The sequence below is a fragment of the Nostoc sp. DedSLP04 genome (assembly GCF_034530775.1).
Taxonomy (GTDB): Bacteria; Cyanobacteriota; Cyanobacteriia; order Cyanobacteriales; family Nostocaceae; genus Nostoc.
In genome coordinates this window covers 75609-127286 of the sequence record NZ_JAVRCL010000015.1, presented here as the reverse complement: position 1 = coordinate 127286, position 51678 = coordinate 75609, and the positions used below count along the sequence as shown (strand labels likewise).

Annotated in this window: 39 protein-coding genes and 1 pseudogene; 21 read left to right on the top strand and 19 right to left on the bottom strand. The window is 42.2% G+C overall.

Translation table 11 applies throughout. The annotated features are described in order from the left end of the window. Positions 1-72 precede the first annotated feature (72 nt). The 3 genes and pseudogenes from RMX89_RS11695 to RMX89_RS11685 form a co-directional block, all read left to right on the top strand. Positions 73-891 (top strand): annotated as a pseudogene (locus RMX89_RS11695) (aromatic ring-hydroxylating dioxygenase subunit alpha); the annotation flags it as partial. Between the two features lie 448 nt (positions 892-1339). Next, a complete protein-coding gene (locus tag RMX89_RS11690) occupies positions 1340-1678 on the top strand; it encodes a hypothetical protein (RefSeq protein ID WP_094347761.1) in 339 nt (112 codons plus the stop codon). A gap of 215 nt (positions 1679-1893) precedes the next feature. Beyond that, on the top strand, positions 1894-2616 hold the full coding sequence (locus RMX89_RS11685) for a hypothetical protein (RefSeq protein WP_322689053.1): 723 nt from the start codon (positions 1894-1896) through the stop codon (positions 2614-2616). A 91-nt stretch (positions 2617-2707) separates the two neighbouring features. Here RMX89_RS11685 and RMX89_RS11680 read toward each other — a convergent pair whose 3' ends face one another. From RMX89_RS11680 to psbA, 3 genes are all read right to left on the bottom strand, one after another. After that, entirely contained in the window at positions 2708-3595 is an 888-nt protein-coding gene (locus RMX89_RS11680; protein WP_322673989.1) for a hypothetical protein, read from the bottom strand. Between the two features lie 48 nt (positions 3596-3643). After that, a complete protein-coding gene (locus tag RMX89_RS11675; RefSeq protein WP_322673988.1) occupies positions 3644-4153 on the bottom strand; it encodes a hypothetical protein in 510 nt (169 codons plus the stop codon). A 283-nt stretch (positions 4154-4436) separates the two neighbouring features. Then, positions 4437-5519 (bottom strand): photosystem II q(b) protein, encoded by a 1083-nt coding sequence (gene psbA / locus RMX89_RS11670; protein WP_322689052.1) that lies wholly within the window; start codon positions 5517-5519, stop codon positions 4437-4439. A 310-nt stretch (positions 5520-5829) separates the two neighbouring features. Here psbA and RMX89_RS11665 point away from each other — a divergent pair, with 310 nt between their 5' ends. After that, positions 5830-6195: a VOC family protein gene (locus RMX89_RS11665; protein ID WP_322689051.1), complete on the top strand. Its 366-nt coding sequence runs from the start codon at positions 5830-5832 to the stop codon at positions 6193-6195. Between the two features lie 191 nt (positions 6196-6386). Here RMX89_RS11665 and RMX89_RS11660 read toward each other — a convergent pair whose 3' ends face one another. Both RMX89_RS11660 and murG read right to left on the bottom strand, forming a co-directional pair. Further along, a complete protein-coding gene (locus RMX89_RS11660) occupies positions 6387-7658 on the bottom strand; it encodes a hypothetical protein (protein WP_322689050.1) in 1272 nt (423 codons plus the stop codon). A 25-nt stretch (positions 7659-7683) separates the two neighbouring features. Then, a complete protein-coding gene (gene murG / locus RMX89_RS11655; RefSeq protein ID WP_322689049.1) occupies positions 7684-8757 on the bottom strand; it encodes an undecaprenyldiphospho-muramoylpentapeptide beta-N-acetylglucosaminyltransferase in 1074 nt (357 codons plus the stop codon). 84 nt (positions 8758-8841) lie between these two features. Between murG and RMX89_RS11650 the strand changes: the two genes are divergently transcribed. Together RMX89_RS11650 and RMX89_RS11645 are read left to right on the top strand one after the other, a co-directional pair. After that, complete coding sequence (locus tag RMX89_RS11650) at positions 8842-9681, top strand: nuclear transport factor 2 family protein (RefSeq protein ID WP_322671956.1); 840 nt, start codon at positions 8842-8844, stop codon at positions 9679-9681. A gap of 166 nt (positions 9682-9847) precedes the next feature. Beyond that, complete coding sequence (locus tag RMX89_RS11645) at positions 9848-10621, top strand: SDR family oxidoreductase (RefSeq protein ID WP_322689048.1); 774 nt, start codon at positions 9848-9850, stop codon at positions 10619-10621. Positions 10622-11272: 651 nt separating this feature from the next. Here the strand turns inward: RMX89_RS11645 and RMX89_RS11640 are convergent. From RMX89_RS11640 to RMX89_RS11600, 9 genes are all read right to left on the bottom strand, one after another. Further along, complete coding sequence (locus RMX89_RS11640; protein WP_322689047.1) at positions 11273-11947, bottom strand: O-methyltransferase; 675 nt, start codon at positions 11945-11947, stop codon at positions 11273-11275. 19 nt (positions 11948-11966) lie between these two features. Then, complete coding sequence (locus RMX89_RS11635) at positions 11967-12851, bottom strand: NAD(P)-dependent oxidoreductase (protein WP_322689046.1); 885 nt, start codon at positions 12849-12851, stop codon at positions 11967-11969. 431 nt (positions 12852-13282) lie between these two features. Continuing rightward, on the bottom strand, positions 13283-14005 hold the full coding sequence (locus RMX89_RS11630) for a carbonic anhydrase (protein ID WP_322689045.1): 723 nt from the start codon (positions 14003-14005) through the stop codon (positions 13283-13285). A gap of 999 nt (positions 14006-15004) precedes the next feature. Next, positions 15005-18727, bottom strand: coding sequence for a diguanylate cyclase domain-containing protein (locus RMX89_RS11625; protein WP_322689044.1), 3723 nt, complete (start codon positions 18725-18727; stop codon positions 15005-15007). Between the two features lie 399 nt (positions 18728-19126). Further along, complete coding sequence (locus tag RMX89_RS11620) at positions 19127-19534, bottom strand: response regulator (protein WP_322689043.1); 408 nt, start codon at positions 19532-19534, stop codon at positions 19127-19129. 218 nt (positions 19535-19752) lie between these two features. Next, positions 19753-20130 (bottom strand): response regulator, encoded by a 378-nt coding sequence (locus RMX89_RS11615; RefSeq protein ID WP_322666389.1) that lies wholly within the window; start codon positions 20128-20130, stop codon positions 19753-19755. An 89-nt stretch (positions 20131-20219) separates the two neighbouring features. Continuing rightward, the gene (locus RMX89_RS11610) at positions 20220-22775 is read right to left on the bottom strand and encodes an ATP-binding protein (protein ID WP_322689042.1); all 2556 of its coding nucleotides are present in this window, start codon (positions 22773-22775) and stop codon (positions 20220-20222) included. Continuing rightward, a complete protein-coding gene (locus RMX89_RS11605; protein ID WP_322689041.1) occupies positions 22772-24625 on the bottom strand; it encodes a response regulator in 1854 nt (617 codons plus the stop codon). The genes RMX89_RS11610 and RMX89_RS11605 overlap by 4 nt, the downstream gene beginning before the upstream one ends. A gap of 230 nt (positions 24626-24855) precedes the next feature. After that, complete coding sequence (locus RMX89_RS11600) at positions 24856-24993, bottom strand: hypothetical protein (protein ID WP_322689040.1); 138 nt, start codon at positions 24991-24993, stop codon at positions 24856-24858. 591 nt (positions 24994-25584) lie between these two features. On the opposite strand from RMX89_RS11600, the gene RMX89_RS11595 reads away from it, so the two are divergent. From RMX89_RS11595 to RMX89_RS11560, 8 genes are all read left to right on the top strand, one after another. Next, on the top strand, positions 25585-27534 hold the full coding sequence (locus RMX89_RS11595; protein ID WP_322689039.1) for an RluA family pseudouridine synthase: 1950 nt from the start codon (positions 25585-25587) through the stop codon (positions 27532-27534). A gap of 593 nt (positions 27535-28127) precedes the next feature. Then, positions 28128-28334: an RRXRR domain-containing protein gene (locus RMX89_RS11590; RefSeq protein ID WP_322666382.1), complete on the top strand. Its 207-nt coding sequence runs from the start codon at positions 28128-28130 to the stop codon at positions 28332-28334. Between the two features lie 75 nt (positions 28335-28409). After that, the gene (locus RMX89_RS11585) at positions 28410-29066 is read left to right on the top strand and encodes a cysteine dioxygenase family protein (RefSeq protein WP_322689038.1); all 657 of its coding nucleotides are present in this window, start codon (positions 28410-28412) and stop codon (positions 29064-29066) included. Position 29067: 1 nt separating this feature from the next. Further along, positions 29068-29829, top strand: a complete 762-nt coding sequence (locus RMX89_RS11580; protein WP_322666378.1) for a class II aldolase/adducin family protein — start codon at positions 29068-29070, stop codon at positions 29827-29829. Positions 29830-30099: 270 nt separating this feature from the next. After that, positions 30100-31218, top strand: coding sequence for a sulfonate ABC transporter substrate-binding protein (locus RMX89_RS11575; protein ID WP_322689037.1), 1119 nt, complete (start codon positions 30100-30102; stop codon positions 31216-31218). Positions 31219-31319: 101 nt separating this feature from the next. Further along, entirely contained in the window at positions 31320-32141 is an 822-nt protein-coding gene (locus RMX89_RS11570; protein ID WP_322689036.1) for an NADPH-dependent oxidoreductase, read from the top strand. Positions 32142-32156: 15 nt separating this feature from the next. Then, positions 32157-32945, top strand: coding sequence for an SDR family oxidoreductase (locus RMX89_RS11565; RefSeq protein ID WP_322689035.1), 789 nt, complete (start codon positions 32157-32159; stop codon positions 32943-32945). Positions 32946-33168: 223 nt separating this feature from the next. Then, on the top strand, positions 33169-34515 hold the full coding sequence (locus RMX89_RS11560; protein WP_322689034.1) for an NAD(P)/FAD-dependent oxidoreductase: 1347 nt from the start codon (positions 33169-33171) through the stop codon (positions 34513-34515). Positions 34516-34729: 214 nt separating this feature from the next. Here RMX89_RS11560 and RMX89_RS11555 read toward each other — a convergent pair whose 3' ends face one another. Further along, positions 34730-37177: a single-stranded-DNA-specific exonuclease RecJ gene (locus tag RMX89_RS11555; RefSeq protein WP_322689033.1), complete on the bottom strand. Its 2448-nt coding sequence runs from the start codon at positions 37175-37177 to the stop codon at positions 34730-34732. Between the two features lie 327 nt (positions 37178-37504). Here RMX89_RS11555 and RMX89_RS11550 point away from each other — a divergent pair, with 327 nt between their 5' ends. Next, a complete protein-coding gene (locus RMX89_RS11550; protein WP_322689032.1) occupies positions 37505-37945 on the top strand; it encodes a thermonuclease family protein in 441 nt (146 codons plus the stop codon). A 323-nt stretch (positions 37946-38268) separates the two neighbouring features. Here the strand turns inward: RMX89_RS11550 and RMX89_RS11545 are convergent, their stop codons facing one another. Next, entirely contained in the window at positions 38269-39327 is a 1059-nt protein-coding gene (locus RMX89_RS11545) for a low specificity L-threonine aldolase (protein ID WP_322689031.1), read from the bottom strand. 674 nt (positions 39328-40001) lie between these two features. On the opposite strand from RMX89_RS11545, the gene RMX89_RS11540 reads away from it, so the two are divergent. Both RMX89_RS11540 and RMX89_RS11535 read left to right on the top strand, forming a co-directional pair. After that, the gene (locus RMX89_RS11540; protein ID WP_322671926.1) at positions 40002-40784 is read left to right on the top strand and encodes an ABC transporter ATP-binding protein; all 783 of its coding nucleotides are present in this window, start codon (positions 40002-40004) and stop codon (positions 40782-40784) included. Between the two features lie 94 nt (positions 40785-40878). Beyond that, positions 40879-42393, top strand: coding sequence for an MlaD family protein (locus tag RMX89_RS11535; protein WP_322689030.1), 1515 nt, complete (start codon positions 40879-40881; stop codon positions 42391-42393). Between the two features lie 369 nt (positions 42394-42762). Here the strand turns inward: RMX89_RS11535 and RMX89_RS11530 are convergent, their stop codons facing one another. After that, positions 42763-43725 carry a hypothetical protein gene (locus RMX89_RS11530; RefSeq protein ID WP_322689029.1) on the bottom strand — a complete coding sequence of 321 codons (963 nt, stop codon included), beginning with the start codon at positions 43723-43725 and terminating at the stop codon, positions 42763-42765. A 722-nt stretch (positions 43726-44447) separates the two neighbouring features. On the opposite strand from RMX89_RS11530, the gene RMX89_RS11525 reads away from it, so the two are divergent. Beyond that, positions 44448-45302: a neutral zinc metallopeptidase gene (locus RMX89_RS11525; RefSeq protein ID WP_322689028.1), complete on the top strand. Its 855-nt coding sequence runs from the start codon at positions 44448-44450 to the stop codon at positions 45300-45302. A gap of 97 nt (positions 45303-45399) precedes the next feature. Next, complete coding sequence (locus RMX89_RS11520) at positions 45400-45594, top strand: hypothetical protein (protein WP_322689027.1); 195 nt, start codon at positions 45400-45402, stop codon at positions 45592-45594. Here RMX89_RS11520 and RMX89_RS11515 read toward each other — a convergent pair whose 3' ends face one another. Beyond that, a complete protein-coding gene (locus RMX89_RS11515) occupies positions 45595-45891 on the bottom strand; it encodes a DUF3288 family protein (RefSeq protein WP_094353136.1) in 297 nt (98 codons plus the stop codon). It abuts the gene before it with no gap. A gap of 307 nt (positions 45892-46198) precedes the next feature. On the opposite strand from RMX89_RS11515, the gene RMX89_RS11510 reads away from it, so the two are divergent. Next, on the top strand, positions 46199-48652 hold the full coding sequence (locus RMX89_RS11510; protein WP_322689054.1) for an ATP-dependent Clp protease ATP-binding subunit: 2454 nt from the start codon (positions 46199-46201) through the stop codon (positions 48650-48652). A 334-nt stretch (positions 48653-48986) separates the two neighbouring features. On the opposite strand, the gene RMX89_RS11505 is transcribed toward RMX89_RS11510, so the two are convergent. After that, positions 48987-50492, bottom strand: a complete 1506-nt coding sequence (locus RMX89_RS11505) for a DUF3131 domain-containing protein (protein ID WP_322689026.1) — start codon at positions 50490-50492, stop codon at positions 48987-48989. Positions 50493-50641: 149 nt separating this feature from the next. Between RMX89_RS11505 and RMX89_RS11500 the strand changes: the two genes are divergently transcribed. Next, the gene (locus RMX89_RS11500; RefSeq protein ID WP_322689025.1) at positions 50642-51217 is read left to right on the top strand and encodes a TIGR04376 family protein; all 576 of its coding nucleotides are present in this window, start codon (positions 50642-50644) and stop codon (positions 51215-51217) included. The last annotated feature ends 461 nt before the right edge of the window (positions 51218-51678 follow it).

The window sequence follows — 51678 nt, the reverse complement described above, 5'->3', positions numbered from 1 at the left end:
AATTTTTATTTCTGTATCATTTTTCCATAACTTTTGTTTTAAGGACATGTCTAAACATATCTAGTAGAAAACGTCATCGATCCTGCTCATGTTGCTATTAGCCATAGTGGCACTAGGGGTGGTGGTAATCGGAAAAATGCCCAACCGCTAGAAATGGAAGTGCTAGAGAATTCGGTTCAGGGGGTTAAAGGCAGGTGGCGGGGAGCTAAAAAATCAAATGAAGCCTGGAAATATATTGATTTTGTTGCTCCAAGTCTTGTGTTAAATACTGCTTATATTGAAAAAAAAGATTGGACATTTGGACTAGCTTTGTATTCAATTCCTTTAGGTAAAGGGCGATGTCGTCTTTTAGCTAGAGGTTATCGTAATTTCATGACTTGGGGAGTCAAGCTGAGGCCGCGCTGGCTCGATCACTTGAATACGAACAAAATATTGGAGCAGGATTTGCCTCTGATTGCGGGACAACAAGCAGAAATTGAACGCTTGGGAAGAAGTCTCAAAGAATTATATTTGCCGCTGAAAACATCTGACACATTAGTGATTGAGTTCCGTAAGTGGCTAGATAAATTTGGCTCATCTTTGCCTTTTTATCAAGGCTATTCTACATTTAAAAATGTTGAGAATAACGAGTTGAATTCAAAGCCGATTTTGCTAGACAGATTTTCACGACACACACTTATTTGTAATTCTTGCAATCGAGCTTATAAGCTGACAAATAGGGTCAAACAAGGTTGTATTGGGGTAGCGATCGCTCTAGCTGCTGTAGCAATGCTTGCAGATGATTCTAGAATCAAAATCGCAGCAATATCGGTTTCCATAGCAGCAATTGTCATCTCTGTTATGGCTCATACACTCAAAACTCACTTTGAGCATTCCTATACTCGTCACTAAAATAGGTACTGGGAACAGTTCGTAGTAAAGACTTTAGTCGAACCACACTAAGAAAAGCCCAAAGGCTTATTGTATCCTCGTTCCCAGCCTGGGAACGAGTTCCGAGAGGCTCTTGTCAAGAAAGAGGAGGCGGAGCCTCTGAGAATGGTTTCCCAGCCTCCAGGCTGGGAACCAGTTGGGGCAAGGGCTGTATCTTAACTTAGTGCCATTCGACTAAAGTCCTTATTTTCTAAGCACTTTAGTGCTTACTACAAACTTTTCATTACTAGCTTAGACATTGTACTGCTATATGTGTGGTAAATTTTATCACCTTAAACGATTTACTTAAACCCCTTGTGTGGTTAAGTCGCGATCGAGTTAGTGGCTCTGCGCTAAAGTAAAAATATTGGGATAAAAATCTCTGGCAGTAAATTCAACTGAATCACTAATCTTTACCACTGCGGCGATCATGTCTCAAGAGCATAACGAATCACTCCAAATTCAAGAAATCACCAAACTCAAACCGAAACACTTTGCTGATTTAGTCAGATCGGCACAATTGGTTTTCGACCCCACAGCCGGAGTTTCGGGAAGACATATCACAGTTGACTGGGAACAATTTGGAATTCCCCGTGATGTAGCGGACAATCTTAAATCACTTGGTCAGCATTATCAGTATGCATCTCCTCACATCCCGGTTGAAGACATTTGGAGTAAATTAACTCCAGAAACTCGTATTTGGTTCGTTGAAAATAAAGATCGGTTGTGGCAGCTTGAAGAAGCTTTCCCAGCCCTTGACGAAGATTAAATGCCTGAAACCATTGAAAGCAATACAAATTATTTCTAGGAGTACAGTATTGCTTAATGTGTCAACTTAGGCAATAAACCATAAGATGTAATCTAAGAACAACTTGATTGATGTTCTTAGATATACATCATAGCCAGAAACTCTCCCGAAGTAGAGATCCATAAAGTATTGTAGATATCGTTAGTCTGCAATCCCTGGCTCTGGATATTGAAAAAATGTTACGACTTTATCATTTATTACTAGGTTCTATTTTGCTGGTGTCAATACTGGTGGGAGCCAAATTTTTTTTACCCCAATTTTCTTCACCCAAAGTAGTAAAATCTCCTACCGTTGCCAAACTTCCCAACTCTAATCAGGGAAATATCTGGCAGAAAATTCTGGGAAGTGCTGCTGCTCCAACTAACTGGCAAGTTGCTCCCTGTGAAGGAAATGCACCCCTGTTGTGTGTCTCCTCCAAAGGAAAACGTTTGGGTACAGTTGAGATTAATATTTACCCATTAGCAAACAATGAGGATTTCCGAAAGAAACTCTTGGCAGCTCGTATTCCAACTGCTTCTCTAGTAGACTACCAAAGTCCTAAGTACCAAACCCAGTTATTACCAGTACTTAAGACTTGGGTTGCAGATCGCTACACTGCGTTTGCCAAAGATCGACAGGGTAAATATGGAAAACAAATTATTTTCTCAGCCTACCCACCGCAACCAGTAACCATTGGTAAGCTTCAGGGAATTCGCTATGGGTTCGTCGGACTTAAGCAGCAAGGTGAAGTACAAGAGCAACATATCGGTCATGTTGCCTTTGATGGCACTCAACTTTACGTAATTACTACTGCATTTGACACAGGTACGCAAACAGGTAAATTTGATAAACTAGAAAACTTGGCTATTTTTCAACCTTACTTGTACGCGATCGCCGCAGATTTGCATTTACCCCAATAGGGACTGGGTATTGGGTATTGGGTATTGGGTATTAGGAAATCTTGCTTCCTAATCTTTAGTCCCCAGTCCCCAGTCCCCAGTCCCCATTAACCTAAATCTCAGCTACCGCGCGTTCAATCAAGCGATGTGCTAAAGTTTGCGTGCCAGTGTGCTCATAATAATTTGTTGCTACATCCAGGAATGCTGCGAGGTAGTCCAACTTGTCATCAGCAATATCAGTAAAACTTTGCAAGTTGTGGACAACCTTTTGCGGCGTTAAATTATTGGCGCTAACTAACCCACTCATCCAACCTTTCACAGAGTCAAAGCTTTCACCGATAAAGTTAAGTTTACTGCCAGCATTGCTCCCTGGAATCACATCTTTGATATTTTGGAAAGTTGAGTTTTGTTCTAACTCCTGTGGATTTGTTTGATTCAGCCCAGATATCGCTTTGCTGATAAAATCTGGGCCCAAAGGTATCAAACCATCAACGCAAACTAATGCCACCATGCGGATCAGCGACTCACCACTGTACTCTCCTAAAGAGGCGACAAAATCCCCAATACTGTCTCCCGGAATGCCGTTAATCTGACAGAAGGCTACTAACTCAGCCACTAATTTTAATGTCAGATCGATAGTTTGGGCTTTATCAGGTTTGGGAGTGACAGAGTTTAAAAAACCCAACAAAGGAATTTTTTCGCCGACTTTGTTAGCTAAAGCTGCTGCACCAAGCGCTTTATCTGTATTATCAACAGTTTGATATAACCACAAGGCTGTTTGGTATCCTTGGGATTTATCATTGAATAGATAAATCGCTCGTTCGCCAATTTGCTGAATTAAATCTTCGTCGTCTTCGCCAGTGACTTTCTTGATAGTGTTAACAAAGCCAACGGTATTTTGCCACTCTCCAGGAGCAACAAAATCGAGAGACTTCAACATAGAAACAGTCAAGCCGCCAGTTGGCAATTGATCGACTAACTCAACAATCGATTTACTCACAAAAATCTCCTTATTTAGGTTTTATTATCTGAATGTTAGGAGTGCAAATCATTTCAGTCTAGCCAAACCATTAAGATTAAACTTCTCTAGCCAATCTTCGCGATCGCTAGCTGTAAATGACGGATCGCGAGAAAGTGCTTTTACTTGGTACTTACCAACCAAAATTGCAGTTTGCGTTTTACCAACTTCTATTGCGGGATAACCGCCAATTTTTTTAGTGCTTTTCGAGAACTTTGCTGCTGCATTGGGTGTGCTAGTGGTATCAGAAATAGACAGCAACGCTATATCTTTACCGCCTTTCTTCAACTTCGCTTCCGCAAAGCCTTTTTTCTCTTGGGTATAGACGCGTTGGTAGCCATCACCAGCTTTTGGAAAAAGTTGATTAAATTCGCTACCCTGAGTTGCGGTTTTAGCTACCGATTGACCGCTTTTTTGTTGAGTGCTTTCTTTTTGTGCCTGGTCAAAACGTCCCGGTGTTTTTGGACTACAGGCTGTTGTCAGTAGTACCACCGACAGCAATAAAGCGGCTACTACCCTATGCCCACGGTGTAAAATCATTTTTGGCTTCTCCTTATACTTTAGCTTTCAGGCAATTATCTGCGCTGCTAGCAATTATTACCCGTAAAATTTACTTTTTGATAATTATTTCCTAAGTTCTCACCGATAAAGGCCATTTTGCGCTTCAAAAAAGTAGGGGCGCAAGCCTTGCGCCCCTACCGCGTTGTCTATTTATCTGAAAATAGCTGTAACGTAGCAATTAACCCAATGCAAAAACGCCCCCCCTTTCGGGAGAGCGTCTTTTATTTATAGAAAATCGTGAAGAGCGTATCTCAGATTATGATTAACCGTTGATAGCAGGAGCGGTAAGAGCTACAGGAGCAGAATCGCCAGCAGCCAAATCAAGAGGGAAGTTGTGAGCATTACGCTCGTGCATTACTTCCATACCCAGGTTAGCGCGGTTGATCACATCAGCCCAAGTTGAAATCACACGACCTTCAGAATCAATGATTGATTGGTTGAAGTTGAAACCGTTCAAGTTGAACGCCATTGTGCTTACACCCAAGGCGGTGAACCAGATTCCGATTACAGGCCATGCTGCGAGGAAGAAGTGCAGTGAACGGCTGTTGTTGAAAGAAGCGTATTGGAAGATTAGACGACCGAAGTAGCCATGAGCCGCAACGATGTTGTAGGTTTCTTCTTCTTGACCGAATTTGTAACCGTAGTTAAGGGACTCGGTTTCGGTGGTTTCACGAACCAAGGAAGAAGTTACCAAAGAACCGTGCATTGCACTGAACAAACTTCCGCCGAATACACCAGCTACACCTAATTGGTGGAAGGGGTGCATCAAGATGTTGTGTTCTGCTTGGAACACGATCATGAAGTTGAAGGTTCCACTTATACCCAAGGGCATACCATCAGAGAAAGAACCTTGTCCGATGGGATATACCAAGAATACTGCGCTTGCTGCTGCTACTGGTGCTGAATAGGCAATTGCAATCCAAGGACGCATTCCTAAGCGGTAGGATAGTTCCCATTCACGACCCATGTAGCAGAATACGCCAATCAGGAAGTGGAAGATTACCAACTGGTAAGGGCCGCCGTTGTACAACCACTCATCAAGAGAAGCTGCTTCCCAAATTGGGTAGAAGTGCAAACCGATGGCGTTGGAGGAAGGAACTACTGCACCAGAGATGATGTTGTTTCCGTAAATCAAGGAACCTGCTACTGGTTCGCGGATGCCATCAATGTCTACTGGAGGAGCAGCGATGAAGGCGATTACGAAGCAAGCGGTGGCGGCTAGCAAGGTGGGGATCATGACTACGCCGAACCAACCGATGTAGATCCGGTTATTGGTGCTGGTGATCCATTCGCAGAATCGATCCCATACATTGGCGCTTTGGCGCTGTTGGATGGTTGTTGTCATTGTTTTATGATTGCGGTTATTTATGAATCAGGCGGTTTCGTCTTTGCCTGTGAAACTACTTTACACTGCTTTACAATTTTTAATCAAGTTTTATTACTTCAGTAAAACTGATACGAGTTATCAGGTTTGCTTATTTAAGCTTGAGCTTTAGTGTTTGCAGTTGTTCACAATACTGTTGAACCCAGGATTTAGATATATTTACTCTGGTGTTAGCGCCCAAAAGATAAAATAGAAAGGAACATTATTGTTCTCGACTCTGAAATTGAGAGTTGATATGGATTAGTACCAAAATTAGGAGGGAAGGTGTGACATGACAATTACTCTAAATCACACCATAGTGCCCGCACATGACAAAGAAGCAGCGGCGAGGTTCTTTGCAAAAATTTTCGGTTTAGAGGTCGAGCATCCCATTGGTCACTTTGCTGCTGTACATATAAATGATGCATTAACGCTTGACTTCGCCGACGCTGAAGCGTTCGAGCCACATCATTATGCGTTCCACGTTAATGATGAAGAATTTGATGCAATTTTTGCACGCATCAAAGAGGCAGGTATTGAATACAGTAGCGACCCCATGCATCACAATAAAGGACAAATTAACCACAGAAAGGAAGGTCGTGGCTTCTATTTCTATGACTCCGATGGCCACAACTTAGAATTGTTAACCCGTGCATAGATTTTTGACATCAGGTCAAGCCCTTCGGGCAGGGATGCATCTTTATTGGGAAAGGGGAAAGGGAACCCCATAACTAAAGTTAGGGGCTTGATATGAGGCGAGGACGCTGTATTTCTCGTACTACGTATCTCGAAATACATCTTTTTCCTTTCCCTTTAACCTTTTCCCTTTCCCCCTCTTTGGTCAATGCATTACTTCTTGACTAAAAAATATGCCGTAGCATATTCCGGTAATTGGCTTATATTCTGCCCAAATTCTTTTTTATTCTTAAAAATACCTGCCAAAAAATCGAGCTGATAGAGATTGGGTAAAAATGCCCCGCCTGTATCGGCGATGACTCCCATTTGCAGATGTTTGCGGCCACCTTGAGTATGCTCAATCACAATCACTTTACCTAAACCGATATTTAAAACATCTCCAGCAAAAGTAACTCCGGGTTTGATAGAAATTTTTGCATCTATTTTGTATCCATAGCCTTTAATAGCATCAACTTCTCTAAAATACCAATAACGCTTTTGTGCTGTTGCCTTTAATCCACGGATATAAGCCATTCCATTGTTTCTATCTACATTAAAAAATGCCTTATAACCATCTGTAAAATTAATCAGGATTGTTCCTTCCATAATTGCTTCTTCTAAGCCATTTCTGGTTAGATAAGCAAGAGTATTAACTTTTCCAAATTCTCGACCACCTGGTTCATAAATACCAGATAAAACATCTTGCTTTGTGTATCGAGTGTAGAACTTATCGTTATTAGAGTTATCTTTTAAGCTATAAATTGGTATATTAAAAGTAGAGGTTTTCTTGCGGGAACCAGGGTGAGTAAATACAGCATATTTGGTAATTCGTAATTGCTTTTGCTGTTTAGCTTTGGGGTTGTAAGCAGACCATTTAATGACTCGAAAATTGGTATTAATAAATTGAGAGTCTTGTAAACGAGTAGCCCGATTATTAGCAATATCCTCCTTCAAAACAGCAATCATGAAATCCAAAGTTTTGAGGACATCGGATATAGTAACTCCTTGAGTAGCAAGCACTCCTGTACGCATAATATCTGGATCTTCTGAAGCATAATCTTGAAAATATTTTCTAGTATTAACGAGAACAGTTAATAAATCTCTTTGATTGAATTTAACCTTACTATTTGGTAGTTTTCCTGAAGTAGCAATCTGGCTGCCATTAATGTTAAATTTATATTTTTTGAACTCATCAACAACTGGATAGGGTGTAGATGCTGTTAACAAATTCTGTCGAGATGTAAAAGCATTTTGAAACTTAGAGTTAAGTCGATCGCTATCTTTATTTGAGGTCAGAGAAATCTGCGATTGAAGTAGGGTAGAATTTTCTTGTTGAGTAAATGACTGTTTAGTTTTTGAGTGGGTATATAGATAACTACTTGCTAAACTGACAAGTAATAAGGCAGCACAACCTACTGTAAAGCGAAGTTTTTTGCTAAATAACATATTCTTTAATGCGAAATAATCAACGTTATGTTTCTATCACCTCACGCACTAACTGCGCCAATTTTTCGGCACTATCAGGAACTGCGATCGCCTTTGCTTTTTCCCCCATCTTTGCTAACTCTTGCGGTGACTGCAATAAATTCAACACACTACTTTGCAATACTTCAGTCGTCAACTCAGATTGCTTCAACGTTAACGCTGCACCCGATGAAGTAAATACATCTGCATTGTAAGATTGATGGTCTTCTGCGGCAAAGGGGTAAGGAATCAAAATCGCAGGCGTTCCACACACTGCCAATTCTGTTAAGCTACCTGCGCCAGAACGACTAATCGCCAAAGAAGCACGTTGCAATAACGCTGCCATATTGTTGTAAAAAGGTAAGGCTATGTACTGTGGATGTTTGAGACTATCTGCTTCGGGATCGCGATCGCCAGTTAAATGTACTACATAAACACCAGCATCAAACCAAGCTTTTGCAGATTCGCGCACCAATTTATTCACTGCAACTGCACCCTGGCTACCGCCAAAAACAACAATTAAAGGCACACCATCAGGAATAGCTAAATCTAGTGGCGCATTAATTGCCCCATCAAGAAATTGCGCTCTAACCGGAGTACCAACATAGACATTTTTGGCACGAGGTAAATACTTAGCAGCGACTTCAAATCCCAAAGCTACCGCACTACACCAAGGGCCAAAAAAGCGAGTTACTTTACCTGGTAAGGCGTTAGATTCGTGGAAAACCACGGGTAAACCGAGAGAACGCGCCGCAATCACGGCTGGCCCGGCAATGTAACCGCCTGTAGTAAACACCCCTTGAAAATTTCCCTGTTTGAGAATTCGTCTGACTTCTAGAATCGAAAGGGCGAGTTTACCCAAAATGCGAATCGAGGAAACTCCAAACCCTTGCTGAAACCCTTCAACTGCAATAGTATTCAAGGGATACTGTTTCGGGACAAGTTGAGTTTCTAGGCGATCGGGTACTCCCAGCCATTCTATTTGATAATCTGGAAGTTTTTGAGCCAGGGCGATCGCTGGAAACAAATGTCCACCAGTCCCACTGGCAGCTATTAATAATCGTATCGGTGCGTTTGCCATCAAACCTCTACCGTTTAGCGTCTAGCTTAACTAAGATAAAACAATTTGCTTACTTTCTCTAATCAAATCAGTAAACTCTTACCCATGACTAACATTATTACCGCCTTAGTGAGACGACAACTCAAATTCCCAGCAAATATTTGGCTAGTTTCGTTTCTGCTGACTATTGGTTTAACAACTGGTTGGCAACGTACTCAGGCGACGACACCACAGCAATTATCCCAAGCCACAACAGCCCAAAATGCACCAGCTGCTTTGACAAACCTGTTGACACAAGTTGATACCGCCGCCAGCCGAGGCGATATCAGAGGGGTGTTGCAATTTTACAGTCCCAATTTCACTCATGGCGATGGATTAAACCTCCAAACCCTGGAAAAGTCTTTGACTTCACTTTGGCAACGATATCCGAAATTGCAATACAGCACGAAACTGCTATCTTCAAAACCTGAAGCTAATGGAATTATTGCTGAAACAGAAACAAAGATAACTGGCTTACCCTCTGGTAACGGTAATAAGTTAGCTCTCAATGCCACAATTAAATCGCGTCAGCGCATTGAAGGCGGAAAAATAGTCCGCCAAGACATTTTGTCAGAACGCACCCTGCTTACTTCTGGTAGTAATCCGCCCCAAATTGATATTAAATTGCCCCAGCAAGTGCAAGTCGGTCAGAAGTATAATTTTGATGCGATCGTTCAACAGCCACTTGGTGATGATTTTTTGCTAGGAACGGCCTTAGAAGAATCTATCCAACCAGATAAATTTCTTAATCCTACACCCGTCGATTTGGAATTACTGACATCTGGCGGATTGTTTAAAGTAGGACAAGCACCATCTACCCCAGGTAGCCAATGGATTTCTGCTGTCATCCTGCGAGGTAATGGAATGACAATGGTAACTCAGCGCTTGCAAGTGGTGAAGAAGTAGTTAGGAGTTAGGAGTTAGGAGTTAGGAGTTAGGAGTTAGGAGTTAGGAGTTATAGACCGATTGATGATAAATTATGAACGATGAAACTTGTGCTAATTCATAATTCATAACTGTTAACTCCTCACTTCTAACTATCTTTGTTTACTTTTCACTCCTAACTATCCTAATGACTTCCCTACAAAATCAAATTATTTTGATTACTGGTGCAAGTAGTGGTATTGGTACTGCTTGTGCAAAAATCTTTGCTGGTGCGGGTGCAAAACTGATTTTAGCAGCACGAAGGTTAGAACGTTTGCAGCAGCTAGCAGATACTCTGAGTAAAGATTTTAGTACTGAAATTCATTTATTACAGCTAGATGTGCGCGATCGCCATGCTGTTGAATCTGCTATTGCAAATCTACCCCCTGCCTGGTCTAACATCGACATTCTCATTAATAATGCTGGCTTGAGTCGTGGTTTAGACAAGTTACACGAAGGCAGCTTTCAAGACTGGGAAGACATGATTGATACTAACGTTAAGGGTTTACTTTATGTCTCCCGCTATGTCGTTCCAGGAATGGTAAGTCGCGATCGCGGTCATGTGGTAAATTTAGGTTCCATCGCCGGACATCAAACCTATCCCGGTGGCAATGTCTACTGTGCTACCAAAGCTGCTGTGAGAGCCATTTCTGAAGGTTTAAAACAAGACCTGTTGGGTACGCAAGTCCGTGTAACTTCTGTCGATCCTGGTATGGTAGAAACGGAATTTAGCGAGGTACGCTTTCACGGAGATGCTGAACGCGCCAACAAAGTCTACCAGGGAGTTACACCCCTAACAGCAGATGATGTGGCTGATGTGATATTTTTCTGTGTGACGCGATCGCCCCATGTCAATATTAATGAAGTTGTGCTAATGCCTGTTGACCAAGCTAGCGCTACCCTAGTTAATCGACGAACATAAAAGTAACCGATCTCATCCCATTCTCAAAAAGCTTACCTCTGCCACTTACTCTACTCAAGAGACATTTGGTAGAAAAAATGTAGAGACGTAGCAATAGTACGTCTCTACTAAGGTTCTGGATAATGCATATTTAATTTCACTAAATATTTAAAGTCTTAGAGTTTATGTTTCAGTTTACGTCTAGAGAGTTTGTTAAGCCTTTAAGTAAGTTGGCGAGAAAAAACATAACTATGTTAATAAAGATAAACGAAGCTCAAACTCTCTTTCCTTCTGCCTCCTGCCTCCTGCCTTGCCCTGACGATAAATATTCACGACGACCTACTTACCAACTCAGCTAGAGTAAAGAACTCTTAACCCAAGCGTATTGGATTTTAATTGTAAATTAACCTATTTAATAACTTTTCTTAACTGTGTTTTACGAAGTATTTAGTTATTGTATTTAAGGATACGCAATTATTTTTTATAAATAAGCGCTAATCTAATCAAACATGGCCAGAATATACTATACCTTCCTGGCAGGGGGACTTGTTATATAGTCCCTGCTGGGTTTATTTATTACAAGCTTTAAGTTTTTTCTAAATTTTTATGAGTTGGCGTTAGTGTAGATCGACTCAAACATCGCCAACACTATTTTCAAGGCAGGTATATTGGCTATTGGTCAGCCGTGACGATCGCGATCGCAAAGCCGTCATATCCTTTGCTACCCACAGTCTGGATTGCCGTGGCGTTGACGCGTGGCTCAGAAGCAAGCAGTTCGTTGAAGCAACGCACCCCCTGAACGCTAGGATCGTTGCTACTGGAATCAATCACCGCTCCGTTACGCACAACATTATCAGCGATAATCAGGCTGCCGCGACGGGAAAGCTTGAGCGCCCACGCGAAGTAATCGGGATTACTTGGCTTATCAGCATCAATGAAGATTAAGTCAAATGGGCTGTGACCTTCGGCGGCAATCTGTGGCAGTGTAGAGAGCGCTTGTCCGAGGCGGAGGTCAACAACGTCAGACAGACCAGCGTGAGCGATATTGGCGCGGGCAATTTCGGCGTGCTTTGGGTCAGCTTCCAGTGTGATTAGGCGGCCATTGCTGGGTAACGCCCGCGCCAGCCAGATCGTACTGTAGCCGCCCAGTGTGCCAATCTCTAAGATGCTTCGCGCCCCTTGGATTTGCGCCAACAGTAACAACAGTTTGCCTTGGTTTGGCGAAACGTTGTGTGGCGGTAGTCCGGCGGCGGCACTGGTTTGGAGGGCTTTATCCAGCGCGGGGTCTGACGGCACAAGCAGATCGGTAAAGTAACGATCGACCGCAGTCCATTGCTCTTGAGTCATAGATTCTCAATTTTTACGATTAAGTGTCACTTGCTTCATTAGAAAGGATTGTAATGATTTCATCCAATGGGCGATCGCGATTAGACTTTTCTGGTGTTTCTTTACCCAAGGAGGTTTCTTTCACCAAACGGTAAACGTCAGCTGCTCCGTAAAAAATCTGCTCTGTCAGACCTAACTCTTTAAAGGTTTCTGCAATCTCTTCCATCTCTCCTACCCAACGATGTGCTTTCGGTGTCATCGTGGGAATGGAACGCGTCAAAATACTAGCAAGTTCTGGTTGACTATTAGATATTTCATCCCATAGTTCCTTATCTAAACCTAAACGATGGGCTGCAATTAGTAATTCTGTGCCAATTGCTGTAAGTCCCTTTGTCAGCGCTGCGTAGGACATTTTCAACCCCGAAGCCTGACCAATTTCATCACCAATTACCCGTACATCCAAGCCGCGATCGCGCAGTTGTTGGAGTTGATTTGCTTGTTTTCCAGAAGTGTAAATGCGGGTGCGATTGGGAACTCGCGGTGGTGGGCCAATAATTGATGCATCTACAAATGTTCCCCCAACTGATTCAATCAAGTGGCCGATATTTATGACTTTTTGGGGTGCGATCGCATTACAATCAACGTAGAGAATGGGTTTACCAACATCGGCGATCGCCTCAGCTACTTGCTTCGCCGCTTGGGTAGCCACTGCCGGAACTAGAACTGACAACACCACATCAGATTCAATTACCAGTTGTCTGAGGGAACCCACATCTTGGATGTTGGCTGCGGCTGCTAATTGCCGAGTTCGTTCACTGCGATCGTCTAGGGCTGCAATAGTTTTCAATCCATGTTGATTGAGAACAGCTGCGATCGCCTGTCCCATATCACCCGGACTTAAAATACCAATAGTTTGGATAGGCATGGAAAGTTTTATATTTATTTTATGGCTGACAAGTTAATTCAAGTAATTGAGTAGTCATCAACTACGATAAATCGATGTATATGCCGTACTTTAATCAAACCACGGATAAGCTTAACAAGCAAGCTATAGGACTCATATTTGATTTTTGAAAAAAACTCAGTACAGCTTTATTCCTTCTTCCCAGTCCCCAGTCCCCAGTCCCTAGTCCCTACAATTAATTCAGAAATCAAATCAGATTGCTATATCTACTGAGAGATATGTAAGAGGTAGGAGTAAAACAATCTTTATATATAAGGATTATGATGAATTGCAATAGGAAATGGCAATTTCTCAAAATCAACTAGATTTATTTCAATTTCTAATAGGGATTTTAATGAATTGTAATACACTAATATAGTGTAAGAATCCTACACTGGAAATGTGGAAGATATTCAAGTAAGAATGTTGACTTTACCAGTATCAATATCGTAACAAGCACCAACAATTTTTAGTTTACCTTCACGAAGCAATTTTGCTAAAATAGTTGAGCTTTCTTGCAATTTTTCAGTTTGATATTGAATGTTGGCTATAACTGCATCTTGCATACGATCGCCAGTTCTGAACTTTACCCTTTCTACAGATGGTTTGATACCTTCAATAATCAAACCAATTCTGCCCGGAAGTGGTTCGTTTTTGATTGCTTCTGCTACTGCACCACATCTTCTATGACCCAAAACCATAATCAACTGCGAACCCAATACTGCTGTAGAATATTCCAGACTACCTATAACCGTGTCACTGACAACATTACCAGCAACTCGCACGACAAATAAATCTCCAAGTCCTCGGTCGAAAACAATTTCCGCAGGTACTCTAGAATCTGCACAGCCCAATATGGCGGCAAAGGGATACTGAGCTTTCGCAACTAATCGCAGGTGTTCTAGTGATTGATCGGGATATTGGCGTTTTTGATGGATAAATCTTTGATTACCATCAAGCAAGCGTTTGATGGCTTCATTTGGACTGATTGAATTAGGGTTAACTGGGTGAATATCAGCAACAGCAGTTTGCTCTGTATTCCAAAAGCTATCACCAAAAGTAGTAGCTGCAATACCTACAACACTGGCGAATTTCAAGAAATTACGTCGCCCGACAAATCCATTAATTCGACTCATCAATCTACCTGACAACAATAAAGCTGTTCCCAAGAAGATATCAGACTTAATTAAGATGCAAGAGTACTTGATTACACGGTTTAAGAGTCATTTAATATTCGCATGATTTCGAGTGGTTATAATCCCATCTGTTGAGCGATGAAAGCAGATGAATAAGCGATATAAGAGAGTCATTATAGCAGCTTTATCGCTTCTTTTCTAAATTCTAACAATTAATAAAAATATAAGTTTTTTAAAAGGTTTTTGGAGAGACATTACTTAAAATATTCTGTAAATATAGGGATATTATCTTTCAACCTATTAGTCAAACTATTTTAGAGGATGTTTGAAAAGTATTGGAAATTAAACTTTTCAAACATCCTCTAAAAGCGATAGTGTAGCTCGTTTGGTATTTGCTTCTTGATTCATTCAAACACAAAGCTCTGTTCTGACGTTCATTTTCAAAAGTTTGTGGTTGACTGAAATTGATTCTTTGGCTAATAGTGTGTTTTTTCTAGTCAAATTTAAAGTACTTTTATCTAAACTCAGGTTAGGCATCTCTTGCCAGCAGTGGCGGCAGAACCAGTAGGTTTCTTGTAAACGAATGTGACGAAGCATTTGGTTGGAACAGCAAGGGCAGTTTGTCATAAAATTGTTGTTTTATTAAAAAAATTAAACACAAATAAGTAGTTTGCTCTTGGCTTAACTACCAACAGCTTTAATTTATAAACAGAAAATAAAGAACTAATAAAGAAATGATAGTAGTTAAAAAACTTTAGAAAATATTAACAATTACTTGATTAGCGTAGGATCGCAAGAACCGCAGGGATCACTCACTCTCTAAGCTCGACTTTATCCATTTTTACGAAACCCAAAACCTGACACTGAAACCTTTGTGGGACGGTAGTTTTACTTTTTAGATTTAACCGATAATCAGTGACATGGAAAAAGTTTTTGCCAAAAAGCTAGGGTTTTTGCCGTATCAAGATAAGCAAGTTCTTAATTTTGGATAAAGTCGAGCTAAGACAGTCTATTTATACAAGAACGATTACGCCCGTTTGCTTTGGCTTGATAAAGGGCTTGATCTGCTGCCTCAATCAAATCTAAAGGAACCATACTGGGTGTCGGAATCACTGTAGCAATTCCGATACTCAAAGTGACGTGGTGCATCACAGGCGATGCCGCGTGGGGAATATTTAGCTGTTGGATAGCTTTATGAATTTCTTGGGCAACGTGAAAAGCCCCATCACTAGCAGTGTTAGGCAAGATGACAACAAACTCTTCTCCACCATAACGAGCAGCTAAATCTCTAGAACGTTTGACATTTTGTTTGAAAGCTTGGGCAATAAAGCGCAAACAATCATCTCCGGTCGTATGACCATAAGTATCGTTATATTGTTTAAAATAATCAATGTCGCATAAAAGTAGTGAGAGAAAACCTTGTTCTCGTAAAAGATATTGCCAGGTAGAATTAAGCTTAATATCAAAACATCGGCGATTGGCGATTTGAGTTAATTCATCTACCATTACCATATTTTCAAGCTGCTGGTTGGCACGCTGCAATTGTTGATAAAGTTCTGATTGCTGAATAGCGATCGCTACCTGTGTTGCCAATTGCTGAAGCAGTTCGCTTGCCCAAGATTGCCACTGACGCGGGGCGCTGCAATGATGAGCAACCAAAAGACCCCAAAGGCGATCGCCTTGTAAAATTGGTACAACTAGCTTGGCTCTGACTTGCAACTTTTCCAATAACTCTACATGACAAGGGGCAAATCCGGCAGTGTAGATGTCTGGAGTAACTCTGAGCGTACTTTCTGGATAAGACTGTCCCTGTATATTGACAAAATAGCTGTCTGTAATTTCCATATTCAAAATCGATTGCCAACCTGCTGTTATAGACTCCGTGACAATCACACCACTCCAATCACGGTTAAAGCGATAGATGATGACGCGATCGGTTTGCAGAAAATGTCGAACTTCAGCAACAGTTGTGTTTAAGATTTCATCCAAGTCTAAAGACCTACGGATATGTTGAGCGATCGCATAAACCATACGTTCCCGTTCTGTTTGCTGTTGCAGGGCAATTTGTGCCTGTTTGCGGTCTGTGATATCTGTAAATGATGTCACCACCGCGGATGGTTTTGATTCATCCGATTCAAACAGTGGCTGAGAATTGATTGAAATCCAAGTCAAACTGCCATCAGGTTTATGAACTCCCATAATCACGTTAAATTGGGGTTGTCCGGTGCGTAAGGTGACAACAGCAGGGTGAGTTTCACCTGGAAAAGAAGTACCATCTTCATGAATCGCTCGCCATAGCAAAGCGATGGAAGTTCGCCCCATCATTTGATCGGCTGTTAACCCTAAAATTCTTTCGGCACTGTCATTACAGGTGGTAATGCGTCCATCGGATTGCTGTAGGACAATACCTTCTGCCATCGCTGTAATTACGGAACGATAGCGTTGTTCGCTTTCTCGCAGCGCTTCTTCCATACGCTTGCGTTCAGTAATATCAGTATGAGTTCCTAGCATCCGTAGGGGAAAACCATTCTTGGCGCGACTCGAAACTTGACCCCGATCTAAAATCCACTTGTAGGTTCCATCCTTGCACTTAATCCGATATTCACTGACATATTGTTGGGTTTCACCGGACAAATGCTTGCTAACCTCCTCGTAAACCCTCGCTTTATCATCGGAGTGAACCCGCTGTTCCCATTCACTGAGGGTATTTCCAACTTCATGCTCTGCAAACCCTAACATTTCTTTCCATCGCCGGGAAAAAAAGACTTCGTTCGTTTCAGCATTCAAATCCCAAACTGCATCGCCATTTCCTTCCAAAGCATACTGCCATCTTTCTTCACTGGTTTTGAGTGCGGCTTCGATTTGTTTACGAGGGGTGATGTCTTCAAAAATGTATAACCGCCCAAAGTATCGATCCTGAGTATCCCGAATTTGACTGGAAAAGCGGCGAATCGTTCGCCCATCGACAAATAAAATTTCATCCTCAATCGTGCAACGATTTTCTTCAGACTGCAACGGTTTATAGGATTCGACAAATGCCGATGCATCGACAATTGAAGATATACAATCAGGAATGATGTCATTATTTTTTAAAGCACCCAAACGCATTTGGTCTTCTAGATGTTCGATGCCCCAAATTTTACAGAAGTGGTGATTGAAATAGAGGATTTCATCGGTACGATTGTCAACAACAAAAAATCCCAGCAAAGAAGTTTCAGTCATAGAACGCAGCAAAGCTTCCCGCCAGCGCAATTCTGATTCTGTACGCTGGTGTTCTTGTAGTGCAGCTTGTTGCTTGGTAATATTGTTTTCGTTGACGAGGATGATGGAGTTACCTGTTACTGGATCGCGGGTGCATCGTATATCGATCCCATGCCATTGAATTCCCTCAGTAGTAAACACCTGAGCCTCTATGCTGAACGCCTCACCGCAATTAATCGCTTTCATAGCTTGTTGTCCAACACTCTTGTCAACAAAGTGACTCAGGAAAATATTCTCAGCTGACGAGTTAGGGTACAGGGTATCCCGATAACAGCGAAGGGCTGCCGGATTTTGCATCAAAGGTACACCATCGATCGTGTAAAGCGAGATCATTACTCTGGTGTGACGTAGGGCTTCAATCGATCTGAGTGTTTCTCGATCGATCTGATTGATAATTTCTGTCGATCCTTCAACCAGCATCGCCATTCGCCCTTCTTCAATTTGAATCCCAGAAAAGATGCAGCGCAGAGAAACAGGTTTTCCTTCTGGGTAAAATGTCCAGTTTTCAGTGATGGTTTTCCCTTGCTGAAATTCTTGCAAATAGCTTTGCATTCGAGTGTGAGTAGACTGGGAAACATCACTGAAGTTGCGACTGAGCAATTCTTCTCGACTTTGAGCATTCCAAATATGCACAGCGGATTGATTCGCCCACCACATCTGCAAGTTTTGAATATCATAAATCCAAACTGGAGTTTGTAATCGGTCAAATGCAATCAAGTCTGCAACTGATATATTCTTTGGCAATGCTGTTCTTGTGATAATGGAACCTCTAAAATTCTGATACAGAGTTCTTTTGATTGATTTTAACTTTGGCTGAACTGTCAAATTTTTCAGGTTTTGATTCAGTTGCAGCGTTAGTTTTTGGCAGGATGTAGCCTTTTGCCGATGGCGTTCTGCTTCCCCAAGAGCGATTCCTAGTTCTGCGGCTATCAGTTGGAAATACTCAATTTCTAAAGAACTCCATTGACGCGAACCACTGCACTGGTGAGCAATTACTAAGCCCCATAAATAAGGATATGTACTAGAAACTCCATCAAGTTCTTGATTATTGACTAAAATTGGTACTACTAAATTAGCTCGAATCTGCAAGTCTGTTAATAGTTTTTTGTAACAAGGGTCAAGGTTTGTAGTATTAATGTCTTCAATGACACTAACGCTTCCATCTCGATATCGCTCTACCCATATCGCATTGAAGCAACGATCGTAAATTAATTGCCCTAGAATCGGTTTCCATCCATTACTTACAGACTCTTCTACGATGACTCCATCTCCATCCGGCAAAAAACGATAGATAATGGCGCGATCGCTTTCTAATGTTGTTCTAACTTCGCTGACAATAATCTTGAGAATTTCACTCATTTTAAGTGACTGATGAATTTGATCGGCCAGCATCCTAATTCGATCGAGGATTTGCTTTAAATCAATTTCAGAACCCGATAGACGATTGAACAGCATAGTCATAATCTATGTATATGCACTTAGGTAGATGTAAGATTTTTCTCTGGTATTTAATTTTATTCCAAATTACCTAAAACGTTAAGTTAAATTTAAGCTTAAACTTGATATACAGCAGAATTCAGAAGTAAAACAGGCTTTATACCTGGCTTTGAGACGAATCGTTGCGTACTTCACTTTCTTTAAAATCCGTTGTAGCAATCCAAATTGAAACGTGAGAAAATATATAGGCAGAAAAAAAGTATCTATAAGTGTTTTAGCGATTTTATTTTTTACTAATAATTTAAGATTGCTATTATTGGTAATAACTTCTTGATTTTATTAAACTTATTAAGTTTAGGTATCAAAGTCTTCTTAATTCTGACTTCTTACGGATGTTTTACCCATTCTTGTTTAATCTTTTAGTCAAGTAAAATCCCAACCCAGCAATTGAGCAACTTGAGACGGGAGGGTAACTGGATTAAAGGGTTTGAGAATTACACCTGCAACTTGATACTGTCGCAAAATTTGCGAATCCAACCATCGCGCTTTCGCACTGAGCAACACTACAGGAATAGCTTGAGTTTCTGGATGATTTCTTAGTTTATTCATAAATTCAAAACTAGCCAGATCGCGGATTGAGATATCTAATACAATCGCATCAGGAGTATAGTGTACTGCATTCTGCAATCCTTCTAATGGAGAATCTGCTGTCACGACATTCCAACCAGCTAAATCTTGGAGGCAAAATTTTACTATCTCACGGACATGCAGTTCATCATCAATGAGCAATATCGTTTTGCCGATTATATTTACCTCCTTTAGTATATTCATTTGATTTCATATACCTTTTTTGGTTACAGATATAGCAAGGGACTGGGGACTGGGGACTGGGGACTGGGTGAAAAGCCTTTTGTGTCTAAGTTTTATCGTCTGTTGATGTCCTAACCACCTTGACTGTTGCTATAAAAGGTTTTTATCTGTAACCAAAAAAATACATTACAAAAATAAAAAACTAATAAAGATATAGATTTTGTTACTAAACTTAACTATTAATCGTCCCACCCCAGAATCTCACTAACTTCGTTGCAAATAGAGGTGGGTTCAAAAGGTTTGGTGATAATTCCGGCAATTCCCATCTGGGCGAAACGGGCGCGATCGCTCCCTTGGACTTTCGCTGTTAATAGAATCACTGGTATAGCTTCGGTTCCTGAATTCGCCTGAAGTTTTTCGTAGACTGCAAATCCGTCCATGTCAGGCATAGAAACATCAAGTAGAATGGCATCAATAGGTTCCGTCTGGGCGATTTTTAATCCTTCTGACCCTGATGCAGCTGTCAGGGTGTCCCATTCTCCTAAGTCTTCTAAACAAGCTTGCACTAATTCGCGGATTCGTTCTTCATCATCCACAATTAACAATTTTTTAGTCATTTGTCATTTGTCATTTGTCATTGAGTATGGGGATTGAATCTTTAATTTTGAATTTTGAATTTTGAATTTTGAATTAATTTCTCCCCTGCCTAATTCCCCGGCAATGGCAGAGTGAAGAAAAACGTGCTGCCAACACCAAGAGTGCTTTCAGCCCAGATTTGCCCACCGTGCCGATCAATAATACTACGACAGATTGCCAATCCCAAGCCTGTGCCGCCTTTGGTGCGAGAATCAGAGGCATCTACTTGCTGAAATCTTCCAAAGATTGCTTCTAACTTATCTGCTGGAATACCTCGTCCTCGATCCGTTATTTGGAATAGTACGCAGTCTGTTTGCTGTTGGACACTGAGAGTAATAGTAGAATCGGCAGGGGAGAATTTAATCGCATTACCTAACAAATTGGTGAGTGTTTGCACAATGGCATCAGCCGCCGCCCAAACTTGAGCATTGGTAGGGTGGATCTCAAAAGTAATATTTTGCTGATTGGCGATCGCTTGCAGTCCTGCTACTGCTTGTTGAATTAAATCAGCTGCATTGCAGATGGTTTTTTCTAAGACAGCTCGATCCGATTCTAAGCGTTCCAAATCGAGAATATCGTTGACTAGACGCACTAAGCGATCGCTGTCGATGGCTGCAATCTCAATCATCCGCTTAAATTTATCTGGTTTTTTGTCGTAGATACCAGTTTGTAGTAAACCCAATGCTGCGCGAATTGCAGTTAAGGGAGTGCGGAGTTCGTGACTAACGATGCCAATAAACTCACTTTTGATCGAATTAATCTGCTCTAGTTCAGTGATATCTTCGGCAATCCCAGCAATCCGAACTACCTCGCCGAGTTCATTTTTGATCGGAAATGCGCGATCGCGAATCCAACGGATTGAACCATCAGGGCGGATAATGCGATATTTTTTATCGTATTGCCCTGCTTTCATCTGTTCAATGAGTTCAATTTCGACGCCCTGGCGATCTTCTGGGTGAATTGCATCTAACCAATTTGAATAGTTGTGATACAAGTCCTCACAATTTTTTTGCCAGATGGTTTGGTATGCATTGCTCACATATAGAACTTGCTGATTTTGAATATCGGTCATCCAAAATACTGCTTGGATGTTTTCTGCCAGCTGACGAAATTTTTCTTCGCTGTGGCGTAAAGCATCTTCGATGCGTTTGCGTTCGGTGATATCTTGGTGAACTGCAACCAGAACGTCGCCGTAGTCGGGATGTCTAAATACCGAAGCCGTCACACTACACCAAAATGGCGTACCATCTTTTTTAAGATTCTGAACTTCGTAGGTGGCTTCAGTATTTTGTAAAACGGCAGACAAAGTGGCTTGATTTACATTTTGAGTAGTTACTGATTTGGTGACACAGTTCGCAATCGAAACGTGTTGACCGTTGAGTTCGCCAGAGTCATAGCCAAACATCTGCTCAAATTTCGGATTGGCATAGACAATGATTGCATTATCAATTCTTACTAAGCAAATGCCTTCCCCCATATTTCGGGTGATTACAGCCTGAAGCTCCAGCATTTGCGTCTGTTCTAAAAGTGTGAGTTGGGTTTGTTGCTGCTCTATAACTGTTTTTCGCAGGCGATCGTTCGTCTCTGTCAGTTGGGCAGTGCGTTCTTGCACCCGTTGCTCAAGTTCGGTATTCAGTTGTTGTAGGTCAATTTCTGCCTGTTTGCGCTCTGTTAGTTCTGTTTGTAACTGTTTGACCAAAGCTGCTTGCTGGATAGCAATGCTTACCTGCGCTCCCAACTGCCGCAACAGAGAAATTTCTCTTGATTGCCACTCACGAGGAGCCTTACATTGATGAGCTGCTAATAATCCCCACAATTCATCTCCTACGGAAACAGGAACGACCAGATTTGCCCTCACTTGGAGACTTTCCAAAAATTCAACATGACAGGGACTAATTCCAGCAGTATAAATATCAGTTTTGGCAGTGACTAAGCCTTGTTTAAAGGGTTCGACGTTCTCTTCACCAATGCAAGCGTCATAAATCTGGAGTGGTAAAAGAGCCATGCAGTCCGGTGCAACAGACTCAATCACAATCGTTCCTCCCCAACCTGGATAAAATTGGAAGATAGTGACGCGATCGCACTCCAGAAATTGCCGCACTTCATCGACAGTAGTTTGTAAAATATCTTGTAAATTGAGCGATCGCCGGATACGCTGGGTCATCTCCATCACTAGGCGCTGTTGCTCAAATTGCTGTTGCAGCGTTTCTTGTGCTTGTTTGCGCTCGTCAAGAGCTATCCGCAGTTGCTCGGCGTTTTCTTGAGACAATTGTTGGTTGAGTTGTTGAATCTTCCGTCTGCTGTACTGAAGATTGCTAGTGATTAGGTTAATCACCAAGGCAACCAGTAAAAAGATACTTAGCCGCAATAATTTTTCTGGTTGACCGAGCCAGATTTGGGATCGCGGATGCATCAATAAATAATTAATTGCTACTGTCGAAAGGACAAGTGTAACGATCCCTGGACGAAAGCCACCATACCAAGTACTGACAATAATAGCTATATAGAAAAAAGCACCAATGGTTCGGGAAATAAGCGGTTCTAACCAGAGTGACAGCAGCAGGGCGATCGCAGTTGAACCAATAGCCACACCGTAGTTCAATAATCGCTGATAATTTCTCATCATGCTTTACTTCTCCCTGCCTGAGAGCGCCAACGCGTTCTTTGAATGCGGCTCAGTACCCGTGTCACAAGTTCTGGCCCTAGCACTGGCTTGCTGATAAAATCATCAGCTCCGGCAGCAAAAGCTTGCTGAAGAAATTCTGCTTCAGTATGGGCTGTAACTACTAAAATCGGTAAATCTCCCCACTGGGCATCCTGGCGCACGACTTTGCACAACTCTAATCCGTTGACTATCGGCATTTCTAAATCTAGCACCACCAAATCAGGAGATGTTGCAATCAGCACTTTCCAAAATTGTTGTGATTGGGAGAGGGTGATTACTTCCAGTCCCCAAGGAGTTAACAACGCCGATAATCCAGCTAGCATTACAGGATCGTCGTCTACGATTAAAACTTTGGCTTCGGAAGTTTGAGGTTGAGGTAAGACACGAGCGATCGCCTGAAAAATCTCCTCGGTTGTCGCCGGTTTATGCAAAAATTGTCTAGCTCCTAAACGCGATACTTTCAGTCGATCTGCTAGGCTATCTCGTCCGGTAAAAACAATTACTGGGATATTTGGCGATCGCTCTACTATCTCGCTCAATAATATTAATCCGTCTTCCTCTACTGTTGTAAAACTCAAATCCAGTAAAACTGCGTCAGGAGTTTTTAAGGAAAAAAGCGATCGGGCGGTTGCTAAGTTTGGTGCAACCTTCATTCTGATTCCCCATGAATCGGCTTCTGCTTGCAACTGCTTTGTCAGTATAGGATCATTATCGATTACTAACAGCCGATGAGTTTGCTTCATCGGAACATTTGGAGCAGTGGAAGTGACAGCAGGCTTGGTTAACTCTTGCTGTAATGCTGTTACCAGTTGCGAGAAATTAGAGATTTGCTCTGGAGATAGTAAGGAATCTTCAAGCAGCAAATGTTCTATTTTCCGTCCGAGCCGAGAACCCTCTGGATAACCGAACGATCCCATTGAACCTGCTAGCTTATGAGCTTCACGCAATGCATTCTGCTGTAAATCTTCATTTAAATTTCCTGCCAAGAGTGCAGTTTTTGCTTGCTCTAGCACTGCAACCTGTCCAACAAAGGAATTACGAAATCGCTCCAACACCCGATTTACAGAAGTCATATCTTTGGGGCTGGGTTTCTTCTTTCCATGTTGATTATTTTCCCCAACAGACATGGGGCGATTAGGTACAGGCTTGATCCGATAGCCCATGCCATATACCGTTTCTAGAAGTTCTTCTGCTATACCTGCTGTTTTCAGTTTCTTGCGCAAGTCTTTAATATGAGTCGTAACTGCATTTTCAGTCGGTGCATCCCCAAATCCCCAAAGCCGATCTAGAATCACTGCCCGACTAAAGATCCGGTCTGGGTTTTGCAAAAACAACTCCAGCAGTTTGTATTCTGTGGCTGTGAGGAGAATTTCCTGCTCATTACAAGTTACTCTGCCGGCACTTGGATCTAAAGAGAGATTTCCCCAGGTTAAAATAGATGATGAGATCGCCCCATTGCGTCGTAATAAAGAGCGAATTCTGGCTAGTAATGCTTCTGGGTCGAAGGGTTTGATGACGTAATCATCTGCTCCGGCATCTAACCCCGCCACAATATCTGCATTAGAATTTTTCCCGGTTAATAACAGAATAGATTTACGGTAGCCTTGCTTTCGCAGTTGCCGACACAAGGTAATCCCATCCAGTTTTGGAATTAGCCAGTCTAGCAAAATCAACTCATATTCAGTCGATAGCGCTAGTTCTAATCCAGCTTGTCCATTGCTTGCAATGTCGATAGTATAATGATTTGCACTCAACAACTCGAAGAGTGCTGTACTCAGTAATACGTCATCCTCTACCAACAAAATTTTCATAAGTTGTATCAAAAGAAGATGCTGATGACACCTTCGCTATCGCAGGACACACCCTCTTGCGTGGTCAAACTTTTTTAATGTAATTTTAATATATTGTTACAAACAATACAACAAGTTAATTTAACGTGAGTTCGACGGGTGCTATTTTGACCTCTCCCCCAGCCCCTCTCCTACCAGGAGAGGGGAGCAAAAACTTTTCTTTTTTCGTTACTCCTGCCTCTCCTTTTAGGCTACGGTGTACACACAAGTCTCTTGACCTGCACCTTTGTTGCATCGACTTGCACCTTTGTTGCATCGACTTGCACCTTTGCTGCATCGACTTGCACCTTTGCTGCATCGACTTGCACCTTTGTTGCATCGACCTGCACGTTTGTTGCATTGACTTGTACCTTTGTTGCATCGACCTGCAAAAATTAACCTACTCTATGTTAGGCAGTAACTTTAAAAGATTTGTGTGTACACAGTAGCTCCTTTTAGGAGAGGGAGGCTGGGAGGGAGAGGTCTGTTGAACTCACGTTAATTTAGATAGATTTTGCAGTCTGACATATTTCGACTTATATCTGTGTCAGTGCATTAGTACTATATATTTTCTGTTTGATTTCTAGCCAGTTGTAGTGAAGCGGTGACGCTTGTGCTGCATCCACCTTAAGGTGGTTGGGAGAGCGTAAACGTCAACAACTGGCCATTGGGTGGGATTTTGAGATGGGAATTAATCCCTTGTAGAATTTTCTCAAGATCCCTGTAACCCTGTTGATATATAAATTAAAACTGCAACAGAAAAACTTTGGATGCCAAATTGCCAAAAGCACTCAACACAATAGACTTCTTGCAAAAGTAACTTTTGCTTTGCGGTGGGGAGAAGGGAAAATTCCATACCTTTACCCTTTACCCCACAATGCCAAAAAGTCTAATAGACTTCATATATTGATTGATCGGCTAGATTTGCAATCATACCTTGTATGGTAGTTCTGCACGCACTTTCAGATTTCATCGACTGCGATTTTGCGATCGCTGACTCATCTTGTAGTTATTGGTACGAAGGGCGTTGTCCGCAAAGTGGCGATCGCCTAAAATTACCCCGCACTTCAATGTCCGAAGCGATCGCCCACGGACTAATGCAACATCTTGCCAACAATGACTGTTATTCTCGTGAAGGGAAGATGTATGGAATCTTATTGGTTGAACTGCCTAATGGCGAACAACGAATACTAAAAGCTTTTTCTGGTCTTTTGAATGGTTGCAGTGTGGTTGAGGGCTGGGTGCCGCCAATTCCGGGACGAGATGAAGTTGCTTTCGAGGAAAGCCGTACTTTGGCACAGTTGGACGCGATTAAGCAAGAAATTATTTCCTTGAAGCAACTAACCGAACGCCAGCAGTATGAAATCTTGTTTAATGACTTTGAGCAGCAGTTACAAGCAATGAGCGATCGCCATCGCTATTGCAAACATCAACGACAGGAAAAACGTCAGCAAATCTGCAATACACTCACTGCCGAAGCACTCACCATTGCCCTTGAACAACTCGACGAAGAGAGTCGTCAACAGGGAATTGAGCGACGACAACTTAAACGCCAGCAAAATGCTGTATTACAGCCTCTCCAGCAATTAATTGCAGCGACAGATGCGCGAATCAGCGAACTGAAACAACGGCGCAAAGAACTTTCCCGTCAATTGCAAGCTCAAATGCACGCTAGCTACAGCCTGACTAATTTTTCCGGGCGATCGCAATCATTGCAAGAATTGATGCCAGGAGGTTCTCCCACTGGCACAGGAGACTGTTGTGCCCCAAAGCTGCTTCATTATGCGGCAACACATAATCTCAAACCCTTAGCAATGGCAGAATTTTGGTGGGGTGCGTCTTCCGTAGCTCAGGATAAAATTCCGGGAGAGTTTTATGGAGCCTGTGCCGAGCGATGTCAGCCATTGATGGGGTTTTTGCTCTCAGGCTTGAAACCTTCCCTCCCTGCTAGGGAAAAAAGAAGCCTCTCTTCTGATAGGCTACCGTGTATACACAAGTCCTTCTCACACCCTCTAACTCCCCGATGCCTTGGGGGAGAACCGGGAACCGGATATTTCCCCCAACGCATCGGGCTACAGTGTACACACAAGTCTGAAATAGCTTACTCATCTGGGTTTTTGCGTCACTTTTACCCCACCCTAACCCTCCCCTTGCAAAGGGGAGGGAACCGGATCTTTAATCTCCCCCCTTTGCAAGGGGGGATTAAGGGGGGTAAATCCGAGGTTTGCGCTTCATTATCAAGATATGTGTACACAGAGGTAACTTTACCGATTATTTATGAAGATGAATGGCTGATTGCTGTCAACAAACCTGCTGGATTACTTTCGGTACCCGGTCGTTATCGCGATCGCCAAGATAGTGTTTTGAGTCGCTTACGTCATTTGTTACCTGATGGTATGGCGCTTATATCTGTGCATCGCCTAGATCAAGAAACTTCCGGGATTTTGTTGTTAGCACGCGATCGCCAAACCCATCGGCAACTCAGCCAGCAGTTTCAGCTACGCCAGGTTCACAAAGTTTATGAAGCCATACTTTCCGGTGCTGTGACAGTTGAGCAAAGTAAAATTGAACTGCCATTATGGGGAGATCCTGAAAATCGCCCCTATCAAAAAGTTGATTGGCAGCACGGTAAACCCAGCTTGACACACTTCCAGGTAATAGCGAGAGAAGGAAACTACACCCGCGTAGAATTTACGCCACTAACAGGACGCACTCATCAGTTGAGAGTTCATGCAGCTGATGCGCAAGGACTTGGGATAACTATTTTAGGCGATCGCCTTTATGGATGTTGTGCAGTTACTAGTCGGTTACATCTGCACGCCAGAGAACTTCGCTTCAAGCATCCGCAGTTAGAAAAAACCTTGCATTTACAATCAATTATGCCCTTCTGACGGATTATATTACAGCATATTTCAAGTTGGTGAGGTACAGAAGCTAAGTCTGTTACCCGTTTTATATCAAGTCCGGGTAATTAGTTATGATTCCCACAGTCATTGCACCCACCGCGCCAAAGCTACGCTTTGTCTCCCCTAACAGCTAGCCTATTGCTTTTTAAATTTGTATGTGATAATTTTCTGCTTGTAGTTAATTCAACGGTTATCCGACCGACTTATAGTACTTACAAAAATTAATATAACTACTAAGAGGCTTCCTAATAAAAATATCCAACTACAAATGATTCTGGGATACCCCACAAAATTGGATGATTGATTTCTTGGAAATCCCTAAATGAAAGGTAAAGACGAGAGTGCTGGAGTTAACTTATAGACTCTCATTCTTATCTTCTTATAAAAGGAGCAGGGGAGCGGCACTTCTCTACAAGAGGCTGCACTTCGACTACGCTCAGTGACCACGCCAAAGGCTACGCTCTGTAACCGAGGAGAAGTTGCAGTAAGTTTTCCCCCATACACCTCCCCACCTCTGCCTCTTGTGTCCAGTCCCCAATTCCCAATCTGGCGATCGCAAATCTAAAATTCAAACTTGTATGACTAAAGTATTCATTCTCGATGCCAACAAACAACCGTTATATCCAGTACGCATCAGCCATGCTAGGCTGCTATTGTCACAAGGTAAAGCTACTGTATTTCAGCGATATCCTTTTACTATCATTCTGAAGGAGTCCCTTTCTCATCTAAAACTTGAGCAACTTGGCTTTAAGATTCATCCTGGTATTAAAATAAATCGTAATTAAATTACGAATTACGAATTACGAATTACGAATTACGAATTAGTTAATCTTAGTCGCCTCCTCAACAGAGGAATATAGATGACGAACCACACTATTTTAGAACCGTTACCAGAAGACCAATGGTTTATTGAGAGCCAGGAACTACGATCCTTTGTAGCAACAGTGCAAGAAATTAGCGCTAGCACTGTTAACGATCGCACACAAACTCTCGCCAAACTAGAACCCCATTTTCAAGAACTGCTTGCTCAACAGGAATGGCTACCGGAAAAGTTTGCCCAAATTAATCCCGAAAGCCGGATGGGTGGCGGTATTGGTCAATGGCTGCTTTATCGCGCTCAAGATCGTTCGCTGTCGGTATTCAGTTTGGTGATTCCCCCAGGTTCCACGACTCCCGTCCACGATCATCTAGCCTGGGGATTGATTGGTTTATACAAGGGCGATCAAGAAGAAACAGTCTATCGCCGTATAGATAACAGTGATGTAGAAGGGCACGCACAATTACAAGTAACTGAAGTGCGTAGCCTTCAACCAGGGGATATCTACCGCCTCTTACCACCAGATGGTGATATCCACGCCGTCAAAACCACATCCCAGAGCGCATCTGTATCCATTCATACCTTGGGTAATGATACTGGTTGCGTCTTGCGTCACCAGTTCATCCCAGCATCTCACAGCGTCAAATCCTTTCGCTCTGGATATTCCAACGCTCCCTGTAAACAAGAGGAGGAAAAATAACATGGCCAATTATATTAGACCAAAACCCCCAGTTTTCGAGCGAGTTGAAGACGAACGCCTGCACCGCAAGCAACGTCTCGCCGCCGCCTTTCGCTTGTTTGGTAAGTTTGGCTTCAGTGAGGGAATCGCAGGCCATATTACGGCTCGCGATCCTGAGTTTACAGACCATTTCTGGGTCAATCCATTCGGGGCATACTTTGGTCATATCAGAGTTTCTGACCTGATTCTAGTTAACAAAGATGGTGAAGTCGTTAAAGGCGATGCTGATGTAAACCAAGCTGCTTTCGCCATCCATTCTCAGATTCATGAAGCTCGACCTGATGTCATCGCAGCGGCTCACGCCCACTCACTTTATGGTAAAGCCTGGTCTAGTTTGGGGCGTCTCCTTGACCCCTTGACTCAAGATTCTTGTGCTTTTTACGAAGACCATGCCCTGTTTGACGATTTTACAGGTGTTGTTTTAGAAACTTCTGAAGGTCAGCGATTGGCGCAAGCCTTGGGGCCAAAGAAAGCCATAATCCTACGTAACCATAGTATTTTAACTGTGGGACATACAGTCGATGAAGCTGCCTTTTGGTACATTAGCTTAGAGCGATCGTGCCAAGGACAACTGCTGGCAGAGGCTGCGGGTAGACCCACTACTATCAAACACGAAACAGCCCGTTTAACACAAACTCAAGTAGGGTCACATGTAAGTGGGTGGTTCAGTTTCCAGCCGCTTTACGATCGGATTGTGCGCGAAGAACCCGATTTACTAAATTAGTGCTGTGTTTTTCGGCATTGGGATATTAACAATTCAAAATTCAAAATTCAAAATTCAAAATTATTCGCGCCGCATCTCGTAGAGAAGAGAGTTACATAAGGAGATTTAAACCCCGACTGTAGCTTACTTAAGAGCAGGGTAACTGAACTGAGCGGAGTAGTTCCGACTCCGCCTCCCAGTTATTTATTGTCAATTGAAGCTAAATTTATTTATATACCCCGGTAAACCTATAAGTTTATAGTATTCATATAGCTCAGAGAAATCATTTTGATGATTAACCAAATCTTTCGCCGTTTTATTGCCAAGTGGATATCGTTGATAAAATTCAGGAATATCCCGTTTAACAACCAGCATAAATTATTCTTTTCTTCTCCTTTGCCAACAGTAGGGGCTTTTGTTACAGGTCTTTGTCTGAGCTTGCTATTTGCTGCTTGTTCATCGACACCGACTGTTAATGCCCCTAATCCCAATGCCACATCTCAGGGTAATTCTGCTTCTAATAAAGCAACAGTAGTCAGATTTGGTTATCAAAAATCGACCATTTTGCTAAGAACTAAGGGTGTTTTAGAAAAGCGTTTGGCACCAGAAGGAATAACTGTAAAGTGGACTGAATTTCAAGCGGGGCCACAACTACTAGAAGCGATGAATGTAGGTAGTATTGACATTGGCCCTGTGGGAGAATCACCGCCAATATTTGCCCAAGCAGCAGGGACATCACTAACTTATGTTGTTGGTACTGCGGCTACTCCAGCTAGTTCTGCAATTCTTGTTCCTCAAAATTCGCAAATTCAAAAACTTACTGACTTGAAGGGTAAAAGAGTTGCCTTTCAAAAAGGATCTAGTGCCCATTTATTGTTAGTCCTAGCTTTAGAAAAAGCCGGATTAAAATATACAGATATTGAACCTAAATATTTGGCTCCGGCTGATGCTCGTGCTGCATTTGTGAAAGGGAGTGTAGATGCTTGGGTAATTTGGGACCCATTTTATGCAGCCGCTGAAGAGGCAACTAAAGCTAGAGTCCTGATTGATGGCACAGGAATTAATAAACAGGGAGGATATTATTTGATGAGTCGCAAATTTGTCACTGAAAATACCCAAACTGTCAAAGCAATAGTGGAGGAAATTAAAAATCTCGAAGAATGGTCTAAACAGAATCGAGAAGAAGTAGCAAAAACTCTCGCACCTGTGTTAGGAATTGATTTAGAAACGATGAAAAAAGCAACTAACAGGCGGACTTTTGGGATTGTACCAATTGACGACAATTTGATAAATCTACAACAAGGTGTTGCAGATACATATTACAAATTGAAGTTAATTCCCAAAGAAATAAATGTGAAGGATGCAATGTTGACAAAAGAAGAATATGCTGCTTTCTCACCAAAAACTTAAACTAGTACAATGAATCGGCTGTAGGGGCATAGAGATGTATGCACCTACAGATGAAATTGGTATTAGTAGCAAATTTGAAAATGTAAATCTTGGAATTGATTATGACTAATCCTACAGAATTACTGCGATCGCGCTACGGTGAAATTCCCTTCAACCCCGAAATTGCATGGAATGATTCGCTAACAGCACTACTATCTCACCGTTCAATTCGGTCTTATCTAGCCGATCCTTTACCATCGGGAACTCTAGAGTTACTAATTGCAGCCGCCCAATCTGCATCTACTTCCTCAAATTTGCAAACCTGGAGTGTGGTAGCAGTCGAAGATCAACAGCGCAAAGAAGAGTTATCCAAGTTGGCGGGAAACCAAGCACATATTAAGCAGGTTCCTTTATTCTTGGTTTGGTTAGCAGATTTAGCGCGTCTAAGTCATGTTGCTGACAGTCGCGGCATATCTCATGATGCGCTGGAATATTTGGAAATGTTTGTGATGGCAACAATCGATGCAACCTTAGCGGCGCAAAATGCCGCAGTTGCAGCTGAGTCACTTGGTTTAGGAACAGTATATATTGGCGGAATCAGGAATCGCCCCCAAGAGGTAGCACAGATATTGAATTTGCCCTCCTCTGTGTATGCTGTCTTTGGGCTGTGTGTGGGTTATCCAAATCCTGAAGTTGAAGCAGCGATTAAGCCACGCTTACCGCAGTCAGTTGTGCTGCACCGTGAAACCTATAAATTGGCAGAACAAGAAGAAGCGATCGCTCACTACAACGACATCATCAAAGAATTCTATACTAAACAAAAGATGAATGTTGCCGGCGATTGGTCAGAACACTCAGCCCAACGCATCGCCACTGTAGAATCATTGAGAGGACGCGATCGCTTGCGTGAAGCTCTCAATAACCTTGGCTTTAAATTGTTGTAAACAAGAATCAAGATTATGGATTTGCAACTCCGTGGCAAAGTCGCCTTAGTAACAGCTGCTAGTAAAGGTTTGGGCAAAGCTACAGCGAAACAATTTGCCCGTGAGGGTGCAAAAGTTGCCATCTGCGCCCGCAGTGAGTTAATTGACAAAACTGCTGCCCAGATTGCAAGCGAAACAAGTACAGAAGTGCTATCTCTGCGTGCGGATGTTACTAATCAAGAAGATATTGAACGAGTAATTAATGCCACAGTAGAAAAATTCGGCGGGTTGGATATCCTCGTTACCAACGCCGGAGGCCCGCCTGCTGGCACTTTTGACGATATCGATTTGGCAACTTGGGAAACTTCGATCGACTTGACTTTGCTGAGTGCGGTACGTCTGGTAAAGTACGCTTTACCTCACTTACGCCAATCTACCGCACCAGCAATTCTGACCATCACCTCAACCTCAACTAAACAACCAGCCGAAAATCTGGTTTTATCTAATTCCATTCGATTAGCAGTGATTGGTTTAACGAAAACTCTCAGCCAAGAACTGGGTAGCGATAAAATTCGCGTCAACAGTATTCTACCAGGCTGGACATATACAGAACGGGTAGAAGAATTGCTCAATGCCCGCATTGCTAAAAGTCGTGAAACGAAAGAAGCAGAAATTGCTAGAATCAATGGGACAGTCCCTTTGGGTCGTATCGGAACACCAGAAGAGTTTGCCAATGTTGCAGTATTTCTGAGTTCACCAGCAGCCTCATTTGTGAATGGAGTCATGCTGCAAGTAGATGGCGGAATTATTCAAAGCACATTTTGAGCGGCTCGATCAACCCCACCCCCGCCAAAGCTATGCTTTGTCGGGGGTGGGGTGCGATGACTGTGGGAATCATAACTAAATTAGCCGGACTTGATATAAAAACTAACTTTGACTACTTTCATCATTTCTTCAATTGTTCTAAATAGACAGCAACCATCATCATAAAGCTGTTACATCTTTGTTAAGAATAGTTACAACTTCTTAATACAAGGAAATATTTCTTATGGAAGTCTCACTTGAAAAGAATGCACCACATCGCGTTGTTATTGTTGGTGGTGGCTTTGGTGGACTGTATACAGCAAAAGCTTTGAAGAAAGCAAATGTAAATGTTACTCTCATTGATAAACGTAACTTTCACCTATTTCAGCCGCTTTTATATCAAGTTGCCACAGGTACGCTATCACCTGCTGATATTTCTGCACCATTGCGATCTGTATTCAGCAAAAGCAAGAATACAAAAGTGTTGTTGGGAAAGGTAAATGATATCGATCCAAAAGCACAACAAGTTATTTTGGGTGATGAAGTAGTACCTTATGACACATTGATTGTCGCCACAGGTGTTAACCATTCCTATTTTGGTAAAGATAACTGGAAAGAATTTGCTCCTGGCTTGAAAACTGTTGAAGATGCTATAGAAATGCGTCGCCAGATATTTTCGGCATTTGAAGCGGCAGAAAAAGAAACCGATCCAGAAAAACGCCGTGCTTTGTTGACTTTTGTGATTGTGGGGGGCGGGCCCACAGGTGTAGAATTATCCGGCGCGATCGCAGAATTAGCATACCAAACTCTCACAGAAGATTTCCGCAGCATCAATACTTCAGAAGCGAGAATTGTACTATTGCAAGGTGGCGCTCGCATCCTCCCACACATTTCACCAGAATTATCGAAAGTAGCAGCAGAATCTTTGCAAAAGTTGGGTGTGGCTGTCTACACCAACACCAGAGTGACAAATATTGAAGGTAACATCGTTACTTTCAAGCGAGGCGATGAATTGACAGAAATTACCTCAAAAACTATCTTGTGGGCAGCAGGTGTTCAAGGTTCGCCTATGGGGAAAGCCTTAGCAAAAAGTACAGGTGTAGAGTGCGATCGCGACGGACGTGTGATTGTAGAACCGGACTTGTCTATCAAGGGTTATAACAATATTTTTGTAGTGGGAGATTTAGGTAACTTTTCCCATCAAAATGGTAAACCCTTACCTGGTGTTGCACCTGTAGCCAAACAACAAGGAGAGTATGTAGCTAAACTCATTAAACGCAGGTTGCAAGGTGAGACTTTGCCACAATTTCGTTACAATGACGTGGGTACTTTGGCGATGATTGGGCAAAATTTAGCTGTTGTAGATTTAGGCTTAGTCAAACTCAAAGGTTTCATTGCTTGGCTCTTTTGGCTAGTAATTCACATCTACTTCTTAATCGAGTTTGACACTAAAGTAGTAGTAGCAATTCAGTGGGGATGGAATTATATTACTCGTAATCGCCGCTCTAGATTGATTACAGGCCGAGATGGTTTTGTAGAAGGAAAAACTGTTAACAATAGGGTGCAACAGCCTTCTGGGACACCTCTGTAACTTCAGGGATGACACCCGATAGGACTCATATCGTGTCTTGCTGATGACTTATCTATTTAGACCGCAGGGGAGCAGGGGGGCATACTTCGACTCCGCTCAGTAACCGGGGCAGGGGAGCAGCACTTCTCTACGAGAGGCTTCGCCAACGGCTACGCTCAGTGACCGAGGAGCAGAGGGAAAGAGGCTGTGTAGCGAACGCTATAAACCCTTTAAATTATTTACTGTCATAGCTGGCGATCGCCACAATCGTAGATAAAGGAACTTCCGCAAAATACTGTTGCTGAAATTGTTCTTCTCGAACAGCAGCTAAAAATCGTGCAACTGCTTCGTCAGCCAGGTTTTCTACACTATCGTTTGGATTCCAGGTAAATTGTAAAGAACGGTCTTGTCGTTGAACTGTGAACCCTAAGTATTTTAAAGCTTTGATTCCGACAAGTAAGGTTTGGTCGCTAATGCCGATTTTCTCTAAAAGTTGTCCGCGGGTAACTAGTTGATTTGTGCGACTGAGATATTTGGCAATTCCGACAAGAGTCAGCCAAATTTGATTAGGTGGTTGGTGCTTAGGTTTAGACCAAGCGATCGCTAATTGTTGCTGATTCTCAAGCCCAGACGTAGAGCGGCTGCTCACCAAACATCGCCGCAACCACATACGTAAATCATCCCAATTCGTGGGACAATCTTCAATAATTAGTCCTGAATGTTGAGTTGCTGAGTGTTCCTGATTCCGTAAGTCTAGGATGAAGGGTGTTAGCGATAGCTGAGTGTTGAGTGCTGAGTTAGCAGAAGAACGCACGGCAATCAATCTGATTTCATAACGTTTTTTGAAGGTGTTGTAGTCTAGTTCTGCTATGCAATCACATCTTCCTATGGGCAATTCATCTTTGTAATGTCCCCACCATAAGCCAGGAAAAGCATTTCTGGTAGAGTCATCCCGAATATCAAACTCAGCTTTAATGTACTGTACCTTTTTCCCCTGCCAATCCTGCTGATTGCGATGCCAAGAATTTTCAAACCAGCAGTTTTGAATTAGCAATTTCGGAACAGGATTACCCATTCCACAAGGTTCTAACAGTTTCAGTTCCAAAAATAACTCTTTCCCTAAGTCGGCTACCGTTACCGTCAAGTCTGCTTGTACAGTTGGCGTTAGAGTTGTACTACCTAAAGATTGCCGTAGCTGCTGATTAATCGCTGCTGTAAATAAAGGAATATTCTCCACCAACAAACTCAAACCAGCTGCAAAGGGATGTCCCCCAAAGCGATGTAACAAATGTGCTTGCTCTTTCACCAGCTGGTATAAATCGACAGAATTCACCGAACGAGCAGAACCACGAGCTAAGATGAGTTCTGAGTTCTGAGTTCTCAGTTCTGAGTTAGAAGATAAAGAAGTAATTTCTCCCCCTGCTCCCCCTGCTCCCCTGCTCCCCTGCTCCCCTGCTTCCCCTGCTTCCCCTGCCCCTTCCGTACTCAACAAAATCGTCGGGCGTCCAGTTTCTTGTGCTACCTGTCCAGCGACTAAGCCCAATACACCCGCAGGCCATTGGGCATCTTCTAAGACAATAACGCTGGTGGTTGATAAATCGAGTTGAGTAAGTTTTTGCGCTACTTGTGCCTGCACATCTTTTTGTAAAGATTTGCGGCGGGCGTTGGCGAGTTCTGTAACTTCGGCTAGTTCGTTACAACGTTTAACATCCCGACTAGTTAATAATTCCACGCAAAAACTGGCATCTCCTTGAATGCGACTAACGGCGTTAATTCTCGGCCCCAAACCAAAAGAAATATCTGTGGGGCGATCGCCACTTTTCTGGCACAATTCTAATAATCGCCCTACCCCTGGACGCCGCCGCGCTGCTGCTGGCTGTTTAAAATCTTCTTGCAGTCGTTGAATTCCCATCTGTGCCAAGTAACGGCAATCTCCACTTAATTGCACTAAGTCAGCAATTAATCCAACTGCAACTAAATCTAATAAATCCTCTAACGGATATTTAGCAACATTGGGCAGACTTTGATATAGCGCTTCCACCAACTTATAACCTACCGCCACCCCAGAAAGATTAAATAACTGATGTTCCTTTGGAAAATAGCGGGGATTGATAATTGCTGCAACAGGTGGGCGTTCGGCTGGTAAAGTGTGATGATCTGTAACTATTACATCTATACCTAGCTGTTTGGCATAGATAATTTCTTCAATGTTTGTGCTACCTGTATCGCAAGTAACTATTAATTTGCAACCTTCTTTTGCTAAGTTATCAATCCCTTGATTATTAAGTCCGTGGGATTCTTTCAGACGATTGGGAATGTAGTAAACTAACTGAGTATTTTGAGCAAAAAACTGCCCCAATCCATCCCAAAGTACCGATGTAGAGGTAATGCCATCAGCATCGAAATCTCCCCAAATGGCAATTTTTTCTTTAGTATTATACGCTTGTTGCAACCGTGCGATCGCCAGATGCATTTCTTGCCCAAACTCAAAGGGACTTGCTGGTTGATAAGCTTTATGGTTGATAAAAGCTGTTAATTGTTGACGATCTTTAATACCCCGTTGCCACAACAACTGCGCTGCATACAGTCCACTTGAGGCAGGTGTATACTGTTTCACTGCTTGGATAAACCACTCTGGTGGTTGTTCAGTTGCTGTTATAGTCCACTGCTGTTGTTCTGGCATACAAACAAAATTAGGATTTAGAAGTTAAAACTCTTCAAATACAATGATAATTTGTAAATCTGTGGAGTTGACTTTTAAAAGAGTCAATGCTCATAATGGGAAACTGTTAATCTCTTCTAACCTCTTGACCGAAACTACTGTGAGTGTTCAATTAACTGTGGTCATTAAATGAAGTTTTGATTGATATAAACGTCAGGTTTTAGCAATCATAATATTTATTAACTTTGCTTTTAATTTTATTTTTATTTGCAACTTGTGAGCTAAATCACACTAGTAACCTAAGCACCGAAATAAAATTCTATTTGTGCATAAAATATTATATATAAAATGATGGAATTACTGCAACTAATGTTAGTGCTAGGTACAGTAGTTGGTGTTACAGACGGAAACACTATTTTGGTTAAAGATAATGCAGGACAAACAACTATAGTCAAGTTAGCGTGTATTAATGTACCAGAGGCAACTGACAAGCGCTATGGTTTAGCAGCAACACAAAAGTTAAAACAGCTATTACCACTTCAAACTCCTGTCGTAATTAGAAGTACAGAACAACTAAAAAGTGGTCGTCCAGCGGGTGAAGTGTTTGTAGATAATCGGTCAGTAAATCTCCTTTTGGTAGAGTCAGGTAATGCCGTCGTTGACCAAGAATCTTTGCAAAATTGCTATGAGACCAAAACCCAATTTTTAATTGCAGAAGCTAATGCTAAAAATAAGCATTTGGGTTTGTGGCAACAATCAAAATTACAGTTGAAGTTACATACCAAGTAAGCGCTGACATTATCAGTTATGATAACCTGTAGCAATTTGAGGACAATACAGTTCAGAATGTGCAACAAAACCCTAATGTAGAGACGCAATGAATCGCGTCTTGAAAAAGCAATAATCTACACCAATAACCCTTAACTGAAATAGTATTGAATTTTAGAATTATTGTATTTGTTTCATTATTTGAGATTTTCCATATTTAATTTTTGTCAAGAAGTAATATCATGCTCGCTTGATTACTTATAAAATTTGTTGCAAATTTACTTTTGCAACAAATTGGGGAAAGATTAAAGGCTAAGGGGAAATTAATTTTATCCCTTTCCTCTTTAACCCTTCCCCTTTCCCCGATTTCTTGTTGCGTTTTTAATATCACCAATCAACTCATCAATCCTTGATTGAGTAGTGTTCCAAGAACACATAAAACGTACTCCTCCCACACCAATAAATGTATAAAACTGCCAGTTCTTGGCTTTTAAGCTGTGAATGACTTCTTCAGGTAATTTTACAAATACGGCGTTGGCTTCTCTAGGAAACATCAAGTCAACATCTTCTATATTTAATAGTTGATTTTCTAAGTATTCAGCACATTGATTGGCATGTCTAGCATTTTTTAGCCAAGCACCAGTTTCTAATAAACCCAACCAAGGAGCCGAAATAAATCGCATTTTTGAAGCTAGCTGGCCTGCTTGCTTGCATCGATAATCAAAATCTTCTGCTAGCGCTTTATTGAAGAAAAGAATGGCTTCACCTAATGCCATTCCATTCTTGGTACCACAAAAACACAATACATCTACTCCAGTTTTCCAAGTAATTTCAGCAGGACTTTTATTCATAGCGGCAACTGCATTAGCAAAACGAGCGCCATCCATGTGAAGTTTTAAGTTATACTTGTTTGCAACTTTTTTAATATTTAAAAGTTCTTCAATAGAATATAAAGTTCCTAATTCAGTTGATTGCGTAATACTAATAACTTTAGGTTTGGGATAATGAATGTCAGTACGTCTGGTGACAATTGACTCTATAGACTCTGATGTCAATTTGCCATTTTTACCGTGAGCAAGTAACAATTTAGAACCATTAGATGCAAATTCCGGTGCGCCACATTCATCTGTTTCTATATGAGATGTCTCATGGCAAATGACGCTATGATATGACTGGCAAAGAGTAGCTAAAGATAAAGAATTTGCGGCTGTACCGTTAAAGGTAAAAAATACTTCACAATCAATTTCAAAGAGTTCCCGAAAATAATCTGTTGCTTTTTGAGTCCATTCATCATTTCCATAAGCTGGAACACTACCTTGATTTGCCCTAATCATATATTCCAGTGCTTCAGGACAAATACCAGAGGAATTATCACTTGCAAACTGTTCTAATTGGCTACTCATAATTTTGATTTTTAACTAATTATTACAATTTTAGTAAATAATTTTTGACTTTGCCAAATCCATTGGTGAGTAACACTATTAATCTTTCCAATTATTTAATAATTCTGCTAAGTACAATAACTTTGGATAGCAGGAAGCTCATTTTTTGATAACCATAGTTCATAATTAATGAAAAACAAGGTTTGTGACTTATATAAAAAATAGCAAGTCTGAACCTTTTGATTTTCACAACTTAAATTTGATTTTTATATTTTGTATCAACCTGAATCGTTATAAAGTTAAGTAAAATATTAATAATATATAAATGACTTTGCTGATGTCTACAGAAAACTGAAATCTTTTTTTCACATCACTGAGATGTTTAATTACTACGGTGTCTTCCTCAGCCTTGCATTGAGGGTATTTTGAGACGATAAACATCCTCAGTAACTAAATATTATGCTAAAAAAATAAAGTTGACTCTAATCAGAATGCTAATTATGTACTTATAATACACTATACAATGTCCTACCAATCACCATCAAATCACTATTGGGCATATTTGTCCTTTGTTAGTTCTCAGTAGTCATTTGTTTATTTTCTACTGACTAATGACCAACGATCGATGACCAATACTTCGGCTTACCTCGGCTCCGCTCGGCACGAGTCGCTCAGTACAAGTGACTAAATAACTAATGACTGAACCATTGATTGAACTGAAAGGTGTTTCTAAGTCCTTTGGTAGCCATAAAGTTCTAGATAATGTAGACTTGACCATTTACCGGGGAGAAGCACTGGGTATTATTGGGCCATCAGGGACTGGAAAATCAACTATCTTACGAGTAATAGCGGGGTTACTTAGTCCTGATGAAGGAGAAATTTATGTGCAAGGAGTGCGGCGAGAGGGTTTGATTGAGGATGGCGGCCAGCAAATTGGCATTGGTATGGTGTTTCAGCAGGCGGCCCTATTCGATTCGCTGACAGTGGAAGAGAATGTGGGATTTTTACTTTATCAAAATTCAAAGCTGCGGCGATCGCGCATCCGAGATTTGGTAAACGAAAAATTGGAGATGGTAGGTTTGCCAGAAATAGGCGACCTCTACCCAGCCGAACTTTCCGGGGGAATGCGCAAACGGGTAAGTTTTGCCCGTGCGATTATGTCTAACCCTGATAATCCCAATGAAGGGCCAGAAGTTCTACTATACGACGAACCAACAGCTGGACTCGATCCCATTGCCTCGACAGTCATCGAAGATTTAATCCGTTACTTGCAATGTTTACATGGAGTTTGTAGTACTTATGCTGTTGTTACCCACCAAGACAGCACTATCCGCCGTACATCTGATAGACTTATATTTCTCTATGAAGGTAAAGTGCAGTGGCAAGGTACAGTTAGTGAAATATACAACACAGAAGATCCCTTGATCAGACAATTTATCAGTGGAAGTGTTCAAGGCCCGATTAAAGTCGCCGGCTAGAAACTTAAAAGCCAGGAGTAAAAAGTTAAATTTAACTACTAACTCCTAACTTTTAACTCCTAATTGGTTATTGGTTGTTGGTGGAGGCAAAAAAATGCGAGGTCTTATGACAAGTCGCTTCGCGTCTGGGCGAACATTTAGAGAAGGTTCTGTGGGGTTATTACTCCTGCTAGGACTAGGGGTATTTGGATTACTCTTTCTGTGGTTAAATAGATTCACTGCTGCTGGCCGTTCATACAAAATTATTGTAGAATTTGCCAACGCTGGCGGAATGCAAAAGGGAGCAGCAGTTCGCTATCGTGGCGTTAAGGTAGGAACTATTTCTCAGGTTCGACCAGGGGCAAATGCTATTGATGTAGTGATTGAAATTGCCCAAACTGACTTAATTATCCCCCGTAATGTAGTGGTGGAAGCTAATCAAAGCGGATTAATTAGCGAAAGTATTATTGACATTACACCAAGAACAACCTTACCTCCTGGGGCTGTACTTGCTAAACCCCTAGATAAAAGTTGTGATACCAGTCTCATAGTCTGTAATGGCTCTCGGTTAAAAGGTCAGGTTGGCATTAGTGTTGATGCACTAATTCGCAGTTCAACTGAGCTAGCTGGTGCATACAACGATCCAAAATTTTATAGAAATGTCAATAGGGTTCTAGAAACTACCACAGGCGCAGCATCCAGTTTTACTGAGCTAAGTCAGGATTTACAAAGTTTGACCAAAAGCTTACAACTACAACTTAATACCTTTTCTGCTACGGCTAATTCAGTGCAACGGGCGACAAACCAACTTAATGCATCCGCAAATCAAACAGTAAATAAATTCGGTGCAACTGCAACTCAAGCAAATCGATTGCTGAACAATCTGGATAATTTGGTGACAACAAATCGGTCAACACTGGTTGGTGCGTTGAACAATATCACCGAAACCAGCAACCAATTGCGTGTTACAGTCAGTAGCTTATCACCAGCTGTCAATCGATTGACTCAAGGACAATTACTCAACAATTTAGAAACGCTTTCAGCAAATGCAGCCCAAGCCTCAGCTAATTTACGTGATGCTTCTAAATCCTTAAACGATCCAAAGAATGCGGTGTTGCTGCAACAAACTTTAGATTCAGCACGAGTAACCTTTGAAAATACCCAAAAAATTACATCTGATTTAGATGAATTGACAGGCGATCCCAATTTCCGTAAAAATCTGCGGCAATTGGTGAATGGTTTAAGTGGTTTAGTATCTTCTACACAACAGATGCAGCAACAAGTGCAGGTTGCTACTACTCTAGATTCGGTAAAAGCTGCTGTGAGCAAACCAAAGAATCTAATTCCTACCCCAGCACCAACCCAAGAGGCTATGTTTAATGACAAGTCGCTACCAGTCTACGAAAATAATCCTTCAGCGGCTAATTTTGCAAGTACCGACACCGACCTTCAACCAAGTCCTAGTCCGTCTATCCCGAACTCATCCCAAGAAAACCTTTTGAAGCAGCTACGGGAGTACGGCAAGCAACGAGAGCAACTGGAGACGGGGAAAGAGGCAATACAGGTTGACCCTTCGGCTTCGCTCACTGCTGACCCTGAGCAAAGCCAAACTGTTGAAAATTTTAAGTAAGATATTTTACTGTCAGGTGAATGTATTGAAGCTCATCGACACCACTCGCCATAACCTTGAAAACCGTATAATTTTGTTGACTGGTGTCGATTCTTTGCACAGTAGAGTTTTCAGGCTGCAAAACCCATTGCTTATTGATACAGCAGATTTCAAGTTGGTGACCTACACAAGCTAAGTCTGTTACCCAGATATAAAGCGTGTTTTACTCCAATACGCTTGGGTTAAGGGTTATTGGTGTCGAATTCTGGACTGTATTGTGTTTTACTCCTGAATTCTGTTAGCAGTAGCGGGGCGTTTAGCCCATTCTGAATTCTGCTGTATCTTCCAAAACTTAAATAAGTTTGCTCCCTTTCATGACAGCAGCCGCTTTTAAGAGCGAATTAACATTGGGTCATAAATTTGAGACTCTTGAACCCCATAATTGCACAGAATAGACCTAGCTATATCTTGCTCGCGCTCTGTGCCACTAACGATAAGTATGTAATTGCCTTGCTCTATTTGCTCATTATAAAAGCGTGCCCACTCATCTGCTATTCCTAACCTCATAGCGTCAAAGCGTTCACTTAAATTAATGCCTGTTGGCACAACCAATTGAGAAAAGTCTTTGCAAATTAAGGAAATCTGGTTTACTGAAAAACCTGCGATACACATATCCTTAATTGCCGCTTCAGCATTCTCTATGCTATTAAAGCAACTAACACTATACTTAGACATCATCCCACTTTTATTAGGAATTGCAGTAGGAGAAGTCGTTGTGGTTAAAGAATTTGTAGTTTCAGATTCACTGTTGAAATGCTCGTAAATGCCAAACTCTTCAATACCCCAACGCTGTAGTATTTCTTGTACTTTAGCAATTTCAAAAGATGTACAATCCACGATTATTAAATAGTGCCCCTCCTCTACTCGCTCGTTATATGCTCTAGCTTGCTCTGACGACATTCCCCAACCAACTAATGCACCAGCAAAAGTCCCAGTGGCAGCACCAATACTTGCGCCAACAAGGGTTGTAACCAAAGCAGTTGCTGCCGCCCCAGCCAGCATTATTGGGCCAACTCCAGGGATTGCTAAAGTCCCAAGACCCACTAATAAACCAGTTAACCCACCAACAGCGCCTCCTGAAAGCCCTCCTACTGTTGCACCTTCGTCAGCTTTATCACCAGTGTCCTCTTTAACTTTATTATCGGCAATCTCATGATTGCGATCTGAATTTTGTACAAGTATAGATACTTTCTCCATTGCCAAGCCAGAAGCTCTCAACTCATGTATTGCCTGTTCTGCATCTATCCGATGAGTAAATACGCCTACAGCACGTTGATATTGACTTAAAACCATAATTACTCCTTGGTCGCAGGGGAAAGATTAATCGCTGACAAAGTTGATTCTTCAGTACTTGTTATCTTAAATACGAGTTGGTTCAATTCAAAACTATCCTTAGTAATAAAATACATTCTCTCGCTCATGAGGTAGGCAATAACACCTTCAACGGTGCAAGTCAAAAAATGAATACACCAAGATGGAAAGACCCTTAACTGATGCGAAATTATTATTAGTGAGTGACACGGCAATACGGTTCGGATAAGCATTTTTCACTTTCCCTTTGGTCTGGGGAATGGGTTTGCGGGTAAAGGGGAAAGGATGTATTCAAAACCTTTCCCCTTTACCCTTTCACCTTTAACCGAACTGTATTGAGTGACACAGGACAGCCTCAACTACATGTGTATATCCAACGCAGACATAACTAGATTTCCCTGTGTTGATATCTTAAATTCTCACAGCTTGGTCATGGGATGCAAATTAAGTCTTTGAAATTTTGCTTCCGTCCTGACTGTGGTTTTCCCTATAAAAAGTCCAGGAATTCTGTGTGATTTGATGGGCAACCTATTTAACAAAACCTTCCTAAAGGCTGACTGTCCTTTATTTATAGTTTGTCCGTAGGCAGAAGAGATTGATACATAGAATAAGTAATATTCATTATGTATAGCTAAAAGGCTTGTGTAGATTTCATCCTACCTAGTTCAAGCCGTATTTTTTTATGAATTTGGTAAGCAGTAATTATGCGTTGGCAAATAGGTCGTCGGAGTACAAATGTTGAAGATCGGCGTGGGATGAAGATTTCCGCTCCTGTCGTCGGTGGGGGCGTAGGAGCAGCACTCATATCGCTACTGGTTTTACTATTGGGTGGCGATCCTAGTGCCCTTTGGCAAGAAGATTCCCCACCAAATGATAGCCCGGTAGCTGAGTCACCTCAAACAACAGGATCTCAAACTCAAGATCAAATGGCGGATTTTGTATCTGTTGTACTGGCTGATACAGAAGATACATGGAGTGAGTTGTTTCGGCAAGATGGAAAAAGTTATGTAGAACCAAAGTTAGTTCTTTACTCAGGAGCGGTAGAATCTGCTTGTGGATTTGCACGTTCAGCAGTTGGGCCGTTTTATTGTCCGCGCGATCAAAAAGTGTATATTGACTTGAGTTTTTACCGCGATTTGAAGACTCAATATCAGGCACCTGGAGATTTTGCTCAAGCATACGTGATTGCTCATGAAATTGGGCATCATGTCCAAAATTTACTGGGGATTTCGCAGCAAGTTAGAGGTTTGCAGAACCAAGCGAGTCAGACACAAGCAAATCAGCTTTCTGTGCGATTAGAATTACAAGCAGACTGTTTTGCAGGCGTTTGGGCAAATCATGCTCAACGCTCACGGCAAATTCTGGAAACAGGTGATATTGAAGAAGCATTGACCGCAGCTAGCAGTATTGGAGATGACCGCTTGCAAAAACAAGCTAAAGGCTATGCTGTGCCAGAATCTTTTACACATGGTAGTTCAGCCCAAAGGGTTCGTTGGTTTAAACAAGGTATCCAAACGGGCGATCCTCAGAAATGTAATACTTTTGCCAGGACAAATTAAATTCTTAACATAGAGCAGAATTCAGAATGGGCTAAACGCCCCGCTACCGCTAACAGAATTCAGGAGTAAAATACGCTTTATATTTGGGTAAACAAACTTGAAATCTGCTGTATTTCAAGTTTTACGATTCTCTGGCATATCGAGTTTTATTGGCAAAACTTTTGCGATCCAGGAGCAGATATTGAGGAAGCGATCGCCAGAATCGATTTTGCCTAAACTCATCTGGTTCTGGAAACGAGATAGCGATCGCAAAATTCCCAATGCCCAATTCCCAATGCCCAATTCCCCATAACTAATTCCAATCCTGTTCGTCTTTCTTGCCACGGCTTTTGTAAATTCCCCCCAAATCGTGAATTTGACGAGTTTTCTCAAAAAGCTCGGCTTCGGTTAAACCCCACTGCTGCAAGACTTTATCTAGGTCTTTTTGAATGTCTCTCGCCCCTGGAAACCCTTGATAACGCATTCGCAGCCTAGCCAATTCTGCTAAGTTATAGTCTGTTGCCTCTTGAGCGAGTAAAATATCAATAAGGGGGCGATCGCGGTTATAAAGTGGATGTTGTTGGTCTTTCCCGGCCGTTGCTTCAGTCATTGTCAGTCCTGAGTTTAGAGTGCTAAGTCCTGAATTTTAAGTTTAGCTGACAGTGGAAAACAGAACAGACAAAAGAAAATTGTCAAATACCGAAAGTTTAACTGTCAACTTTGCAACTTCTGACTTTCCCCGTACTACACTCAGCACTCCTACTCGACGGCAAGTACACCTGATGTCTTACGGCTCTCACCACTGCCACTTAACTTTAAATAAAGTTACATTGTTCTTAAGAAAATACAAAAAACTTTAGATGAGGGTGAATTTTATCTCACCCAAAGTCCAAGCAGCGAGGGAGCAAGAACCCATTATGTTTGAACACTTCACTTCCGAAGCCATTAGAGTAATTATGTTAGCTCAGGAGGAAGCCCGTCGCCTGGGACACAACTTTGTAGGAACAGAACAAATTCTCCTGGGTTTGATGGGAGAAGGAACTGGGGTTGCTGCTAAAGTGCTGGCTGAATTAGGCGTTACCCTCAAAGATGCACGTCGCGAGGTAGAAAAAATTATTGGTAGGGGTTCTGGCTTTGTACCACCAGAAATTCCTTTTACTCCTAAAGTAAAAAGCCTCTTCGAGCAATCGTTTAAAGAAGCTCATAGTTTGGGACAGAATTACATCAATACTGAACACTTACTCTTAGGATTAACCGAGGCTGGTGAAGGTGTCGCCGCCAAAGTATTACAAAATCTAGGGGTTGACTTCAAGAGTGTCCGCACTGCCATAGTTCGCCGTTTGGGTGAAAATGCACCAGCTTTTGCTGGTAGTGGTAATCAGAAGCGCACCCAACCGCTAACAATGGAAGAGTTTGGCAGAAATTTGACCAAATTAGCCCAAGAAGGCAGACTTGACCCCGTAGTTGGTCGCCAGAAGGAAATTGAGCGGGCGATCCAAATTCTCGGTCGCCGCACCAAGAATAACCCAGTGTTGATTGGGGAACCAGGAGTTGGTAAAACTGCGATCGCAGAAGGTCTAGCTCAACGTATTATCAATCAGGATGTTCCTGAAAGCTTACAAGACAAGCAAGTTATCAGCCTCGATATGGGGTCATTGGTAGCTGGAACTCGCTTCCGTGGCGATTTTGAAGAACGCATCAAAAAAGTTGTGGAAGAAGTCCGCACTGTGGGCAATATCATCCTAGTGATTGATGAAATTCACACCTTGGTTGGCGCTGGTGGTACAGAAGGTGGCTTGGATGCAGCCAACATCCTTAAACCTGCCTTAGCACGGGGTGAACTCCAGTGCATCGGCGCAACTACCCTTGATGAGTATCGGAAGCATATTGAGCGTGATGCTGCCCTAGAGCGTCGTTTCCAACCGATTCAGGTCGGGGAACCATCGGTAGAGGAAACCGTACAAATTCTCTACGGCTTGCGCGGTGCTTATGAACAACACCACAAAGTCACAATTTTGGATTCAGCACTTGTGGCCGCCGCAGAATTATCAGACCGCTATATTAGCGATCGCTTCTTGCCAGATAAGGCAATAGATTTGATTGATGAAGCTGGTTCTCGCGTTCGTTTGCGGAACTCCCAAAGTTCTCCCAATAAAGAACTTAAGCGCGAACTCGCTGGCGTCACCAAAGAAAAAGAAGCAGCAGTCAGAGTCCAAGATTTTGACAAAGCTACACAACTGCGCGACCAAGAGTTAAAACTCGCAGAACAACTGCAAGCAACGTTTACATCAAACGAGCAACCTGTCAACTCGACTGTAGTTGACGAAGAAGACATTGCTCAAATTGTTGCCTCTTGGACTGGCGTACCAGTCAACAAACTCACTGAATCTGAGTCAGAGTTGCTCTTGCATTTAGAAGACACTCTGCATCAGCGACTCATCGGCCAAGAGCAAGCAGTTACGGCTGTATCTCGCGGTATCCGTCGCGCCCGCGTCGGCTTGAAAAATCCCAATCGTCCCATTGCTAGCTTTATCTTCTCTGGCCCCACTGGCGTTGGGAAAACAGAATTGGCGAAGGCATTAGCTGCCTACTTCTTCGGTGCGGAAGACTCCATGATTCGCCTAGATATGTCCGAATACATGGAAAGCCACACCGTTGCCAAGCTAATTGGTTCGCCTCCTGGTTATGTCGGATACGATGAAGGCGGACAGCTTACAGAAGCCGTGCGGCGGAAACCTTACTCAGTGTTGCTATTCGACGAAATCGAAAAAGCACACCCCGATGTATTCAATATGCTGCTGCAACTCTTGGATGACGGTCAACTTACTGATTCCAAAGGTCGGAAAGTGGACTTCAAGAACACGCTGATCATTTTGACTTCCAACATCGGTTCCAAGGTGATTGAAAAAGGCGGTAGTGGTTTAGGCTTTGACTTCGACACTCAAGCCGACGCTAGTTATAACCGCATCCGCACCTTGGTAAATGAGGAATTGAAAGCTTACTTCCGTCCTGAGTTCCTCAACCGCCTTGATGAGATTATCGTCTTCACCCAGCTTTCCAAGGATGAAGTTAAGCAAATCGCCGAAATTATGCTCCGCGATGTTGCTAGCCGCTTGACAGAAAAGGGAATTATCCTAGAAGTTAGCGATCGCTTCAAAGAGCTTGTGGTACAAGAAGGTTATAATCCCAGCTACGGTGCTAGGCCATTACGTCGGGCAATTATGCGCCTCTTAGAAGATTCTCTCGCCGAAGCAATGCTATCTGGTGAAATTACAGATGGAGACACAGCCCTGATTGATGTTGATGATGACTCTCAAGTGAGAGTACAAAAATCAGAAAAACGAGAATTGCTCTTGGCAAATGTTGGCTAATTTTATACCCGATCGCTTTTTACTGTAATATTTGAGAAACACTCCAGCCTCTTGCGTAGAGCAGAGGCACAAACAGGGTCATCTCAGACAAACATCAAGTGAAATGGTATTATTTCTCACCCCTAGTAGAAATGCTAGGGGTTTTTTTCTGCGATTTATTTTGAGTGGGCAATACCCGTCTCCCACTGTAGCAAATAGAGGATTGAGGAGGAGTATGCTCGCGGACATGAAATAAGTTATACCAATTAAAAAAAAGAATGCGACAGATACATATTCCCAAACCTTTGTTCTGTCTACCTTTCCTAATTTTGAATGCGTGAATTTTGAATTGGTATTACGGTCTTTTTATAGTTTTCTCGGTTGACTTATGGCTCCTGACTCCTGCCCAAACAGTAAGTGGCTGCCCAACTTGCTTATAAAGTAAGCTTTCCAAAATTACACCATTATTGTTAGCGGTGAGAGTTTTATTCGGCTGGCGCAGAGACTCATAAAAGCCGTTGTACCAGCCATCTTGAGACTTAAGATTGCCTTGAACGAAATCAAATAACTGACGGGTATAAGCAGTGTTATAAAGCACATGCCAACCGATCGCAGCTTTGGCGCTGAGGAATCGCAAATTGTTGTGCTGTTCTCTAGTATCCGCGATGGTTGCCCAAGGTTCTCCGTTGACAAATAGGCTGCTGTAAACAAAGTATGGCGCGCGATCTAAGTTATCTTCGGTGACGGCGGTTAATTGTTTTGTCGCTTCATAACGCGCGGCTTGGGCAGCTAAAATCCGATCAGCATAAGCTTTAGGCAAAGCTTGAAACCCAGTTTCGATGCCATCCAAGATATAGGGTTCGCTAAGAACGTAGTTATTGGCTCCAGAGTTTTTATAGTCTCGTTTGTCATAAGGAATTCCTTGTCCGTAAAGATCGACAAAGGCAGTATGGGACTGATAATCTAAAGCTTTATTAACATTCAAACCCCAAAGCTTCAAACCATAAGCAGCATAATTCTCATAGCCCAAGCGACCTTCTTGATTGTATTGTTCTTTGCCTTTGATGACAGCAGTACCATACATTTGACCGTTTGTGGTCAGACGCTTGACTTGCCAGTGTTGCCAAACTGCTGCTGTTTGCGATCGCATTTCTGGATACTTTGCCTCGACAATCTTCAGCCAGATTGCCATTCTTCCTAAATCGATGGCTGACCAGCCAATTTCTTCCCGTTTATCTAGTTGACCATAATTAACAGGTACGAGAGTTTTCGCATTGTAAACCTTGTTGGGTAGTTCTCCTTTATACAAAGGCATTGACGCCAGTGTATTCAACATTTTGCTCATTTTGGCTTCAAATTCAGCCGCAGGCACAATATTGAGTTCTTTAGCACTAACTAAGGCTGCGATCGCTGCTGTCTGATCCCACATACTTATTGAGGCAAAGCCATCAACGGAATTGATCAAGCCGGTTTCATCGTTCCAGTTGCGCTGGAAGTATGACCAAGCTTGACGCGCCGTTGTCATTTCTTCTGGGGTTAATTTTCCAACTCCAGGAGCAACGTAGGGAATTATGGCTACTGTTAATTGATTCTTAGGAATCGGTTGACCTGGCAAAACTACGGATTTAGCATCAAGGCTGGCAACTATTTCAGCATCTTTGACACCAAAGACAGAGGGTTGGGGTTTCTCTGGTTGTAAAGCAGTTGGGGATGTTGATATTTCAGGTTTTTTTATAGAAGTATTGGAAAGTTGCTTAGACCAACCATTTAAAAGTGCGATCGCGATCGCAGCGGTAACGACTCCTCCTACAGTAGCTAGTATGGACAAGCTCTTAGGTGGTGGTTGAAAATCAGAACTCATACTGATTAAAGCCTTATTTTGTAAGTCAGGGTTATTTGCGTAGTTTCACCAAATACATTCTTCCCAACTTTGAAATCTAACTAACACCCAGAAGTGCACCTGACTACTACAATAAAATAGTCACGCACCCGATCTCTGGAGTTCTAGCAGTGGGATTATTTGATGATTTGAGTCGGTTTCTAGAAAACCGTTTAGAAGAATTCTTGCGTAACAATCCACATTTGGAGTTAGAGGCGCTGCTAGAACAGCTGCGTGAGCAAGAAGAAGACACATTAAAGTTAATCGCAGATTTAAAATTACAAGAGAAGCGATCGCAAGAAGAAATTCTTTCCACCGCGCAAGAAATTCAGCGTTGGCATATCCGCATTCAAAAAGCCAAAAACGCTAATAGAGAGGATTTGGCGGCGGCGGCGGGTGAGCGAGAAGCAGCCCTGTTGCGCGAAGGAAATCAGCGCTGGGGACACATGCAAGGGTTGAAAGAACGCATTAACCAATCTCAAGAATTACTGAAAAAAATTCAGCAACGGCGACAAGAAGTGCAAGCTAAAGCTGCCGAAGCACAAACAGCCCGTGCGAAAGCGCAAACCCAGCAGCGTTCAGAAAGCATTGGCTGGTCAAATCAAACTAGCACTTTTTCTAGTGGGTTTGATGACTTAGAAGAGAAGTTCCGTAGCTGGGAAACTCAGGATGAATTAGAACAAATGAAGCGGAATATGCAGAAGTAGCGCCTATTGGCTAAAATACGCCGAAATAACAAATGCGATCGCAAAAGTAACAAATGAGTTCGCAAAAGCAACAAATGCGATCGCCGAAATAGCAAATGCGATCGCCAAAGTAACAAATGAGTTCGCTAAAGTAACAAATGCGAACGCCGAAATAATAAATGAGTACGCTGAAATAGCAAATGAGTTCGCCGAAATAACAAATGAGTTCGCCGAAATAACAAATGAGTACTCCGAAATAACAAATGAGTACGCCAGAAATAGCTTACTCACTTGGTTTTTCGCGTCAGTTTTACCCCACCCTAACCCTCCCCTTGCAAAGGGGAGGGAACAAGATTTATTATTTCCCCCCTTGTAAAGGGGGGAAATAATATGATTAAAATTACAGCCATTTGACGACAAGAATTAGGGATTTTTAAAATAGTAGGATAGGTTCATTGCTGTTGCATTGGGCAAGTTGGGCA

What these genes read in the sequence shown, in the direction of transcription:
- RMX89_RS11550 (WP_322689032.1), top strand. Translation starts at nt 37,505, where the DNA reads ATGATGGAATTACTGCAACTAATGTTAGTGCTAGGTACAGTAGTTGGT.
- RMX89_RS11640 (WP_322689047.1), bottom strand. Translation starts at nt 11,947, where the DNA reads ATGACTCAAGAGCAATGGACTGCGGTCGATCGTTACTTTACCGATCTG.
- RMX89_RS11585 (WP_322689038.1), top strand. Translation starts at nt 28,410, where the DNA reads ATGACGAACCACACTATTTTAGAACCGTTACCAGAAGACCAATGGTTT.
- RMX89_RS11645 (WP_322689048.1), top strand. Translation starts at nt 9,848, where the DNA reads ATGACTTCCCTACAAAATCAAATTATTTTGATTACTGGTGCAAGTAGT.
- RMX89_RS11515 (WP_094353136.1), bottom strand. Translation starts at nt 45,891, where the DNA reads ATGACTGAAGCAACGGCCGGGAAAGACCAACAACATCCACTTTATAAC.
- RMX89_RS11540 (WP_322671926.1), top strand. Translation starts at nt 40,002, where the DNA reads ATGACTGAACCATTGATTGAACTGAAAGGTGTTTCTAAGTCCTTTGGT.
- RMX89_RS11615 (WP_322666389.1), bottom strand. Translation starts at nt 20,130, where the DNA reads ATGACTAAAAAATTGTTAATTGTGGATGATGAAGAACGAATCCGCGAA.
- RMX89_RS11665 (WP_322689051.1), top strand. Translation starts at nt 5,830, where the DNA reads ATGACAATTACTCTAAATCACACCATAGTGCCCGCACATGACAAAGAA.
- RMX89_RS11675 (WP_322673988.1), bottom strand. Translation starts at nt 4,153, where the DNA reads ATGATTTTACACCGTGGGCATAGGGTAGTAGCCGCTTTATTGCTGTCG.
- RMX89_RS11620 (WP_322689043.1), bottom strand. Translation starts at nt 19,534, where the DNA reads ATGAATATACTAAAGGAGGTAAATATAATCGGCAAAACGATATTGCTC.
- RMX89_RS11525 (WP_322689028.1), top strand. Translation starts at nt 44,448, where the DNA reads ATGCGTTGGCAAATAGGTCGTCGGAGTACAAATGTTGAAGATCGGCGT.
- murG (WP_322689049.1), bottom strand. Translation starts at nt 8,757, where the DNA reads ATGGCAAACGCACCGATACGATTATTAATAGCTGCCAGTGGGACTGGT.
- RMX89_RS11575 (WP_322689037.1), top strand. Translation starts at nt 30,100, where the DNA reads ATGATTAACCAAATCTTTCGCCGTTTTATTGCCAAGTGGATATCGTTG.
- RMX89_RS11685 (WP_322689053.1), top strand. Translation starts at nt 1,894, where the DNA reads ATGTTACGACTTTATCATTTATTACTAGGTTCTATTTTGCTGGTGTCA.
- RMX89_RS11510 (WP_322689054.1), top strand. Translation starts at nt 46,199, where the DNA reads ATGTTTGAACACTTCACTTCCGAAGCCATTAGAGTAATTATGTTAGCT.
- RMX89_RS11630 (WP_322689045.1), bottom strand. Translation starts at nt 14,005, where the DNA reads ATGAGTCGAATTAATGGATTTGTCGGGCGACGTAATTTCTTGAAATTC.
- RMX89_RS11555 (WP_322689033.1), bottom strand. Translation starts at nt 37,177, where the DNA reads ATGCCAGAACAACAGCAGTGGACTATAACAGCAACTGAACAACCACCA.
- RMX89_RS11535 (WP_322689030.1), top strand. Translation starts at nt 40,879, where the DNA reads ATGCGAGGTCTTATGACAAGTCGCTTCGCGTCTGGGCGAACATTTAGA.
- RMX89_RS11635 (WP_322689046.1), bottom strand. Translation starts at nt 12,851, where the DNA reads ATGCCTATCCAAACTATTGGTATTTTAAGTCCGGGTGATATGGGACAG.
- RMX89_RS11570 (WP_322689036.1), top strand. Translation starts at nt 31,320, where the DNA reads ATGACTAATCCTACAGAATTACTGCGATCGCGCTACGGTGAAATTCCC.
- RMX89_RS11505 (WP_322689026.1), bottom strand. Translation starts at nt 50,492, where the DNA reads ATGAGTTCTGATTTTCAACCACCACCTAAGAGCTTGTCCATACTAGCT.
- psbA (WP_322689052.1), bottom strand. Translation starts at nt 5,519, where the DNA reads ATGACAACAACCATCCAACAGCGCCAAAGCGCCAATGTATGGGATCGA.
- RMX89_RS11605 (WP_322689041.1), bottom strand. Translation starts at nt 24,625, where the DNA reads ATGAAAATTTTGTTGGTAGAGGATGACGTATTACTGAGTACAGCACTC.
- RMX89_RS11565 (WP_322689035.1), top strand. Translation starts at nt 32,157, where the DNA reads ATGGATTTGCAACTCCGTGGCAAAGTCGCCTTAGTAACAGCTGCTAGT.
- RMX89_RS11610 (WP_322689042.1), bottom strand. Translation starts at nt 22,775, where the DNA reads ATGATGAGAAATTATCAGCGATTATTGAACTACGGTGTGGCTATTGGT.
- RMX89_RS11530 (WP_322689029.1), bottom strand. Translation starts at nt 43,725, where the DNA reads ATGGTTTTAAGTCAATATCAACGTGCTGTAGGCGTATTTACTCATCGG.
- RMX89_RS11580 (WP_322666378.1), top strand. Translation starts at nt 29,068, where the DNA reads ATGGCCAATTATATTAGACCAAAACCCCCAGTTTTCGAGCGAGTTGAA.
- RMX89_RS11660 (WP_322689050.1), bottom strand. Translation starts at nt 7,658, where the DNA reads ATGTTATTTAGCAAAAAACTTCGCTTTACAGTAGGTTGTGCTGCCTTA.
- RMX89_RS11625 (WP_322689044.1), bottom strand. Translation starts at nt 18,727, where the DNA reads ATGACTATGCTGTTCAATCGTCTATCGGGTTCTGAAATTGATTTAAAG.
- RMX89_RS11590 (WP_322666382.1), top strand. Translation starts at nt 28,128, where the DNA reads ATGACTAAAGTATTCATTCTCGATGCCAACAAACAACCGTTATATCCA.
- RMX89_RS11595 (WP_322689039.1), top strand. Translation starts at nt 25,585, where the DNA reads ATGGTAGTTCTGCACGCACTTTCAGATTTCATCGACTGCGATTTTGCG.
- RMX89_RS11650 (WP_322671956.1), top strand. Translation starts at nt 8,842, where the DNA reads ATGACTAACATTATTACCGCCTTAGTGAGACGACAACTCAAATTCCCA.
- RMX89_RS11545 (WP_322689031.1), bottom strand. Translation starts at nt 39,327, where the DNA reads ATGAGTAGCCAATTAGAACAGTTTGCAAGTGATAATTCCTCTGGTATT.
- RMX89_RS11560 (WP_322689034.1), top strand. Translation starts at nt 33,169, where the DNA reads ATGGAAGTCTCACTTGAAAAGAATGCACCACATCGCGTTGTTATTGTT.
- RMX89_RS11690 (WP_094347761.1), top strand. Translation starts at nt 1,340, where the DNA reads ATGTCTCAAGAGCATAACGAATCACTCCAAATTCAAGAAATCACCAAA.